The following is a 56,703-nucleotide window of genomic DNA, read 5'->3' as shown; positions in this document are numbered from 1 at the left end:
CGCTGGCAATTTTCATACGAATCATCAAGCAGTTTGTCTTGCTCAATAACTTTTTTAGCCAAAAGGACATCCTGATTAATAAAGGCTTTTCGCGTATTTTTGACTTGTGTGAGTAAAATCTCACGCATAATAGGCACAGAGGTTGATTTCCTAGGAATAAAACCATCCATTTCTAAAGCATTTTTCGCTAATTTTGTTGCCAAGTCACTCATGCGTTCAAGGTCAGTGACAATTTTTGTTGCAGAAAAGACTGTACGTAAATCGGATGCAGCAGGTTGAAATTGGATAATCAATGTACGTGCAAGCTCATCAATTCTAAGCTCTAAGGTATTGACCACATCATCCCGCTCAATCACGCGTTTTGCCATTTCAGCATCAACTTCAAAAATTGAAGCTAGACTTTGTTTAATGTTTTTCCGCGTAATTTTAAACATGGTGTTGATAAGTTGGTGTAACTCATTGAGTTCATCATCAAAGCGGCTAAGTGTATGTGGCATCGTTATCTCCTAACCAAATCGACCCGTAATATAGTCTTCTGTTTGTTGTTGTTGGGGTTGACTAAATAATGTTGATGTTTCACCAAACTCAATCAAATTACCCATATAAAAGAAGGCTGTGTTATCGGATACACGCGCAGCTTGTTGCATATTGTGGGTTACCATAATGATGGTAAAATCTTGTTTGAGTTCATCAATCAGCTCTTCAATTTTTGCTGTAGCGATAGGGTCAAGTGCTGAGCAGGGTTCATCCATTAAAATCACATCAGGTTTAACCGCGATGGTGCGAGCAATGCAAAGACGCTGTTGTTGCCCACCTGAAAGCGCAGTGCCTGGTTCATGCAGTTTATCTTTGACTTCATCCCATATGCTGGCTTTGCGAAGCGCGGTTTCCACCAGCTCGTCCATGCCATCTTTATCCACCATACCGTGAATTTTAGGCGCATAAATAATATTTTCATAGATGCTTTTGGGGAAAGGGTTGGGCTTTTGGAATACCATGCCAACATGGGTACGAAGTTGCACCACATCGACATCAGGGGCATTAATATCTTTGCCATCCAAAAGCACACTACCTTCAATACGGCAATCCACAATCCTATCGTTCATACGGTTAAGACATCTTAGTAGGGTTGATTTACCACATCCTGATGGTCCAATAAGGGCTGTCACTTTTTTCGCTTCAAAATCAACATCTATACCATGCAAAGTCTCATGGTTGCCATACCAAAGCTTTAGATCGGACACACTAATTTTAGGTTTACTCATAGGGGCTTACCACCTCACTTCAAACTTTTTGCGCAAATACACGGCTAACGCATTTAAACTTAATAATACGGTTAAAAGCACCAAAATACCTGCTGCTGTGCGCTCTTCAAATGCGCGAATCGATTCAGATGACCATGTATAGACTTGCGCAGGTAATACGGTTGCTGCATCAAGTATGCTTCCTGGTGCATCGGGTATATACGCCATCATGCCAACAATCAACAAAGGTGCAGTTTCACCCATAGCTTGTGCTAATCCAATAATTGAACCGGTTAAAATACCAGGGAAAGCTAAGGGTAAGACATGGTGAATGACCACCTGAAGGCTAGATGCCCCCAAACCAAATGCTGCATCACGAATACTTTGTGGCACAGAGCGCAAAGCTGCTCGGGTGCTGATGATAATGACGGGCAACGTCATCAGGGCAAGGGTCAAACCACCCGCTAAAGCTGAGGAACGTGGTACACCCATCACATTGATAAAAATAGCAAGCCCTAATAAACCATATAAAATCGAAGGAATAGCGGCAAGATTATTGATATTCACTTCAATGGCTTGGGTAAACCTATTGTCTGGCGCAAATTCTTCCAGATAAATAGCCGTCATCACACCAATGGGCACAGATACTGCAATCGTGATAAGCAAGACCATGATGGAGCCCATCGCAGCAGCAAGTACGCCTGCATTTTCAGCCATTTTGGAATCACCACGGGTAAAAAAGTTTGTATTAAAGCGAAATTCAATTTTTCCATCTTGGTACATCTGCTTAACTTTTTTACGATACTTCTTCTTTAGCCCATGCCCTTCATGCCCTTTTAAGAACTGATCAACTCTATGATTGGCAAGTGACCATTCTTCTTGCGTTGTGCCCATAAGTTCAGGGTGTGCTTCCAACTTTTGACCCAGTGTGCGCAAGAATGATTTACTCACCAAGCGTCGGTATGCCTTGGGAATCGCCTTGTTGTAGTTGTGTATCATACTTTGGTTATAAGAAACAGGCACTTGAATATAAGCCTGTTCAAAAGCAGGCGCTGCTTTGCCAATAATATCAGCAAAGAAGAAAATTAAGAAACAAAGGGCAAAGATAATGGCTGTAAGCCCATAGAGTTTGAAACGCTTATCTGCACGATAGCGGCGTTTTAATTGGGGCGACAAGCTCATTTATTCATACCTCTGGGTAAATTTTCGTACGATGATGGTAGAACCAATATTTAGCACTAGTGTGACTGTTAAAAGAACCAAACCCAAAGCAAAGGCTGCTAGGGTAAATGCAGAGTCAAATTCTTGGTCGCCTGTTAATGCTTCAACGATTTTAACGGTAACTGTTGTCACGCCTTCCAAAGGGTTAGCCGTAAGGTTGGGGCGAAGTCCTGCCGCCATGACCACAATCATGGTTTCACCAATGGCTCGGGAAGCTGCCAATAAGAAAGCAGCAACAATACCTGGAAATGCGCTCGGTAAAACCACATGGCGAATGGTTTCGGATTGTGTTGTGCCGAGTGCAAGTGAACCATCACGTAGCGGTTGAGGTACTGCACGAATCACATCATCAGAAAGTGATGAAATAAAAGGAATAATCATCACGCCCATAATCATCCCTGGTGCAAGCGCATTGGTAAAATCTGCATGTAAACCCAAAGCATCAGCAGCTTGCACAACCAAGGGGCTAATGGTGATAGCAGCAAAGAAACCATAAACAACTGTGGGGATACCCGCCAAAATTTCTAGTGTTGGTTTTAGGATATTACGCACACGGCTACTGGCATATTCCGACATATAAATGGCTGCAAACAAACCCACAGGGATGGCAACCAGCATGGCAATCACTGTAATCATTAATGTGCCTGCGAAAATAGGTAATGAGCCAAATTCTGGCACCGCACCACCTTCATCACGCCCCGCACCAATCAAAAATGCTGTGTCAGGGTTCCAAGTTGTGCCTGTAAGAAAATCCCATAGTGGGATGATGTTAAAAAAGCGAATGGCTTCAAAAAGTACGGAGAAGACAATGCCTATTGTGGTAAGAACAGAAATCAACGCAGCAATAAAAAATAAGCGTTTAGATGTTTTCTCAACAGCTTGCCTTGCCCTAAAATTGCGTTGGATATGTTTGATGCTGATGGCGAAGTTGATGATTGCAGCTATAAAGACGATGGTAAGCAAGATTTCAGGTTGCGAAACTAAGCCACTTATATGTAAAATTGAATATATAAAACCAATCATAAGGGCAGGGGTAAGCACTTTACTTACGGCATACCAACCAAAGAAATTAGGGCGGGAATGAAGTCTACCTTCAATGTTTTCGATATGGATAGCTTTATTACGGGCAAATACATAAGCCGCAATGGATAAAGAAAGAAGACCAGCGGTAAACCAAAGAAAGATATCTGCTGTTGTCATGGGGTATCAAAGCTCCGTGTAAATATCTTGAAGTGCATAAAAATCGTGAGGGCGAAACTAAAACATTTGTCACTGCATGGGAAGCAGAAAGGGTAGGGCAAAAAAAAGGCTGAGGAACTTCCTCAGCCTTCATTTACTTCAATGCAGCTTAGTGTTTATTTGCAAAATCTGCTGCGGTTAGATTTTTCAAAGATTTCAAGTTTGCACGGTAGTGAGCAAGCTCTGCTTTTGGCAATGGAATCAAGCCAATTTCAGTACACTCGCCGCCTTCACCAACCATTTGGTCACTCATAAATAAGTTGGCATATTCCATCATGCCTTTAACTTTGCCAATGTGTGATTTTTTGATGTAGAAGTATAGTGAACGAGATAGCGGATATGTGTGACCAGAAATAGTTTCTGGAGTTGGAATCACACCATCAATGATTGCTGGTGAAATACTATCGCTGTTTTCTTCCAAGTAGCTGTAACCAAAGATACCCAAAGCAGATGTATCACGAGCAAGTTTTTGCACGATTAAGTTATCATTTTCACCAGATGGGATATAAACGCCATCTTGACGGATTTTATGATATTTTTTGTATGCTTTGTTTTTCTTTTTGTCAGCTTTGTAAAGCTTAGTGTAAACATCCATGTGTTTGGTCAAGTGTTTCAAAATCATGTCTTCGAATGCATCACGTGTACCAGAAGATGTTGGAGGACCATAAACGCGGATAGCGCGGTGTGGTAATTTAGGGTTGATTTCATTCCAGAAGTGGTAGTTGTTTTTAACCAAGTGAGAACCGTCTTTGCTTGGTACTTCAGCAGCAACTGCCAACATCAAATCTTTGCGAGAAAGGCTGATGCTTGGCGCTTTTTTAGATTGTGCGATGGCAATACCGTCATAACCCACAACCATTTCTGTAATGTCCTTTACGCCATTTTTTTGGCATTTTGCAAACTCTTTCGCTTTCATGCGACGAGATGCGTTGGTGAAGTCAGGTGTATCCATGCTTGCGCCAGCGCAGAATAATTTCATGCCGCCGCCAGAACCTGTAGATTCAACAACAGGTGTTTTGAATTTGCCTGTTGCGCCCAAAGCTTCAGCAACATAGCTAGAGAATGGGTAAACTGTTGAAGAACCAACAATCTGAATGTTTTCTTCAGCTTGGGCAATATTAGCGCCTAGCGTAAAGCATGTTGCAGCAACGGCTGCAATAGCAATAATTTGTTTTTTCATCAATGAACTCCTCTGTTCAATAAAGTTTTGTGACACTCTACAGCATTATGTGACAGTGATATGACAAGCGGAAAGTATTTTCATCTATAAATTGTATATATAAATAGAAAAAACCACCAGCCTTGCAGCTGATGGTTCTCCTAGGATATTAAACTTTGAGGAAGTTTAAATTAGAATTTGAACTGTGAAAACAAACCTGTTGTTGATTTATCACTACCTGCAGTTCCACCAACATCTGAAGTCCTGTCAGAAACTAGGGAAAGAACAACACCTTTGGTTGCGTGGTAATCTAAAGAAACAACGGTGCGAGTTTCTTTTGTTTTACCAACTACACCATAGTCCAAGCTTTCATTACGGATATATCCGCCGAAGTCTCCAGAGCGAGCCATAGCCCAAATTTCAGTACCTTTTTCAGTTACTGTGGTGTTTGTAAGTTGGTCTTCAACTTTGTTGGCAATAACATTAGCAGCAATACGATAAGATATATCACCTTTATGACCATAAGAAACAAGGAACTGAGTCAAAGTGTTTTTGTTTTCTGCTGTTCCAGCTACGAATTTACCTAAGTAACCAGTACGGTAACCCAAGTCAAACTCTAGTCCTTTCATTGGTTTTACACCGAAACGTGTCTCAAGATCAGTTTTCTCTGTTTTACCAGTGCTACCATAACCACCACCGTTAATTGAAACGATATCGTATGAGAACATATTTACTTTACCTTGAATGCCAACACCAGCATCAGCAGATGCAGCCATTTTATGTGTATCTACAAAGCTTTTAGAAATATAACGATGTTCGTTCATTTTATCTTCATAACCAATCCATGGTGTTGCAATCATACCTAGTTTGACTTGCACAGCATCAGAGAATTTACCTTTCAAGTAAGCATACTTTAAAAATACATTGTTACTTTTTTTGGTGCTACCATCAATTGATGAATCTAAAGTTACGCGGGTTGACCATACGTCATCAACTTTCTTTTTAATTGTAATGTATGTACGTTTAATGTCACCAGCGGTTTCATTTGCTTTGCCTGTTGCTGTGTGTTTAGAGTAATCAAAGTAAACCTTTCCTTTTACTTGAACGTCCCCAGCGTGAGCTGCTGTCGCAGATAGCGCAGTTGCAAGTGCAAGTGCTGTTAGTGATACTTGTTTTTTCATGTTATATCCCTTCCTAGTTGGTAATTATATCAGCGCTAAGCACCGAAAGTTTATCTTGCGCCGAAGTGTATGAAGTTTTATGACAGTAGTGTGACACATGCTATTTGTGTTTCGTGTCATCATCTTGTCATCTTTATATAGATTAATCCCTGCTTATTAAAGAGAAGGAGAATACATATGAGTATTGAGAATATTATGGAATATTCTAAGAAAGAAGTCATGGTTGAACCATTGATTGAGTCAAATGCAGACTTTCAAGCATTTTATAGTTTGCCATTGATTGCGGAAATGAAGAAAAAACATGCCATGACATTGTTTAGTTGTATGACACGTGAGGATTTTCAAGTAGGGGACGTGATTTATGAAGCAGGTACGCCATCAGTGGGGAAAATGAACTTAATTTTAGATGGCAAAGTGAATGTTAAAAGCGAAAGTGGTTATCCATTTAGTAGCCTAACGACAGGTGATGTCTTTGGTTTGTTTTCGTTCTTGGATGAAAATAGAAATCATTCGGTTACACTTACCGTAGATAAAACGACAAGGGTATTAAGTATAGATAGGTCTTATTTTGATTTGATTGCTTTGGAAGAGCCGAAGTTAGGTAACCAATTGATGCGTTTTATGTTTAGGCTTTTGAGCAAAAAGGCATCTGAGTTGGAAGTAGAGTATGCACATATGCATCGCTTTGCATTTGGTGGGAAGGTGTGAATGACAACAAGTAGTAAACATATCCTTATTGTTGAAGATGATTTCTCTATCGCAAGGTTGATAGAGATTCATTTGCAGCGGGAAGGTTATGATACAACCATATGTGATAATGGCTTAGATGCCCAAGATTTATTACAGAAAAACCAATACAGCGCTCTGATTTTAGACAGGATGATTCCTGGTAAACGTGGGCTGGATGTATTGCGTTGGATTCGAGGGCATGAAAGGCTGACTACACTTCCTGTATTGATGGTAACGGCTTTAACCATGACGGATGAAAAAATTCGGGGCTTAAATGAAGGTGCTGATGATTATATTGGTAAACCTTTTGAGCCTGATGAGCTTGTTGCACGTTTGGCAGCCTTATTACGCCGAGCCACCAGCAGTAAAACAGAAACTTTTGATGCCCAAGCGATTCAAATGAATGAAGAAAGCATGGAAGTGAAAGTGGATGGTAAGTTGTTATCGCTTCGACCGCTAGAGTTTAAACTTTTACAAACCTTGATGGGTAAGGCGGGTAGGGTGCTTTCTCGCGAGCAATTATTAGATATTGTGTGGGGTATGGATTCATTTGTTGAGGAACGCACTGTGGATGCAACCGTCAAACGTTTGCGTAAAGAACTTGCAGCTTGTGGGCAAGGTGAATGCATACAAACGATTCGCGGCATGGGTTATCGCTTTCAAGAGAAAACATGATTGGTGAAGCTTTTTTATGGGTTTTGGCATGTTTAAGCATGATATTTTGGCTTGTTTTTCGCCTTAACCAAACTTCCAAACGTTTGCACGCCCATGAAATCAAACATGAGCAACTCAAACGCGAATATGATAACCTAAAAAACACACTAGCCACCCGAGGGCGTCGTTTGGATGTATTGTTATCTACGATTTCAGAAGTGGTTCTGCGCGTTGATGAACAAGGGCGAGTGCTTGGTGGGAATGAACAAGCTGAGTCGTTGTTCCATTTTCAACATAGCATTGTGTTGCCGCAGTCCATGCTGGTGTTTTACCGAGATAGTGAGTGGTTAAAAGCTTTTCAACAAGCGATTGATGCTTTGCCAGAGCAGAAAACCTTGCCAGAAATGAAGGTGGATGGTCGTGTATTATTGCCTCGGTTAGCTGCTTTGAGCGATAAAGAGGCATTGTTATTGTGTTTAGATGTCACCGCTTATACGCGTTTGCAGCAAAAACAAAAGTCATTGTTGGAAAATTTGATGCATGATCTTAAAACACCACTCACATCATTATTGGGTTATGCTAGAAGCATTGAAACGTTTGCTGATGATGAAGATTTACGCCATGAAGCAACATCTGTGATTGTCAAAGAAGCAAAACATATCAACAACTTAATGAATAGCATGTTGACACTGAACCAAATCGAACATGATAAGACAGAGAAAGATGCGCAATGTTCCATTATCCATGTTCATGAACAAGTATGGGGCTCTCTACAGCATAAAATACAAGCTAAGGCTATAAAGTTGGATATTGAGATTGATGTAGACAATGAAATGGTCAGGATGAGTGAAATAGACTGTCATCGTATCCTGATGAATATTGCTGAAAATGCATTGAAGTTCTCACCTGAAGGGGCAAGTATTTTTTGCCATATTGTTGAACAAGAAACATGTGTTTCCATTGCTATTCAAGACCAAGGTTATGGCATTCCAGAAACCCATCTGAAACGTGTTGTAGAGCGTTTTTATCGTGTCGATAATGTTAGGGGACGTGAAAAACAAGAAGGGCATGGTTTGGGTCTAGCTATTGTTAAAGAAACCTTAGAGCGAGATGGTGGTCATTTACTTTTGGAAAATAGCGAAGAAGGTGGTTTGCTTGTTACCATAAGTATACCCAAGGTATCATTTGTAAATCCTTGAATTAAGGCCTGATAACCCAACAGAAGTCACAGAATAAGAGTTGTGTTATGATCTCTATCCATCAAATACAGATACACTTCATCATCAATATATTGACGATGCAGACTTAAAAGTAGGTAGTCAATCATGGCAAAAGTTAGGGAATAGGGAAATCTTAGGGAATTTTAAAATCTATAAGCTATTGTTTTATAAGTAAAAAATGGTCGGGACGGCAGGATTTGAACCTGCGACCACCACACCCCCAGTGTGGTGCGCTACCAAGCTGCGCTACGCCCCGTATTTAGATGTATTCTTTAGAAATCGAGAAGGCGTTTGATGTTTTCTAACTCTTCACGAATGGTATTGAGGCTAACTGTAGCGTTGTTGTGCTGAGCTTCAACAATTTCTGAAATATCACCCGTAGCCAGTCGTTTTTTTGCACCCCGAATTGTAAAGTTTAAGTCATATAACAAGTGTTTTATTTGCAGGGCAATATAGACATCACGATGACGGTAAAACCTACGGTTTCCACTCTTTTTAACGGGTTTTAAATGTTTAAATTCGGTTTCCCAATAGCGAAGTACATGGGGTTCGATGCCGCATAAATCACTAACTTCACGAATAGAAAAAAAGAGTTTGTCGGGGAGAGTGGGGACATCAATGCCTGCATGTTGTAAAATTTTCAACTGAGAAGAGCCTTGGGCGCTCATAAATATTTATGTGCTCCTCAATCTTTTTTTAGTTGGTCTTTAACAAGTTGACTGGCTCGAAATGTTACAACTTTCCTAGGTTCAATGATAATGCTTTCCCCTGTTTTGGGGTTGCGGCCACGGCGAGAGTTTTTCGCGCGAACCATAAAGTGACCAAAACCTGATATTTTTACATCTTCACCTTTTTCTAGGGTGTTTTTTATTTCTTCTAAGACAATTTCAACAATATGTGAGGACTCCTTTTTTGAAAGCCCAACACGATCACAGATAATAGTGGCAATCTCAGCTTTGGTCATAATTCCCTCGGAACAACTGAAAATAAACTTGCTTTAGCCCGATAAGCTAGAAACAGTATTAGCGATAGTATTCAAAGTTATTGTTTTGTCAAGACTTTTTAGATTTTACGATTTGAAGCTTATGATGTGACAACTCATAGACCTCATCACAAGCATTGGCAAAGCTCTTGCTATGTGTGACCATAATTGTAGCTATTTTATATGCTTTACAGGTATCTTTTATCATATTAAAGACAGTATGAGCCGTTGCTTCATCTAGGTTTCCTGTGGGTTCATCGGCAAGCAAAAGCTTGGGTTGTGTAATAATTGCTCTTGCAACGGCAACACGTTGTGCTTCTCCGCCTGAAAGGTGTGCAGGTATATGAGATGCTCGTTCACTAAGACCCAATAAACCCAGTAGATCAAGCGCTTTTTCTTTTGCATAAGTTTTGTTTTTACCTTGAATAAGTAAAGGTAACATGATGTTTTCTAAAGCTGTGAGTTCGGGTATAAGATGGTGAGACTGGTATACAAAACCAATATCTCGGTTGCGTAACATAGCTAAGTCCTGCTCTTTTAAAGCATGAATAGCGATTTCACCCAAGTGAATTTCACCAGAATCTGCTTGGTCTAATGTACCTAAGAGTTGTAAAAGTGTGCTTTTACCTGAACCCGATTCGCCAATAATAGCCATGAATACGCCAGCTTGTAGGCTGAAGCTGATATCATCAAGAATTTGTAATGGACCTAAAGGTGTTGGATAAGCCTTACTAAGGTTGGCGACAGTAAGCACTTATTTTTTGTCTTTGAGGGTTTTGATAGTATTTATCACGCGTTGTTTTAAATAAGCCTCAACAACTTTACGCACTGTGGGAAAATCTTTAGCAATGGCATCAAATTTATCACGGGTTAAGGTGAGAAGCTCAACGCTGCCAATAGCCGTCACGGTAGCTGTACGTGGTTTACTGGTGAGCATGGATACCTCACCAAAAAATGAACCTTCGCCTAAGTTTCCTAAAACGACCTCTTTGGTCGATATACGCACTTTACCTGAACGAATCAGGTAAAATGTACTCTCAACATCACCCTCTTTAATAATCACATCACCATCGTGAAAAAAGGATAGGCTAAATTGTTGAGCCAATGGTATGCGTGCATCTTGAGGGATACCTTCAAAAATAGGCGTGATGGCTAAGATGCGAGCAAGTACGCGTCTTCTGTAAAAATCTTCAACTGTATCATGGATAGAAGGGTGTTTTTCTACCCATTCATCAAATACTTTCCGGTGAATAATCAATAAACTCACATCAGACTCAGCAATGGCAGAGTTTTGATGTGGTTCTTTATTCATAAATGATAGTTCACCAAAAAAATCACCTTCACCTAAACGTGAAAAAACTTGCTGGGAACCACGAATACCTTTGGTTTCCAAACGTACAGCACCCATACCAATCAAAAACAAGGCGTTTGATATTTCATTGGCTTCGTAAATAACATCACCTGCTGCATATTCTTTAAGCTCTAAAGATTCAATAAAATCGTCCAGCTCTTTGCCAGCAAGACCAGAAAGTAAGGGGGTACGTTCAAAGCTTAATTTGGCTTTATCTGTTGGTGAGGCTTGTATATCTGATGTAGCACCATGGGGGGCAATCGTGCTGATGGCCCAATTGTCACCACGCTCTGTTGAAAGGTCACGCAGTTTTTCTTTAATTTCTGTTTGTTCAGGGTCTAAGCGAAGTATGAGCTTGTTAATGGCAATAGCTTGTACAACAAAACCATCATCAGCGTATGCTTTAGCAATTGCAGTATAGGCACGAACAGCACCTTTAGAGTCGCCCGTTTTTTCACGCATTTCTGCAACTTTGGTAAAAATTCTTAAATCTTTTTCATCGTTTTTGTGAAGTTCAGTATATAGTTTGAGTGCGTTTTCATACTTGCCTGCCATCAGGGCTTGTTTGGCTTTCTTTTTCAGCGCTTCTAACGACATAAAACAACTCCCTCATCACTCATAACGCAAGGCCTCTGCAGGTGGTACTTTAGCAGCTCGCCATGCGGGGTAAAGTGTTGCCAAAAAACCCATCAGTAAACTTACACTTGCAACAATTATAATCGATGTAGGCTCCATAATAGCAGGTACATGGTCAATATAATAGACATCACCTGACATAAATGTGGTATGGGTAACCTTTTCAATCCAAGCTACAATAGATTCCAAGTTGGATGCTAAGAAAATACCAGCCAAACAGCCCAGTAAAGTTCCAAAGCCACTGAGCAACATGCCCATAAGTAAAAAGATGCGGATGATGGAGGCATGTGAAGCACCTATGGTTTTGAGAATGGCAATTTCTTTACGCTTTTCCATCACCACCATCACCAATGATGAAACCATATTGAAGATAGCCACCAAAACGATTAAGAAGAGAATGATACTCATAGCTGTTCGTTCCATTTTTAAGGCTTGAAAGAAGGACTGATGCCTATGCTGCCAATCTGTGACCCAAGCATCGCTTGGTAAAGCATTACGTGCTATTTCTGCTACTTGGGCTGCTTGGTCGCGGTTTTCCAAATGAAGTTCTATGCCTGTAATGGCATTACCGACACGATTTAGGCGTTGTACAGCTTGAATATGGGTGAGAATAAGACCAACATCATATTCATAAAAACCCGAGTCGAAAATGCCCGTAATAACAAAAGACTTTATGCGTGGTGAAGCACCCATGGGGCTGATGCCGCCTGAAGGTGTTAATAACTGCACTTTATCACCCACGCTGATGGATAGTTTTCTAGCCAACTCTTTACCAATGACGGCTTCAAAAATATTGGTTTGTTGTGGGTTAGGTAAAGATAAAAAAGAACCTTGGGTGATATGTGCGGAAATCACAGTGTCTTGGGCTGCATCAATACCTTTGAGCATTGCACCCACCGAACGTGTACCGTGGTGAGCAAGGGTTTGTGTGCTGATATAGGGCAATGCTTGCTCAACATGGGGTAATTTTTGACTGATATCTAACCAAGCTTGCCAGTTCGTAAAGGTATCACCAGGTCCTTGAATTTCGACATGTGATGAAAAGCCTAAAATCTTATCCCGTATTTCAGTAGCAACACCATTCATGACCGACATCACAACAATTAAGGTCATCACACCAATTGCCATACCAATTGCTGAGCTCCAACCAACCAGTGAAGCAAAACGTTCACCTCGCTGTGAACGTAAATAGCGTAAAGCTAAAAGAAGTTCAAAGGTTTGAATCAAGTGAGGTAACGCAGATACAAATAAATATGTGAAACAGCAATACTCATAATCATCAAGAAGAATGCGTGTTTCATAAATTGTAGGAAGTAAATGGGGTGTCCAGCACGTTGGGCAAACCCTGCAACAATAAGGTTGGCAGAAGCGCCAATCAATGAGCCATTACCACCCAAACATGCGCCCAGCGCTAAAGCCCACCAAATAGGTTCAATCGCTTCTGCACCACCAAACGTTGGTGCCATGCTATGCACCAGTGGAATCATGGTGGCAACAAAAGGAATATTATCAATCAAGGCTGAAGCAATAGCTGAAACCCATAACACAGCACCAACTGTGGCATTAAAGTCACCATCTGTAAGCGCAATAACTTTTTCACCCAACATGGCAATCACACCCGTGTGCTCCACACCCGTAACAATGATGAATAAACCAACAAAAAAGAAAATCGTTGTCCATTCAACATCAGCCATCACTTTTTCATAAGCATGGTCTTTGTCGTGTACAGGTTCCCCATAAGTTTGAAGTAATAATAATGCTGCTGCGCCAAACATGGCAATCGTTGCTGGTTCTAGATGGAAGGTATGAGCAACAGAGAAACCTGCAATGACAGAAAATAAAACAAACAAACATTTTTTTAGCAAAGGAATATCTTGTAATGCCTCACCTTCATCAAACTTCATAATGAGGTCACGTTTTTCTTGAGTAGCTGTCAAGTCGCGTCCAAACATCAACCAAATAAAACCTAAAGTGAGTAAAAAGATGACCGGTGTGATAGGGGTTAAATGAAATAAAAAATCTGTAAAGCTCAGGTTTGCTGCAGAGCCAATCATAATATTTGGAGGGTCACCAATCAGTGTTGAAGCACCACCAATATTGGAAGCGAAAATTTGTGCAAACAAATAAGGGTAGGGGCGGACACCCAAAGCATCGGTAATTAATAAAGTTACGGGCGCAATCAGAAGTACTGTGGTGACATTATCTAAAAATGCAGAAAATATAGCTGTTACAATGGAAAGCATCACCAATATGCCCCAAGGGTTACCTTTTACAACCTTTGCCGCTTTGATTGCAACATATTGAAACATACCTGTTTTTTGACTGATGGTTACAATAACCATCATACCTGTTAATAAACCAATGGTGTTAAAATCAATGCCTGCAACGGCTTGTTGTTGGGTAATAACCCCACAAAGTACCATCAAACCAGCACCCAACAAAGATAATACAGCGCGGTTAAACTTCTCTGCCATAATCACACCATATACAACCAATAAAATGGTCACAGCAACCCAAGTTGGGTCTAAACCAAAAATAATGGATGCTTCATGTGTGCTTGTATTATGCATCATTCACCTCGCTTGTTTTATATTTTAAGCGATTAAGAATGTCTCCTGCTGAAATGACACCCAATAGTTTTTTATTGTCATCCACCACAAGCGCATACTCATGTTTACCATGTGATGCAATAGCAGCAGCAACAGACAGTAGTGATTCATCTTTGCCGACGAGTAAAGGGGATGTGTCAACCATATCGCTAATAGGGCTGCGAATAACCTCTTCATATCGTTTACATAAAATACCTAGGTCAGGTGCATAAGAAATTTGATTTAAATCGCCACTAATAAGATAATCGGGGATTATATTTTCCATGATAGAAAAGGTTGATAATAGGCCTTTGACAAGACCTTGTTTATCAATAACAGGCAACATACGTAGCTTTTCACGGTTCATTTTTGCATGTACATCACCGACAAGTTCATGTTCTTGTGCGGTAATCACGTTGGTCACCATAATTTTCTCAGCAAACATATAAGACCTCTTTTATCCTTATTTTATTCGGGGCGCATATGTGGGAACAATAAAACGTCTCGAATAGAGTGTTGCCCTGTTAACATCATCACCAAACGGTCTACGCCGATACCAACACCCGCAGCTGGAGGCATACCAAATTCTAGGGCACGTAGATAATCTTCATCAATGCCTGTTGCTTCAGCATCACCTGCTGCTTTGGCTTGGGCTTGTGCCACAAAACGACCGCGTTGGTCGTCTGGGTCGTTCAGCTCTGAAAAACCATTGGCAATTTCACGACCTGCGACAAACAACTCAAACCTATCGGTAACGGTTTCATCTTCATTATTGCGACGAGCCAGTGGTGATACATCAACAGGGTAGTGGGTGATGAAAGTAGGTTGTGTAATTTTGGGTTCAACAAGTTCTTCAAACAATGCAAGCAGGTAATGCCCAGCTTTCCAAGTAATTAAAGGTTTAATGTCTGGAATTTCTTGCAAACATACGGTTGCCAACAAAGCTTTATCATTGGCATGCCCACGCAAGTCAGGGCGGTGTTCAAACACGGATTCATCCAAACGAATACGTTTAAACGGTTGACTAAAATCAAGGTCAACACCTTCCCAAGTGGACTGTAAATTATTGGTGCCTTTTGCAACATCGCGAATAAGTGTTTCTGTTGTGTCCATAGCATCATTAAAATCAGCATAAGCCTGATAGAATTCAACCATGGTAAATTCGGGGTTATGGGTAGCATCAAGCCCTTCATTGCGGAAATTTCGATTGATTTCAAAAACACGTTCAAAACCGCCTACAAGCAGGCGTTTTAGATAAAGTTCTGGTGCAATACGCAGAAATAATTCCATGTTTAAGGCATTATGATGTGTTGTAAAAGGGCGGGCAGCAGCACCGCCAGCCTGTGTTTGTAACATGGGTGTTTCAACTTCCATAAAATCATTGGCTTCTAGCCCACGACGAATCAAAGAAATGATTTGTGAACGGGTGCGGAAGGTGTGGCGTGATTCAGGTGTAACAATTAAGTCAACATAACGTTGACGATAACGTGTTTCAACATCGCTTAACCCTTGCATTTTGTCTGGTAAAGGGCGCAAACATTTGGTTATCATTTCTACATGTGAAACTTTAATCGATAATTCCCCTGTTTTTGTGAAAAACAAGGTTCCTTTCGCGCCAATGATGTCGCCCAAATCCCATTTTTTTGTTGGGTTATAGACTTCTGCACCACCCAAGGCATCCCGGTTAAGAAAAAGCTGGATATCCGCTTCCTTATCTTGGATTTTTACAAAGCTAGACTTGCCCATGACACGGTGTGCCATCAAGCGACCGGCAACAGTAACTTCAATGGCTTTTTCAGCTAAGCTATCTTTATCCAAGTCACCATATTGTGCATGGATAGAGGCAAGTGAAGTATTGCTGCGCCAAGTATTGGGATAAGCATTACCTTGCTCACGCATGGTTGCCAATTTCTCACGGCGCACACGTACTTGTTCAGGTAGTTGCTTGGTGTTTACCTCAGCTTTGTTTTCTGTTTCTGGAGCAGAAGTCTGTTCAACCATAATCTTAAAGGCGACTGTTAATATCTAGGTTTGAAAAGAAAAAGTCTATTTCAATAGCAGCATTTTCTTCAGAGTCAGAGCCATGTACAGCATTGGCATCAATAGAATCTGCATGGTCAGCACGAATAGTGCCTTCTTCAGCTTCTTTCGGGTTGGTTGCACCCATTAACTGACGGTTCAATGCAATTGCATTTTTACCTTCTAAGCACATGGCCAATACAGGGCCAGAACTCATGAAACTGCAAAGGTCTTTATAAAATGGACGTTCTGCATGCACAGCATAGAAACGACCTGCTTGCTCTGCACTTAAATGTATCATGTTTGTTGCAATTACAGACAAACCATTTTCTTCAAAGCGGCGAATAATGTCACCAATAACATTTTTTGCGACCGCATCAGGTTTGATAATTGATAGTGTACGTTGAACTGCCATGCTTTTTACCTCGAAAACCGTATAAAGAACGGTATGCTTTGATTTAATAAAGTCGGCACTATAGGAGGGTGTGCTGCATTCTGCAATTAAGAAAAAAACTGATGGTTCTCTTCTTAGATTTTACAGATTTCTTTACCTATATCAAGAAACATTTTTGTCTTTTAAATTGAATAGATAGCATGATTTTCTAAACTGAATGCAAGCTATTTAACTATAGACTTGGCTGCCCAAAAGGGGAGGTTGTTAGACAACCAAGTCACTGTTGCTGTTAAGCTTGTGACAAAAAGCGTTCGGCATCAAGTGCTGCTTTGCAGCCTTCGCCTGCTGATGTAATGGCTTGGCGATAGACAGGGTCTGCCACATCACCAGCCGCAAATACACCTGCAACAGATGTTGCTGTTGTTTTGCCTTGGGTGATGATGTAACCCGTATCATCCATTTCAAGCTGACCTTTAACAAAGTCAGTATTGGGTTTGTGACCAATAGCAATAAATACACCATGCACAGCCAATTCTTTGGTGCTATCATCCTTGGTTGAACGTAAACGTGCTCCAGTCACTCCTGAATCATCACCCAATACTTCATCCAATACATGATTCCATTCGATATTCACATTATCTAAGCTCATCAATTGGTCTTGCATGATTTTTTCAGCGCGAAGTTCATCACGGCGATGAACCAAGGTGACAGATTTACAAATATTCGCCAAATAAATGGCTTCTTCCACTGCTGTATCACCACCACCGACAACAAGTACATCTTGGTTACGATAAAAGAAACCATCACATGTTGCACATGCAGAAACACCTTTACCACTGAACTTTTCTTCCGATTCCAAGCCGAGATACATAGCAGATGCACCTGTAGCCAAGATTAAAGCATCACATGTATACTCGCCATCATCACCAGAAAGTTTGAATGGGCGAGAAGATAAGTCAGAGCTGTGGATATGATCCCAAATCATTTCGGTGCCAAAACGCTCAGCTTGGGCTTTGAAATCTTCCATCATTTCAGGGCCCTGAACGCCATCTTTATAACCAGGGTAGTTGTCCACATCAGTGGTGGTGGTTAATTGTCCACCAGGTTGAATACCTTGAATAATCACAGGTTTAAGGTTGGCACGTGCCGCATAAATGGCTGCCGTATAACCTGCAGGACCAGAGCCTAGAATGATAAGATGATGATGTTGAGGTGCTTTGCTCATAATGAATTAACCTTGATATGAATTTGATGGTTGCGAAGGGTACACAAAATGATGCTGATTTGAACAGCAACGTTACTTTTTAAATCAATCGAAGAGATGGCGAGCTTTATAACCTATGCTACCAACCAACCCACGTCCTTTGGGTGACACCTCGTATAATGTGCTTACACCTACACCTTTGAGGGTGAGGTTGCGTGGAGGGCCAATCACAATATCATCAGAGTAGTCTCGAATTTTAGTGTGAATCAATCCATAAACAATTTCATCAATCAATACCTGATTAGTGCGGGCAATGCCTTCAATCCTTGCCCCTTTATCCATAGCGTGACCAATATAATCCACACTAGGGCCGGGTATTTCTTTCACATAGCCGCAAGTGATACCAATGCGGCAATCCATTTTACCTACGATTTTTTTCAGTTTTTTGCGCTCACTATCCAAGCTGCTGGTCATAAGCATGGCAGCAAGCACGGCATCAATTGCCGTTTCAAACACAGCCATCACACCATCACCCAAACGTTTAACCACGACACCATGATTGCGTTCGATGGCCTCTTCACAAATATCACAAAACATACGGTTGCGCATAAAACCTTTGGTATGTCCCATTTCACGTTTGTATTGCGTGGAGCCAACCAAGTCTGTGAACATAATACATTTGTATTGATCGGGTGTGGTCGCAATCACATTGGCAACGTCTTCAATGATTTTATCAAAGTTGATAGGTGTGGTGTCGAGTTGGTTTGAAGAACGTTTGGCAGCAAGGGTAGGCAGTATTGCCGTTTCACCATTGGCAATCATTTCTATGGTTGAGTCATGTTCTAGGGCTTGCTGAATTTCATCGGCTTGGCTGTGTTGATTGGGTTTAATTTCTTTTACCACATGATGTTTATTGTGCTTAGTCATGATTTTTTCTCCCCAGTCATTGCAACCATACTTGTTCAGAGTTTCCCTTACTAAAGTGCACGATATGGTTTCATTCAAGACCAATAATAAATGTAACCTATAGCACAACTTTGTGCAACTGAGCTTAACAAAAAGTGGTTATGCTTGAATAATGATTGCTGCAGCCTTTAAACCATCAACTGCGGCACTGACAATGCCACCTGCATAACCAGCGCCTTCACCCACAGGGTACAAACCACGCAAAGATACCGATTGTAAGCTTTTGTCACGGGTAATACGTACAGGCGAGCTGGTGCGCGACTCTACAGCCAACATATTGGCATGTTCAGACACAAAACCATGCATTTTGCGGTCAAAAGCTTGCAAACCTTCAGACAATGGCTTGCTTAACCATATTGGCAATATTTCGCGAATATCAGCAGCTTCAACAGTTGGTTTAAAACGGGAATTTGCCAATGTTCCGCTGGGTTTATTGTTGATAAAATCTGTAATTTTCATGGCGGGTGCGGCATAAGCTTGAGATGTTGCCTTAAATGTTTTTTCTTCTAATTCACGCTGTAAACGTATGCCGCACAGCGGGTCATCGCCCAAGCCGTGTTTGGCAATATCTTTCGGGGTGACTTGTACCACGATACCTGAATTTGCAAAAGGGCTTGAGCGTTTGGCATTACTCATACCGTTGACTGCCATTTTGTTTGGCTCAGTGGGCGAGGGCAGTATCAAACCACCAGGGCACATGCAAAAGCTGAATACACCGCGCTTGCCCATACCCTCATTCCCCATAGATTTATCGGGTACTTGATGGGTTAAGCTGTATTCAGCTGCGTGGAGGCTGGGATGTTTGGCATTTTTTCCAAACTGGCATGAATCTACCCAATCTTGCTCATGTTCAGTACGAACACCCACAGCAAAATCTTTGGCTTCCAAAGCTATGCCAATGTCCTGCATATGCTCAAAAGTATCACGCGCTGAGTGACCAATGGCTAAAATCACGGATGATGCTTCAATTTCCTCACCATTTGCTAGGCGAACGCCTACCATTGCCCCTTCATGGGTAAGCAGAGCTTCTACTTTACTTTCAAAGCGGTAATTCACGCCTTGTTCAATCAAATAATGACGCATGGCTTTGATAATGCGCACCAATCTATCGGTGCCCAAATGCGGGTGTGCATCCACTAAAATATCAGGCTTGGCACCAAAACGAATAAACTCCGCCAATACCCAGCGCACAAAAGGATGTTTGATGCGGGTATAAAGTTTACCATCGGTATAAGTGCCTGCACCACCTTCACCAAAACATACATTGCTTTCAGGGTTTAATTCACCACGGCTTCGTAAGCGCCCAATATCCTTCATGCGGGTTTCAACAGGTTTACCGCGTTCCAGCAATGTCACCTGCTTGCCTGCTTCAATTAAGGCTAAAGCAGCAAATAAGCCCGCAGGCCCAGCACCAACCACAATCACATGTTCATCATTGTTTTGTTTACCATGCTGTGTGTCGTTTTGCGGGAGTATCAGGCTATCAGGTTTTTGAATATGCAAACGTGAAGGTACATCCACTTGAATTTGAGGCGAGATTTGGGGTTTAGCATCTTGGGAAAGTGTACATTCTACGCTGCATACAAAGTGAACATCACTGCGTTTGCGTGCATCAATGGCTTTGCGTACGATATTCCAGCCAAGTAATTGCGACCTTTGAATCGTTAGTTCATCGCAAAGTTTATTTGCAATGTTTTGCTCATCGTCGTTTAGACCAATATGAAAATTATTGATGCGAATAAACATTTATAGTGTGATTTTCACCTTAGTAGCGGCTTCTTTGGCCTTGTTTCGGGCTTCATCCATACTATTGCCACGCGCTAACATCACTGCCATACGGCGATGACCAAACACTTCGGGTTTGGCAAAAATACGCATTTGCGTGTCTGGTGCTGCCAAGGCTTGCTCAAGGTTGCCAAACGATACTTGGGTGGAGTCACCTTCCACCACGATGGGGCAAGATGCAGCAAAGCCGTGTTGCGTAATGTTTGGAACAGGCAAGCCAAGAATTGCGCGTACATGCAGTGCAAATTCAGACAAATCTTGAGAAATCAATGTGACCAAACCTGTGTCATGCGGTCGCGGGGATACTTCGCTGAATATCGCTTCATCGCCTTTAATAAATAACTCTACACCAAACAAACCATAACCACCCAATACACTGGTGACTTGTTCTGCAATATGTTTGGAAGCTGCTAATGCCGCATCGGACATGGCTTGTGGCTGCCATGATTCGCGGTAGTCACCATCGACTTGCAGGTGACCAATCGGTAAACAAAATGAAGTACCATCACGGTGACGAATGGTCAAAAGCGTGATTTCATAATCAAAATCAACAAAACCTTCCACAATGACTTTGCCTTTGCCCGCTCTGCCGCCTTCTTGTGCGTAATCCCATGCTTTTTGAATATCAGCATCGGTTTTTACCACCGATTGCCCTTTGCCTGATGAGCTCATGATGGGTTTGACCACACAGGGCTTGCCAATTTCTGCAACAGCTTTAGTGAAAGCATCAAAACTATCGGCAAATTGGTAAGGGGAGGTGGTTAAATGCAATGTTTCAGCAGCCAATCTACGGATACCTTCACGGTTCATGGTCAGTTGGGTAGCGCGTGCGGTTGGTATGATATTAAAACCTTCAGTTTCCAAAGCAGCCAAAGTATCCGTGGCAATGGCTTCCACTTCTGGCACAATCAAATCAGGTTTTTCTTGCTCAATAAGCTGTCTAAGTGCTGCGCCATCCAACATGCTTACAATATGTGAGCGGTGTGCTACTTGCATAGCAGGTGCGTTGGCATAGCTATCCACGGCAATGACTTCCACCCCAAGGCGTTGCAATTCAATGGCAACCTCTTTGCCCAGCTCACCTGAGCCCAGCAGCATGACTTTGGTTGCCGTTGATGTTAAAGCTGTGCCGATAGAAATGCTCATAAAAAACCTCGTGCATCGTTAAAATAGTGGTGAAGCTTAACGGCTAGCCATAAAGAATCTATATATCTGCTTTAGGGTTATCCATGCAAGCTGTAATCATCTCACCCAACAGCTTAAACTCTTCTTCTCGGCTTGAACCTTTGCGCCATGCCAGCCCAATTTGTCTGTGCATATTTTTTGGCAATGGCATAAGTTGGATATTGGAGTCTTTCACCATGAGTGAATCTTTTGCTATACTAGGGATAAACGTGACCCCCAAATCACTGGCAACCATTTGCAGCAGGGTTTGCAAACTTGTGGCAGCAAAGCGGCTGATTTGCTCCACAGAGCGTAAATGACATGCTTCCAGCGCATGGTCGCGTAGGCAATGCCCGTCATCAAGCAACAGTAAGCTTTCTTTGGGTAATTCATTGATATTAAATGATTTTCCTTCATCCTTAAACCATTTAGAATGTTGGTGATATGCCAATAAAAAAGGGTCATCAAATAAGATTAGGGTTTGGGTGCCTTGCAATTCAAAGGGCAGGGCAAGCAAAATCACATCTAATTTTCCTGCGAGCAATTGTTCATGCACGATATGCGTTTTATCTTCACGTAAATACAATTGTAAATCGGGGTGAGCTTGGGTGATTTGGGGCACAAACTTGGGCAAAACAAAAGGTGCAATGCTTGGAATCACGCCCAAAGTGATTTTTCCACTTAATGGTGCATCTGTGCTGGACACCAAATCTATCAACACATCCAACTCGGATAAACAAAGGCGAGCCTGATGCACAACGCTTAAACCAACATCGGTAAAAATCAGTTGTTTGTTGGTTCTGTCCACCAATTGCACTTGTAACTTATCTTCCAAAGCTTTGATGGCTGTGCTGAATGCCGATTGTGAAATATGGCAAGCACTTGCGGCTCTGCCAAAGTGTTTGAATTCATCAAGTGCGGTTAAACATTGTAGTTGTTTGGTGGTGGGGTAGTTGTGCATGGCGATATATTGGCTTTCATTATTCATAAAATCAATGGATACCATCTAAACAATCAATTTTATCTGTTTATGCATCATGTTATGTTTCGCAACCTATAAGAACCTTGTGTTCGAAATACAAACAAAAATAAGGAGATAGAAATGAAGAAGTTAATGCTATTGGTATCGTTATCTTTCTTGGGATTGGGCAACGCTGTTGCCTCCGATATTCCAGAAGGTATGGGGGTATTACCAACGCAAGTGCCTGTACCGGCAGATAACCCGATGAGCGCAGAAAAGATTGAGTTGGGTAAAAAATTATATTTCGACCCTGCACTATCCAAAAGTGGTCAATTTTCATGTAATTCATGCCATAATTTAGGTACTTGGGGCGTGGATAATCAAAAGTTCTCCATTGGTCACAAATGGAATCGTGGCGGTCGCAATGCACCAACGGTATTGAACTCAGCATTCTGGAGTAAACAATTCTGGGATGGCCGCGCACCATTGCTTGAAGACCAAGCCAAAGGCCCACCACTTAACCCCGTTGAAATGGCAGCAGATAGCGAAGAAGCCGTGGTTGCGCGTTTAAAAGACGCGGGTTATGCACCATTATTTAATGATGTATTTGGTAAACATTCATTAAACTATGACAATATGGCAAAAGCCATTGCAGCATTTGAGCGCACATTGCTTACGCCCAACGCACCGTTTGATAAGTTTGTGCAGGGTAAAGGCGATATTTCAAAAGCTGCCAAACGTGGTATGAAAAAAGTGGCTGATATTGGCTGCACATCATGTCACTCAGGTCCATTGTTCACGAGCAATGAATTTGTTGCTTTCCAATATGGTAAAGACACTGGTTTGAAATCAGTAACAGGCAAAGCTGAAGATGATCACGTATTCCGTGTTCAATCGTGGCGTAATGTGGCGATGACCGCTCCGTATTTCCATGATGGTTCTGCGGCAACTTTGGAAGAAGCGGTGAAAACCATGGCGAAAGTACAGTTGGGCACCAAGCTTTCCAAACGTGATGTATCCGACATCGTAGCATTCTTGGAAACATTAACAGGTGAAGCACCACAAGTGACGTTCCCAGTATTACCACGTCCAGCAGGTAAGGCTTTAGATTTTAAAGATTAAAAAATTCAACAAGTGTCATGCCACAGAGGCGGGTATTCATAGAAAACAATATAGATGTGGATTCCCGCCTTCACGGAAGTGAACTGAAAAGGAAACACCGCGTAAGTTTATGACTTGCGCGGTGTTTTTGTTTCTGCACTATGCGTCATCATGCGAAAGACATTAGCCACAAGCCCAGCAAAACCCGCACCACTGCGTATTTTGCTTTATTCATTACCACTTTGGGGTGGTAGTATCCTACTTATCTTTGCCATGCCGCTAACGGGTATTGTCAGTAGTATTTTTATTGCTGGTTGCCTGTTGGTTTTGCCCTTTAAAGCCAAGCAAGGTAAATGCCCAAGCTGTGGTAAACATAAACTTTTCCCATTTTCAGGCATGGGTGGAATGTGTAAAGGTTGTGGTCAAGAATTGGTGCTGCGAGGAAAGCTTATTCACTTGCTTGAGCCTAAATCGAATCGTACCAAACCTGGTTCTGGGCGTGGTAATCAGCCCATTCAACGCTAGAAGCCTGTCGGACATATAACAATCCGCTATGATTGCATAAGTCCGACAGGCTTCTAGACTACCGCAAAATATATATTAAAAGGAAAAAAAATGAGCATTGAACAAGATTTAGAAACACGCAGCGGAAACAAATGTGAACTATGTGGTGCAACCGATGGTTTAAGTGTGTTTGAAGTGGCAAATAGCCCTACAGATGGTGATGATGCGGCGATTTACGCCTGTGGCACATGTGTAAGCCAATTAAGCGATGCAGATAGCGTAGATGCCAATCACTGGCGTTGTTTAAATGATAGCATGTGGAGCGAAGTGGATGCCGTCAAAGTTGTGGCGTACCGTATGCTTAATCAACTTAAAGGCGAAGGCTGGCCGCAAGACCTTTTGGATATGATGTATTTAGAAGATGATGTTCGTGCTTGGGCTGATGCAGGCGTGGCAGATGACAATGCAGAAGAAGCCATCGTTCACCGCGATAGCAATGGCGCAATCTTAGAAGCAGGGGATAGCATCACCATTATCAAAGATCTTGTGGTGAAAGGCGGTGGTTTTACTGCCAAACGCGGCACACCCGTGCGTAACATCCGCTTGGTACACGATAACCCAGAACACATCGAAGGCAGAGTAAACGGCCAAATGATTGTGATTCTTACGGAATTCATTAAGAAAAACTAAGGCGTTACCTCTTAGGAATATGCGTTTATGCTAAACTATTTTGAAGCCAGTGCTCGTATTGAGTGCTGGCTTTTGCATTTAAGGTGATAATTTCAGGTATATCGTAAGGGTGATTAGTTTCTAACCATGTAATCACTTTATCTTGATGGATCTTATTAGTTTTAATGCTGATATAATACTCATTTTCAGTACATATTTTGTCTTGCCACTGATAAACGGACGTGCCTTGCGCTGATATTTGTACACAGGCGGCAAGCTTTTGTTGCACAAGGCTTTGAGCAATAAAATTAGCTTTGCTTTTGTCATCAACGCTGGTGAGTACAATAATCATTTACAGTGCCTTTTTGATGGCTTCTACGCGGTTGCGGTTTACGCCAAAGTCTTTGCGACCCATGCGTGATGCTGAGCGGATATGTATGGTGTTGTTGGTTTCATCCAAGCGTAGCTCTACATCATCGACATATTGAAATATCGCCGAGCGGAAAGAGGCATGCATATATACCCCATCATCGCTTTCAATCGTACCACCTTGTGCCATGATAACTTCTTTAAGCTTATCCCATGTGTCTTTGTCGCCATGAATGGCTTGAATATAATGTTCTGCATCGTTTTGCGTGTGTGATTCACTGCATACGCAGTTGGGGGAGTCGGGGCAGGGAGCAAGTTTTCCATTTTGTAACCCCAAGGTGTCAGGTGTTTTTTGTGACATCACTGCCATAGCGATATAAATGATTAGACCAAGTAGCGCCAGTGCTCCCAAGCTAAATAGTGCTGTTTTCATCGTTTAAACCCTCCTAAAAGGTATTCTTTATCTTTTTTAGGCAGCTTAGCCACAATCAAATCATAAGAAGCATCAATCATTTTATGGATTAAACCTTCAGGCACATCACCATCCAAAGCCACGGTGTTCCAATGCTCTTTGTTCATATGGTAACCAGGGTTGATGCCAATGCTGCCCATAAGCGCAAACATTTTATTTTTCACCTTATAAACCGCCACATCTTCACCAAAAGGGTAGCTACGTTCTGCGCCTTTCTTGGCTAACACATAAGCATCATATTTGGGATTAGGCTCGAATAACATAAGGCTTACCTTTCCATATTTAGTGCAAATTGCCTAGTGTTCAGCTTATGACCACCATTCGCTTTAATAAACCGTTCAATGTGTTATGCCAGTTTAGCCCTCAAGAAGGTAAAGAGACGCTGGCAGACTTTATCAAGATTAAAGATGTCTATGCGGCAGGGCGCTTGGATAAAGACAGTGAAGGTCTATTGCTGCTTACAGACAATGGAAAGCTACAACATCGCATTGCGCATCCTAATCACAAGCTTGAAAAAACGTATTGGGTGCAAGTCGATGGCGACATCACCGATGAAGCACTTAAACAGCTCGAAAGTGGTGTAACCCTCAAAGATGGTAAAACCAAACCTGCCAAAGCCCAACGCATGGATGAGCCGCAAAGTTTGTGGGAGCGAAATCCACCAGTACGCTTTCGCGCTAATATTCCGACTTCGTGGTTAGATTTACGCATCAAAGAAGGGAAGAATCGTCAAGTTAGACGTATGACGGCAGCAGTAGGTTTTCCAACACTTAGGCTGATTCGTTATGCCATTGGTGATGTCACATTGGATGGTTTAAAGCTTGGTGAATATCAAAAAGTAGGTGAACAAATTCTAAAACAGTTTTCGTAAAGTATTTAAGTGTAAAGCGAGCCTTTTTCCGTTCAGCTCGTCATTCCCGCGAAGGCGGGAATGACGAGACGTTTACTGATAAATTTTCATGGTTAAATCAGGTGCAAAACGACGGTGTTGCAGATTGAAATAAATCGTACCGTTATCGCTTTCCAAGCCTGTGATTTCGGCACTATCATGATAGGCAATACGTTTGAAAGATTGGCCATCATACACCCATAATTCCGAGCGTTTACTATCATCCGTTATCCAAAGCCAGCTTCGTTTTGCATCCCATTCCAAATTGTCGGGATGTTCGATGTCCTTGTGGTGTAGATATATTGAAACAGTAGGTTTATCGCCCAAATCATTAAGCTTTAAAATATTTCCTGTGCCTGTTTCAGTGATTAAAATCGTGCCATCAGGCATGAGTTCCATATCCTCCATGCGATTATACCAACGTCCGTGTAATTTTTTAGCTTCAAGGCGAGCTTCTTTTGGTTTTTTGATGGGTAACCAGCCTTTTTTGGCATGAAATACGGATAAAATGTCACTTTTTTGCGATAAACGATATAAACAGCCTTTTTTCCACTCGTCTGCCAAATACAAATACTTACCATCTTGTGAGAAAGTCAGTCCCTCATGCGAGAAAATACCCGCACTTAATACAGGTTTGATTTGTTTGCTTCTTAATTTTAGGCGGAACCTATCCGTCCGTTGTTCTGTTTGAAGTGAATTAGGGTCTTGAATATGCCATACCATGCCATCGGCTTGTTCTTCACCCAGCCAAATTGAACCATCAGGTGCAAAACGCATACCATCGGCTCTGCCTAAACCATAAATCAAGATTTCGCGTTTTCCCGTAGCAATATGAATCCGTGCCAAAGAAGGGGACATCATATTCGATTTGGTTTCACAGCTTTGATATAGGTATTGTTTATCTTTGGATAATAGCAGCATATCAGGTAAATCATCACCGCATTCCGTAATGATTTTTTCGTTCCAACCTTGTTGTAGCACCAAGCCTGAATCGTTTGCTATGGCAAGTTGGGCATAAAATAATGGTAGAATAAATAGTATGTGTTTCATGTTAACCCCCCAAGCTTTTATTTACGATTTCAGCCACATCACCCGATAAACCTTGGGCATTGGCGATGCGTTCCAACGCTGATTTCATCAAAGCTTGGCGGGTGGGTTCTAGGCGTTTCCAATCCATGAGTGCGCGAACTATCCGGGATGCAATTTGTGGATTCAGCTTGTCCAGTTCTAACACTGAATCAGCGATAAACTGATATCCTGAACCATCTTCAGCATGAAAATTAAGCGGGTTGCGCATGGCAAACGCGCCAATCAAAGCGCGAACTTTATTAGGGTTTTTCATGGAAAATTTAGGGTGTTGTTTCAATGTTTGGATATGGTTTAAAGTGTTGGGCAACGATGATGCAGCTTGCACCCCGAACCATTTATCCATCACATTCGCCTCACCTTCCCATTGCGCTTCAAAGGCTTTGAGGGATTGCTCGCGTTGCGGGTAATCTTGATGAGAAAGCGCAGCCAAAGCCGCATATTGATTGGTCATATTGTTTGCAGATTCAAATTGGTCGTATGCCAAGTCCAACATATCGCTGCCTAAGCTTGCCAAATAGGATAGACACACATTTTGTAACTTGCGCTGTTGCATTGCTTTATCGCTTAAATCAACGGTATCATCATCCGATGTTTGCTGCATGGCTTGATAAGTATTGAGGAATTCAGCTTGCAAAACCTTAGCAAGGTTTTGTTTTAAGCGTTTTTTGGCTTCAAACAACACCACAGGGTTCATGGTATCGTGGGTGTTTAGCCAAGCTTCTTGAATATCGGATAACGAAGGCAGACTTAATGCCTTGGCTTTAAGCGCAGGTTCTAAATTAGTATTCGCAATTAAAGCTTTGAAGGCATGGTTGATAATTCTGGTTGAGGTATCAGGGTTTTCAACCAAACTTAAAACTGTGCTTGTCGCCAACGCTTGGGCTGCTGCCCAGCGATTAAACGCATTGTTATCAAACTGCATCAAAAAGGCATAGTCTTTATCCGAATAATCATATTCGAGCAAAACAGGCGCAGAAAAATCACGCAACAAGGATGGAATCGGTTGGCTGCTGATATTTTCAAAGGTAAAGCTCTGTTTTTCCTTTGTTATCAATAAGGTAGATTCATCAGCTAATGTGTTCCCACTATCATCCAACAAGGCAATTTTGAATGGAATTAGGTAAGGTTTCTTCTCTTTAGACTCAGGCGTAGCAGGGCAAGATTGTTCGCAAGTTAATGTGCAGGTTTGGCTGCTTTTATTATAATCTAAACTCACTTTTAAACGCGGCGTTCCGGCTTGTTCATACCATGTTTGCATCTGGCTTAAATCACGGTTGTTGGCATCTGCCATGGCGCTTAAAAAGTCTTCCGTGGTGACAGCTTGCCCATCATGCCGCTCAAAATATAAGTCCATACCTTTGCGGAAGCCTTGCTCGCCCAGCAGCGAATGATACAAACGCACCACTTCTGCGCCTTTTTCATACACGGTGACAGTGTAGAAATTATTGATTTCAACAAAAGATGCAGGGCGAATCGGGTGTGCCATGGGGCTTGCATCTTCGGCAAATTGGTGAGCGCGTAATAAGCGCACATCTTCAATGCGTTTCACCGCTCTTGAATGCATATCTGCGGTAAATTCTTGGTCACGGAACACGGTTAACCCTTCTTTTAGGCTAAGTTGAAACCAATCACGGCAGGTGACACGGTTTCCCGTCCAATTATGAAAATATTCATGCCCAATCACTGCTTCAATGGCAATATAATCATCATCGGTGGCGGTTTCAGGGCTGGCAAAGACAAGCCGCGAGTTAAAGATGTTTAGCCCCTTATTTTCCATCGCCCCCATATTAAAATCATCCACAGCTACAATCATGAATAGGTCGAGGTCGTATTCCAGCCCAAAGCGTTGCTCATCCCAAGCCATAGCGCGTTTGAGCGATGCCATGGCGAAATCGCATTGATGGATATGATGCGCTTCGGTGTAGATTTGTAGGGTGATGTTGCGCCCTGATTGGGTGGTGAACCTGTCTTCCACTTGTGCAAGGTCGCCAGCGACCAAAGCAAAGAGATAGCACGGTTTTGGGAAAGGGTCATGCCATTTGGCATAGTGTTTGCCATCATCCAAATTGCCTGATTCCACAGGATTACCATTGGATAACAGCACAGGGTTGGTGGCTTTGTCGGCAATGATTTCTACGCTGAATGTTGCCATCACATCAGGTCGGTCTTGATAATAGGTGATGCGCCTAAACCCTTGGGCTTCGCATTGGGTGCAATAATTGCCTGATGAGCGGTATAATCCTTCAAGTGCTGTGTTGGCTTGTGGATTGATATGGGTGATGATGTCTAGGGTGAAGCTTTGCGGCGGGTTGATGATGGTCAAACCTTTGTCATGCAGCTCATATTGCGATTTATCCAAGGTGTTGCCATCCAAAGCGATGCTTTGTAGCGCCAAACCTTCACCATCCAGTAATAAATCACCGTCTTGTTGGCGTTCATAACGCACCGATGATGTCACCACCGTTTTTTCAGGATTTAACTCGAAACAAAGCGATACATGCTTTACGCTGAAGTTGGGATTTTTGTAATCTTTTAAATAAATCGTTGGGTTCATGTTTATCCTTTCTTGTTCGTCATACCCACAATGATGGGTATCTAATTTTCATGTGCGTTTCTTAGCTTTTTGATACACTAAACCACGCTCTCGTTTCCCCACAGCAATCACAAAGATTGTAATTTCTAAGTCGTTCACTTCATAAACAAGGCGATAACCTGCCGAGCGCAGCTTGATTTTATATACATTTTTAAAGCCGCGAAGTTGGTCGGCAGGGCTGTGTGGGTATTTTAACCGTTCTTGAAGTTTCTTTTTGAGCTGTTTCTGTATGGGTGGGGCGAGTTTCTTCCATTCTTTGAGTGCAGAAGGAAGAAATTTGAGTTTATAGCTCATCTAATGAAACAGTGATAGCTTGGTCTTTTTCTTGAGTGCGTTCCTGCACAATTTGAGCAAGCTCATAATCTTCAAGCCTTTCCATCATCCATTCATAGGTTTCAGCAGGCACAAAATATGCAGCAGGTGTGTTGTGATTTAAGATAGCAACGGGTGAACCTTCTGCATCCTTGAGTAGGGCAGTTGGGTTCTTTTTAAGCTCTGAAATGCTTGCAGAATAATTGGATAACACCTGTTTCATCATAAACCCCTTAGAGAAAGACTATAAATAAGTGCTCATTTTAGGTCTTTATATATGATTATGCAAGTGCCAGACCATCAATCACCTAGCCGAACAATAGTTGCAGACCAATGAGAATGGTAATGATTTCGTAGCTGCGCTTAATCAGAGCATTGCCTTTGAGTATGGCAAGGTGGCTACCCAGATAACCGCCAATAAATGAGCCGAGCAACAAGGCAATCAACCAGCTCCATTGAATATCCGATAAAAGCCCCACGGTGACTGCGCCTGCACCATTCCAAAACACACCCACCATGACCAATGTGTATGCCACAGCATGTTTATAATCCAAACCAAACCAGCGGATGAGGAATAGGGTGACGAATAATCCTGTGCCTGAAGTCAGCGAGCCATTGAGTATGCCAATGCCGAATAGGGCAGCGCCACCAATCATTAAACCTTTGATGTGCATATTTTTAGGCTGATAGTGTAAACCAAGCTTGGGGCTAAACATGGAATAGAAACCAAGCATCATGGTGAGCAATCCCAATGCTGCTGTGGCAATATCATCAGGGATATTGACGATAATAAACCCGCCAATCACCACACCAGGCAACCCTGATACCAACATCAACAACGCAAGTTTGCGCTGCAACAAGTCTTCTTTGAGGTATCGGGTCACAGCGCCCAAACCAAGTGCGACTGAAGCGATTTTGTGGGTCGCCAGCGCAATACTAAACGGCAGCCCTAACAGCAGCAAGGCAGGTAACTGAATCAACCCCGCACCACCACCTGCCAAAGCAGAAAACGTGTTGGCAATCAAAGCAATGGCAAAGAGTAGGGCTTGTTCAAACATGGTTGGGATATTGTGGTATAGTGTTCAGAAGTAAAGATTTGTCACCTCGAACGCAGTTGAGAGGTCTCAGATTTCTCCATTACGCTACGCTTCGGTCGAAATAACAGGCTTGTTAACGTTAGTTTTCATCGTTTAGCTGTTTCAGTAGAGCTTTCCATTCTGGTGATTCAAATAGTTTACGTCGAGTAGTTAGAACATTACTAATCCGTTGGGCTAATATTCCACCGTATACCATCAGTTCTTCGATATGCATGCTTGTTTGAATATGCTGGTTACACCTTGCTGAATATAACCCTAGGTTTTCTAATTCATATGCTTTTTCAGGGGCTTGATTTTGAGACCTTAAATGCCCCCATTCGTATTTGACATAGTTTTTATCCCAATCTTTTGGGGAATTCCAACAGAGTGGCAATTCAGTTCCTTCAACATGAAAAAAAGGTCGATTGTCTTGAGCACTGAATAAAAGTGTTATGACTTTTGAAAGGACATTAAAAGATTTCCCTAGTGTAACTTTATACCCAGAGTTTTTTAAACGAGGTATTAGAGTTTTAACTAAACGTTCGATGTTTTCTTCTTGAAGTTCAAAGGTATAAGCATCTTGGTTTGCAGCTAAAGCTTTTCGATGGTCTATAAGTTTTGGTTTCATGGCTACCTCGGTGGGATATAGACTGAAAAAATAATTTCTGTTGTCAACGTAGAAAAAAAAGCATGGAATGGTAAACTCCCGCCAAACTTTTGTACGCAGGGATTTTCCATGACAGATAAACACACCATCATCTATACCAAAACAGATGAAGCGCCGATGCTGGCGACCTATTCATTGTTGCCGATTGTGCAGGCGTTTGCCAAGGCTGCGGGTGTGGATGTGCAGAGCAAAGATATATCGCTGGCAGCGCGTATTCTTGCTAACTTCCCTGATAAATTAAGCGACGAGCAAAAGCAAAGCGATGCTTTGGCAGAACTGGGCGAATTGGCAACCAAACCTGAAGCGAATATCATCAAATTGCCGAATATCAGTGCATCTGTGCCGCAGCTCAAGGCAGCGATTGCAGAGCTTCAGGACAAAGGGTTTAACATTCCTGATTATCCTGCGGAAGCGAATACGGATGCAGACAAAGCGATTCAAGCGCGGTATGCCAAAGTGCTTGGTTCTGCGGTGAACCCTGTGCTTCGCGAGGGCAATTCGGATAGGCGCGTGGCGGCTGCGGTGAAACAATATGCCAAAGATAACCCACATCGTATGGGCGAGTGGTCTTCAGATTCCAAAACGCATGTGGCGCACATGAATGATGGCGATTTTTATGGCTCTGAGCAGTCTGTGGTAATGAATAAGGCAGACACATTAAGCATTGTGTTGACCACTGCCGATGGCAAGGAAACTGTGCTTAAAGATGGTTTGAGCGTGTTGTCTGGCGAAGTGGTGGATGCGGCAGTGATGTCTAAATCTGCGCTGAGAGACTTTTATGCTGAGCAACTTGAAGATGCTAAAGACAAAGGTGTGTTGCTATCGCTGCATTTGAAAGCAACCATGATGAAAGTGAGCGACCCGATTATGTTTGGTCATGCGGTTGAAGTGTATTTCAAGGATGTATTTGCCAAATATGCAGATACCTTTGAAAAGCTTGGCGTGGACACCAAAAACGGACTTGGTGATGTGTATGCCAAGATTGCCGACTTACCTGATGCAGAACGCGAAACGATTGAAGCGGATATTCAAGCGGTGTACGCGCTTAACCCTGATTTGGCAATGGTGGATTCGGATAAAGGAATCACCAATTTGCATGTGCCAAGCGATGTGATTATTGATGCATCTATGCCTGCGGCGATTCGTTCATCGGGCAAAATGTGGGGCAATGATGGCAAGCTGCATGATATGAAAGCCATGATTCCAGACCGCTGTTATGCGGGCATTTATCAAGAAACGATTTCTTTCTGCAAAGAACACGGTGCATTTGATCCGACAACTATGGGTTCTGTGGCAAATGTGGGTTTGATGGCACAAAAAGCTGAAGAATACGGCTCACATGATAAAACATTTGAAATCCCAGCTGATGGCACAGTGGAAGTTCGCAATGCTGCAGGTGAAGTATTGATGAGCCATGATGTAACACAGGGAGATATTTGGCGGGCGTGTCAGGCCAAAGATGTGGCGATTAAAGATTGGGTGAAATTGGCGGTTTCTCGCGCCAAAGCCACAGGAAACCCAGCCGTTTTCTGGTTGGATGAACAACGCGCTCACGATGCAAACTTGATTGCGAAAGTAAAAACCTATCTCAATGACCATGATATTGCTGACTTAGATATTCAGATTATGTCACCCAACGATGCCATTGTTCATGCTTTAAAACGCGTGAAAGAGGGTAAAGATACCATTTCTGTGACGGGTAATGTATTGCGGGATTATTTAACCGATTTATTTCCGATTTTAGAGCTTGGCACCAGTGCTAAGATGTTGTCTATCGTACCATTGTTGGCGGGTGGTGGTTTGTTTGAAACAGGTGCTGGCGGTTCTGCTCCTAAACATGTGCAACAGTTTGTCCAAGAAAATCACTTACGTTGGGATTCATTGGGTGAGTTCTTGGCTTTGGCAGTATCTTTGGAAGATATGGCAGAAAAAACGAATAACATAAAAGCTGCAGTGCTTGCAGAAGCTTTAAACCAAGCCAATGCAAAATTCTTAAAAGAAAATAAATCACCATCACGCAAAGTAGGGGAGTTGGATAATCGCGGCAGCCACTTCTATTTGACCATGTATTGGGCAAAGGCCTTGGCAGCACAAGATAAAGATGCCGAACTAAAAGCTAAGTTTACACCACTTGCTTTAGCATTAAGCACACAAGAGCAATCCATTGTTGCTGAGCTGAATGCAGCCCAAGGCACTGCGGTGGATATGGGTGGTTATTATCAGCCAGACACTGCCAAACTTGAGAAAATAATGCGCCCAAGTGCACTGTTTAATGAGGCTCTTGCTGGATTATAAAACACGTAAAACTCAGTTGTTTTTTGAAGATAACATAAAAAGAGCCTCTGATTTCAGAGGCTCTTTGTTGTGAAACTGCAGCTTTTAAACGGAAGCTGTTTGGGTTGGGCTGATAACTTCCGCACTTGGTTTGTTGTGTTTACCAATCGTAAGCAAATCCCAAACCAATAGAATAATACCGAAAGCTGTTACAAAACCAAAGACCATGCGCCACCACATACCTTGAACAAACCAAGGATGAATTTGGGCTGTAAAATAACCTAACCATGTTGAACCACCTACGGCACGTTCAATAAAGGATTGTTCATAACCTGAAATAAGTAAGGCTATGCTCATACCAACCACACCGAGGTTGAGTAACCCCAATGCCCATTTCCACTTCCAACCACCATCGGGTAAATCAGCACCAAAGCTTTGTTGACCACGAACTTCACGCAAAGCTATATAAATCATAGCAATCACGATGGTGGCATAAGCGCCAAAGAACGCCAAATGCCCATGAGATGCTGACCACTGTGTACCGTGGGTGTAGAGGTTGATTTGCGGCAATGTGTGCATAAAGCCCCACACACCAGCACCAAAGAAATTGCCAAAGGCATGTGCAATCAACCATGCGAATGCTGGGTTGTTATTTGCTTTCATATGTTTCACGCCAGAGTCGTAAACAGCATGCACAACCATAGCCACCAAGGGAATGGGCTCTAAGGCTGAGAAGAAACCACCAATGGTGAGCCAGTATTCAGGCGTGCCAATCCAGAAATAATGATGGCCCAAGCCCAAAATTCCTGAACCAAACATTAGTGCGACTTCAATATATAACCATGTGGTTACGATTTTGCGTGATACACCAAGGGTTTTCATTAAACCCCAAGCCATCAAACAACCCACCAAAACTTCCCAAGTTGCTTCTACCCAGAGGTGAATGACCCACCACCACCAGTATTGGTCTACTGAGATATTGGTGGTGTAAAACATACCAGCCAAATAAATACCTGCTAAAGCAACCAAATCAAGGGTCAAAACACCAGAAATCCCGCTCCATTGACCTTTCATAAAGGTTGCAGCCACATTATAAAAGAAAATCAATACACAAATGACTATGCCAATATCAGCCCAGCGTGGTGCTTCGATATATTCCCGTCCTTCATTAACAAACCAGCGGGTGAAATCATCACCAGGCCCCGTTTGCACAACAAGAAATACGACTACAACGATAACAACAGCTACGGTAAACAACCAAAATGCAAAGTTACCCAGCTTTAAGCCTACAATTTTAGTCTGACTTTCTTCTTCAAGAAGCCAATATACCGAACCAATAAAGCCATATAACAGCCATATAATCATGGCATTGATATGCACTGTTCGCGTGACGTTAAAATCTAATACACCTTGTAAGAAGCCAGGAATCAAATATTGCATACCCGATAATAAACCAAATAAGATTTGGGCAACGAATAAGGCAATAGCTACTGTGTAATACTTCATGGCCAGTTGTTGACCACCATTTAATTGAACAGTACTCATGGCTTAACCCTCCTTGTCGATAACAGTGAAATTATATGGGAAGCCATTGGTATCAATGGATGACATCCACTTGAGAAATGCAATAATAGCTTTGGCTTCTTCTTTGGTGATATGCAGGTTTGGCATGGTGCGACCTGAACCAAAAGAACGTGCGTTTTCTTGAGGGTCCATAAGAAACTCAATCATATACTGCTCACGTTCTTCTTCAGAACTCCAAGCAGGGTCAAGCCATGCTTTGGTAAGGTCTGGCGCAAAATATGAACCATTGCCCAATAAGGTATGACAGCCCATACAATTGCGACCTTGGGTAATTTTTTTTCCATGTGTTACCAATGCTTCAGCTTCTTGCTCTGTAAGCATTTGACCAAAAAGCGGGTCATCTTTACCAATCACAGGAACTTGAATATTTCGTTCATCGTTAAAAACATAATCAATATGTTTATTGATGACCGAGTAAGCTGGAACATGCTCACTGCCTACTGATATCTTAGGTAAAGTATCTAATGTTAAAACAATAAGGACAACAAACATAAACCCCGTTACCCATATTGCTGTTTTTTTCCAGAATACCTCTCTGGACCACCAGGGGATATTATCACTCATACTGCCTCCTTGTTTACTGTTTTATCGAGAAAACGGTGAATAGGGCGCAAACAAACTACGGTATATTGGTGCAGGTTGTATCTGTTGTTTTATGCTCTGAACCTTGTTTAACGGCATGTGTGGCAACACAAAGTTTCCAAATTCCGTGTGGCGCTAATAAATACCCAAGCAGCATTGCGATTACCAACCACCACCAAAAACCAGTGAGATGGGCAGCCGAACCAAGCGTCATTACAGCGACAAATAAAATTATATAAGAAAGATAAGCCAAGCTCATCATCCAAGGTTTGGATTGCAGTCGCGACCAAGCAAAAAGTAGGGCATATAACGCCCCAGCCATGATGACCATTGCTCCAGAAAAAAAGACAATAAAGAAATCTTTGAGTTCAACAGGTTCTAACATAAGCAACTCGCCTTAAGCTGTTATCAGATGAAGTAAACACCCAATAGCATTATGGGCAAAAGACCTTGTTTTGTCAAGGGTTAATAAAGTTTAGCTATAAACCTGTGGAGGAGTTTATTAATCTGTAATGCTTTCTCTTGCATCAATCTTGGCTTGGATAAATTCGCCGTGATACACGCCAATCAATCCAGCAACACGGCGGATAAGTTGCTCCTCATAGGGGTCAATTTCCCCATCCGCCATAGCAACCAGCCAAAGTTCCTTAAGAATATCAATGCGTTCTTCAGTGCTAAATTGTTGGTTAATAAGCGATGTAAACTGATGTAGGTCTGTGGACTCTGATTGTGCCTTGCTTGCCTCAGCAATGAGGGTTTCCACTTCGTCATGGGATAAATCAAATCGCTTTTCTATGGCTTGAAATATGACCTGGCGCTCAGCGCTTTCAAGTTTGCCATCAATACGCATGATTTCTATCATCATGGCAGTTACAGCCAGTGAAATATCATGTTTTTTCTTCTGAGGCTCTGCCTGGTCTTGCCCTGTAAATAAAGCTTTAATAGCGTTAAACATAAGTATCCTTAAAAATCGATTTCAGTTTCTGCTGCCAGCGGTGCAATGCTTTTCATATCAAGGCTTTGTGGTGTGGAAATGGATGAATCCTTGATATTCACAGCATACAATGCCCGATTATAAATTATTTTTTCACCATGAATAGGGCTGAGGGAGACTTCACCCTCAAGCAACAAGAAAAAAGTTTTATCTTCTTCAACGCGTCCCCAAAAATCTGTTCCCCGTACACCCAAGACCGCAGTTTTTGTGGTAACCGTGGTTTGTCTAGCTGTATAACCTCGAATTAAACCTGCCGTATAGCGGAATGCTCCTTGAAAAATATTTAATGCCGAAGTGAAAATACCCTGCTTGTTTTCCCAGCTTTGAATTTGAAAGCGTGCTTTAGCGCCAAGTTTCACGCGGCTATTATCAGGGAAATCAATATAAACTTTACCTCGGCGACCTGTATAAATGGTATCACCTTTGTTCAGTTTCATACCATAACGTGCATTCAGATAACGGTGGCCACGCAATACTTTAACCTCACCTTGTAATCGTGAAATAGCAGGCTCTGCTGTCTCAATATTCAGGTCACTGGCATAACTGAAGGGTGAAAAAAAGAGCAATGCCGAAGCAAGAATGATATATTTAAGTAAGGTCATGATTCATCTCCGAACACTTTAAAAAAACTTATCTTTATTTTTAAAGCTAGATAGAGCAGCTACTTTTGTCTATCATCATTTAGGTTAAGCGTGACCGTTCTCACATCTACATTGCTTGATAAGACAAGGTTGTGTTTAAAGTAGAGGGAGTATTGTATGGCTGCAACCATGATATTTGAAGAAGGTGATATCCTCATTGGTCAGGGTGATAAAGATACCGCTGCATATTTAATTACCTCAGGCTGGTTAGAGGTTCGCCGTGTGCTCAAAGATGGTAGAATCATTACCAACACACTGCAAGCTGGTGAAATTGTTGGTGAATTGGGCTTGGCAGGGTTGGCAGGACAGCGTACAGCTACTGTAACAGCTTTAACAGATGGTGAAGTGGAGGTTATTGATCGAGGTACACTTATTCGCTTAGTGAATAAACCTGGTGGAAGTTTAACACCATTGCTCGCAGCACTGTTTTCACGTTTACAAAATGTATTGATTGAAGACGAATATGATGAATTGGATGATACGTTTATTCCTTTTGCCAAACTTGAAGGCATCAATGCCAATGCCAAAACGGCTTTATGTAACCAAAGTAAAATTGTTGGGCGCTTACCTTGGGTGTTTGGTGCTTACCGACCACCGCAAACTGTCACAGACCTTTTCCATGACCCTAAACGCATTGATGTTCGACTCACTGGCTGCAGCTTACGTATCAACGAAGAACATATTATTTTAGAAGCCGCAGAAGAGGGTGGTTTACAACTTCGCGTGGTACAATACGGTGATTATTGCGAAATTGATGATGAAGAAATTGTGCATAACAGCAATAGCCCAGCTATCAGGCAGTTACCCATAGGCAGCTACCACATTAAGTTTGGAGACAGGGTAAGTCCATTTGAATTCAAATTGCAGGTGCTCATCTAAAAATTCAGCGTGCAATGTTCATAAGGCCAATGAAACATACAATGATTAAAACCCCACCAATGATTTGTTTGAAACGAATAGCATTGTTGGATAGCAAATGATCATGAAGCTTTAAACCAACGATATGCCCCACGGTTGCGGCAGGTAATAGCCATAGATGCGAAGACCACCAAAAGTTTACACCCACAGCAGCCAATACCGACAACTTGATACTGACCAATACAAACCATAAGACAAATAAAGTATTACGTAATTTTTCTTTACTTACACGGTGCATAAATACTGCCACAATCAACGGCGCACCAATCAGTGATGTACCACTGACATAAGCACCAATAAGCAATAAAAAGGCATCAAAAAAATGACTTTTGCTTTTGATTTGGTATTGGAATACATACATCATCCCATATGCCAAGGTCATGACATAAACAAATGCGACCATAATTTCAGTTGGTAAGGTTAATAAACCAAATACGCCAATCAATTTGGGCACCAACATAATCGCAAAAGCTTTTTTGAGAAAAACCCAGTCTACAGCCCCTAAACGTGTGCCCACAGTAATGCTACTAAAAAACAACAGGTGAACCCCAATCAAGGGTATCCATACCAGTGGGTTATCGACCACCAAGAGTAAAAAAGGCAAACCAAGTGCCGCACCGCCAAATCCAAGACCTGAGCGTACAAAACCTGTCCAAACAAAAATAAGCGCAGTGGCAACATATTGCCATGTTTCGAGATTATCCATGGCGCGGGAGTATAGGGCTAAAGGTGATGACTTCGATATATATTGTTATGTCGTGCCCTGCATATAACGTCGCATAATATATATTATGTTGCATTTTATAGATGCTTTAAAAGAGGGAGCCACCTGAAGATTCACCATGTATGCGGCGGAGCCCGCTGTAAATCTTCAGCGTGATCCAAATCAAATGATGTATCTAATACTTTAACTATCAAATCTAAGTTATTAATATTAATGATTGTTTCTGAGAAAACACTGTCCGTTCCCCATGTTATATTATCAAACACTTCAGGGAAATATGTATGCATGGCAATAAGATCATAGCCGCCATCGTCAACTGGGCCTAATACAATATCATGATCAGTTAGCGCTCTCTTGACCTGCTGGTAACGGCTTATATTCACGTGTGGCGAATCTGTACCCAGAAACATAATGGGCTCATCATCAGTCGCAAAAGAATACGCTGTCAGATGGCGCATGCGCATACCCAAGTCACCATGATTTTGATGGTGCAATTCAAAGCCGAACCTTTGCTTTAGGTCTGTAAAAAAAGGATGCTTGATGTTATCCACTGCCAACCAGACATCATCAAACATACTGCATACCTTGGTTATGACAGCCTCTGTCATTTGTTTGTGCAAAGCTGCTGCCTGCTCAGCATTATATTGCGGCATTAGGCGTGTTTTGACTTTGCCTGCAACAGGCGCCTTAGCCAATACAATAACACGCATTAGCGTATGTGCCTGTACATCTTAGCTAGTTTTTCAGGGCTTATACCTATCCAGTATAAAAAACGTAGCTTCCACATTAAAAGCACTGTATTTATTACACCGTACTTTTCCCAACGACGACTCGACGTTACCAGCGTATCTTTTAAGCAGGCAATGTGTCCAAGCGGTCTCAGCTTCTTGCTTAAGGCAATATCCTCCATCAATGGCAAGTCAGGAAAGCCGCCTACAGTCTCAAAAACATCCCTGCGAACAAACATAGCCTGATCCCCTGTGCTTATTTTACTTAAACACGAACGGGCATTCATAAAAAAGCTTATAATTTGATAGCTTAGGCCACTTGATGATAAACGTATGTTAAACCTTCCTGATAAATATCCTTGGTTATAAGTTTTTTTGATGTTCGAGATATTACTTGAACTAATCGATGTATCTATATGTAAAAAAAGGATAATATCGGACTTCGTATTTTGAGCGCCCATATTCATTTGTTTGGCGCGTCCTGCTTGAGAAACCAAACAATGAAAGCCAGCATCTTGAATCAATTGCTTGGTATGATCGTTTGAACCACCATCAATAAAAATAAGCTGGTCTGTAGCTTCTAGGTTAAGTTTTTGAATTTCCCTTAGCGCATGCGGCAAGGTTTCTTCCTCATTATACACAGGAATCACAATCGCAAGGCTGGGTAGGGTTTGTTTTGACAAAGTTATGTTTCCACAACAATTGGGGTCCAACCACTACCCTCTTCTCTAAAGTTGGTAATTTGACCGCGCCATGCGCGACCAGCCATAGCGATTAAACGCTCACCATGCATATAAAGTCGAATATCAAATTTATAGGTCACATCATCAATCTGAATCAAACTTGGTGGCACCAACTTCTGCATGACGGTGGTTGAGGTTTCTAATGCATCAAAACGTTTACGACTCATCGCTTTACCCAATAAAACACCCTTGCCACCATGACGTGCCGCAGGTTTAAACACCCATTGCTTGCGGGTTTGCCAAGCTTTGTCCTTATCGTATTCAGCGAGTACATGTGTTTCGGGTACAATATCTCGAAACAAATTCAATGTTTTATCATCCACGCAGGATTCAAGCAAACCATCGCGCCACCAATCCACCATACGGTTTTTATCACCAATCAAAGCGTAACTTCTGGGGTATGGGTTTAAGTCCACCTGCCCTGCCATGTATGCTTGGCGAATATGCTGCATAGCTGCGGATTCTAAATAAAAATCCGTATCCCGATTATAAATCATATCGACTTTAGCACCGAATATATACAAACCATCGTTTTGTAGTATCAGGTCTTCTGGGCTAACCAAGCTAACTTTTCTACCATCTGCTTCCAATAAAGACGCATACGCTTTCATTTCGGGAAACATGTACTGTGACTGAATATCTTCATCCATAATCGCAATATGTTGCCATTTTGGGTCAAACATGCGCAATAAACGTGTGGGTAAATCATCAGCAAGCTCTGCATGTGAACCTTGTGGAATCCACCCATCATCCTTTTCCCACAAGCCGCCTGCATTATTATTAATTTCTATCAGCTTGGGGCTTGTATCTGTCAGGTGAAAATCATACCCCATCAATATAGATGGATTGTTGGGTACTATGTTTGTTGTTTCAGGTAATTTGTCTGCCAACAATGAAAGATACGTTGTATTATTTTTTAATTGGTATGCTGCCCTTGCAAAAGAAAGCATGGCCTGAAAATTGTGTTGCGAAATGGAAATAGGGGTTTGGGTTGCTAAAGTCATGCGCCCCACCCTACCCAAATTTTAAGTTGCCGCTAATATCCATGCCATGAATGATTTATCACTTGCCAGCATCAGTTTAGAAACATTGCAAAAGTGCATGAAAACATGGGGGCTTCCTGCATTTCGTGCCAAACAAATATTGGATTGGCGCAACAAAGGTATTCTTGATTTGGCTGCTATGAAAAATATTCCGCAACAAGTTAAAGTGATACTTGAAGAAAAGATACAAGTTCAACCTTTACAACTGGTTAGCAAACAACAATCAAGTGATGGTACACGTAAATATCTATTTGCTTTAAACCGCAAAGGGCAAGCCAAAAAACATATTGAAACCGTGCTTATTCCTGAAGAAAACCGAGGTACGGTGTGTATATCGAGCCAAGCTGGATGTGTACTAGACTGTCCATTTTGTCATACAGGTACGCAAAAATTTGAAGGTAATTTAACGCCTGCTGAAATTGTCGCCCAAGTCTTGGCGGTTAAACAAGACCTGCTCACTGACCCCATGTTTGAGGGTTTACACAACCAAGTCACACATATTGTCTATATGGGCATGGGCGAACCACTTGCCAATGAAACAGCAGTCTTTGATTCACTGGCTTTACTCATGGCTGAAGACTATCTTCACTTATCGCGCCGTAGAATTACACTTTCAACTTCAGGGCTAGTGCCACAAATTGAACGCTTGGGCAGAGAAGCACCTGTTAATTTAGCTATCTCCTTGCATACAGCCATCAACGATTTGCGAAATACACTTGTACCTATCAATCAAAAACATGATTTACAAAAACTTCGCAAATGCCTTAATACTTATCCTTTGGCAAAAAAACGGCATATTACTTTAGAATACGTGATGCTGGCTGATGTGAATGATGATGATGAAGCTTTAAAGGCATTGGTCAGCTTTGTTAACCCAGAACGTGAACGTGTGAACTTGATTCGCTTTAATACTTACCCAGGAAGTGCTTACCAAGGATCTTCCAGCGAAGTGGTCGATAAATTCGCAAAGGGCTTGATTTCTAAAGGAATTCGTGCAACGGTAAGGCGGTCTCGTGGGGATGACATTATGGCGGCTTGTGGTCAATTAAAAACAGCCAAGCAATCATAACAAAGAGGAAGAAAACACAATGCAACGTACAGCAATCATTGGTGGCAGCGGTTTGTATCAAATGGAAGGCATTGAGGTGCTTGATGAATTGGACATCGACACCCCATATGGTAAACCATCGGATACCTTAACTTTAGCAAAAATTCATGGGCAAGAAGTCGTTTTTCTACCAAGACATGGAAAAACGCATAGTATTCCACCACACAAAATCAATTATCGCGCCAATATTTATGCCCTGAAACTTGTTGGTGCATCACAAATTATATCTGTTTCTGCTGTGGGTTCATTACGTGAAGACATTGCACCCGGTGATTTTGTGATTGTTGACCAATTTGTAGATAGAACACGCGAGCGGGTTTCAACTTTTTTTGATGGTCCCATTGTTGCCCATGTTTCTCTGGCAGATCCCGTCTGCGCATCACTACGCAGCCAACTGCAACAAGCTTGTGAGCAGCAACACATCACAACCCATAACAAAGGCACATACATGGTAATGCAAGGTCCACAGTTTTCAACACGAGCGGAGTCAAATGTATACCGAAGTTGGGGCATGGATGTCATAGGTATGACCAATATGCCTGAAGCCAAACTCGCACGCGAAGCTGAGATATGTTATGCTACTGTTGCCATGTGTACCGATTATGATTGCTGGCATGAAAATGAAGATGATGTGTCAGTGTCCAATGTGTTGGAAGTCATGCATAAAAATGTGGGGAAAGCCAAAATCATGTTAGATACTTTTTTTAAAAATAAACCCAAGGGCAAACAAGCTTGTGCCTGTCATCAAGCTTTGCAGCATGGCATTTTTGCAGACTTAAAGGCACAAGATGACAATGCTTTGCGCCCTATTCATGCCTTAGTTAAACGTTTCTTATGAAATTAACTTATATTTTACTTCTATGTAGTGCGCTTATTGTATCAGCCTGCCAGAGTAGTGGTGTACAAAAGCAAAATGAAGATGATATTAAAAAACGTGCTTCACTACACTATAGGCTTGGTATTGATGCCTTACATAAAGGGTTTATTCCCAAAGCCTTTGAAGAACTCATGCTTGCAGACAGCATTGAACCAAAAAATGCAGCAACCTTGGATGCTATTGCTTATTCATGGCGTTTACGTGGTAATCTAAACGAAGCTAAAAAACATTATCAACGTGCAATTCGTTATAACCCAGCACCAGCAACACGAAATAATTACGGAAGTTTATTGGTTGAAATGGGTGAATATAAAGAAGCCGTTAAACAACTTAAACTAGCATTAGATGACCCACGTTACAATAAACAAGACTTGGCATTCACCAATTTGGGAGATGCTTATGTTGGTTTACACGATTATGAAAATGCTATTGCAGCTTATCGCAAAGCACAATTCATTGCGCCAAGGTGGGCTTACCCCAAACTACGCGAAGCTTCAGCCTATGTGACCATGAAACGACCCAATTATGCGCAAGCACTTTATGAAACAATTTTACGTAGTGAGCCTACAAACCAACAAGCATTGCAAGGTTTAATGGCCCTTTTACAAAAAAAAGGTGACAAAAATGCGATTAAAGTGCATTTGCAAACATTTATTCAACACACAACAAACCCTTTACAAAAAGCTTGGGCAAAAGACGAACTAGCACAGTTGCAGAAGTAGCTGGAGGCCACAATGGATACACAACAAAACGAAACTGATGATAATACTTTTGCCAAAGAGGCCTTAATTTGTGAGGTTGGTGTTAAGCTTGAAAAAGCAAGGCAGACCAAAGGTTTAAGCAAAGAGCAAGTACTGAAAGAATTAAAATTTAATGTATCTTTTTTAGATGCTTTGGAAAGTGGTCAGTGGTCTGAAATGCCAGGAGAAGTGTATGCCTTGGGTTTTTTAAGACAGTATGCAGAGTTATTAGGTGTAGACGTAAGCAGTGATATTGAACGTATTAAAACAAATACTTATGAATTAACCACCCCCCTAACCTATCCCGACGCACCTATATCACCCAACCGTACTTGGGCAATGATTGCAGCATTGTTATTTATTCTTGGTATGATTATAAGTAATCTATTCAATACTGACAGCCCTGTTTCATCCAATAGTATGCCTCAACCTTCCACCAAACCAACTGAAACCAAACAAGAAAAAGTGCACGATAACAATGTAACTGTTGATGTACATATTAATACACCACCGCAGAAACAAGTTGTGCCAAGCGTGAAAGATACGGACATCGTACGTCTGAACACAGTAAAAGACCATAAGGACAAAACTACGGATACGCCGAAAAATAGTCTAAGCGCCTTTACTTTTATTGCCGTCACCGATGATGTATGGCTGCAAATTTATGAACAAGAACAAGGTAAAGAACCTAAACTGAAACGTGAAGCTTTATTACGCGTTGGTCAAAGTTTTAGCTTGGATAGCAACACAGAATTACTCTTAACTTCAGGCAAACCCACTGCCCTTAAAGTATTGCGTGATGGTGAAGTTTTATATGATGTTGGCACATTAGGAAAAGAAGGTAAGGTATTGAAGTTATTCCAACTTTAGTGTTTTTCTTTCCGAAACAAGATGCATAACACTGCTGCTTAAAGCTTGGCTTGCAGCTTCCAATTCAGCTTGTTTTTTTCGCTCACCTAAACCTATACCCAAGCACTTTCCTTGTATCATGCACTCGGCTTTAAAACGCGGGGAGCTCTGGATACCTAGGTCTGTAATCTTATAATTTGGTAAGCCCAGCTTATTTGCCTGAGTCAGCTCTTGTAACTTACTTTTTGCATCTCTTAGGTTTGAAGGTTCAACTTGATTGATTAAGTTTGCCCAAGCTTTTACAACCACCTGCTTGGCTTGCTGCCAACCAGCATCCAAAAACACAGCACCAATAATAGATTCAACAGCATTGGCAGCAATAGATGGTGATTTCAAATGTCCTTTTTTATCACGTTCACCATCACCCACATTTAAAAAAGAAGCTACTTGCCAAAGCTTGGCGACATTCAATAAAGCATCTTTACAAACCAAATTGGCTTTCATTTTGGATAATGCACCTTCATTAAGTTGCGGGTACTGATGATATAAATATTCTGAAATAATAAGCCCAAGCACTGCATCGCCTAAAAACTCTTGGCGTTCTAGGTGTTCGGGTGCTTTGGATGCATGGGTTAAAGCTTTGCTGATTATGGATGCATCATTAAAACGATAACCGATGATTTGTTCTAGGTTTTGCTGTTTCAAGGTGTTTCGGCATAAGGAGCAAAATCAAAATCCATACGTGCTCTAAGGCGTAACTTATCCATAGGTTTAACTTCACTTTCTTTATATTCTTTATCTGGGTCAACACTTTCTGGCGGACCCAAAAGCCATAGTGTAATATGATATTCAGTACCAATTTTTAGTTTCCCATCTTCTTTAGTGATGCTTAAATTATCAAAAAAATCTGGTGGTAAGGCTTGTAAATCAACCGTCTGAATTTTAAATAACTCATCAATACGTCGTTTAACTTCATCTTCTGTTTGTGTAGAAAGATTTTCAGCAGTGCCTTCAAAAATATTTTGTACTTTCAAGTTGTTATAATAAACAGGGATGACTTGTCCACCAACAAAAACACCACCACCAATCAAAGCCAACCAAAATAATAATTTAAACATAACCCGACTCCCCTATTAATGTACCAGTGTGCCTAGTCTATCCCAGCGAATTGAACCTGTAGCATCATTCCAAGACCACCAAATGACCACGGCTTTACCTACCAAGTATTCTTGAGGCACAAAACCCCAGAACCTTGAATCCCTTGAATTATTGCGATTATCACCCAATACAAAATATTTTCCAGCAGGTACTTTCCATTTGCCATCACGAATAGAATAATCTTTACGCAATACATGATGTTTTACACCTGTTAAATCTTCTTCAAACAAGCCTGATACATCAACAGCGTGATTGCCCATAAAATAAGAATACTCACCCAACACTTTCAAAGGCATTTTTTTACCATTTACATAAAGTTCATTATTGAGGTATTCAATCACATCACCTGGTACGCCTACGATGCGTTTGATATAATCTTTACTTCTATCCTCAGGGTAGTCAAATACAACCACATCGCCACGTTCAGCTTCACTTTTCAACCATTGAATATCCGTAAAAGGAACGCGCAAGCCATAATTGAACTTAGAGACAAATAAATAATCACCTACTTCAAAGGTTGGCACCATGCTCGATGAAGGAATCACAAAAGGTGCTACGATAAAGCTACGGATAACCACAGCAATCAACACAATCACCACCAAACTTTCAATCCACTCCCGCCAACTGGATTTTTCTGGTGTTGCTTCTGCTGCTTTCTTCAACGATTCCATACTTGTCATCATTCGTCTCCAAGTTTTAGCACTGCTAAAAATGCTTCTTGCGGCACTTCAACACTACCAATAGACTTCATACGCTTCTTGCCTTTCTTCTGTTTTTCCAACAGCTTACGCTTACGTGATATATCACCACCATAACATTTTGCAGTCACATTCTTGCGCACACCTTTCACGGTTTCCCGTGCTAAAATCTTGCCACCAATTGCTGCTTGCACAGGCACATCAAATTGATGCCGTGGAATCAATTCGCGCAACTTTTTCACCAACGCACGTCCACGAATCTCAGCCACCGAGCGGTGTACAATCAAAGATAACGCATCCACAGGTTCAGCATGAACCAATACATCCAGTTTTACGACTGATTCGGTTCTAAAATCTGCCAACTCATAATCCATTGAGGCATAACCACGTGAAATAGACTTTAATTTATCATAAAAATCAATCACCATTTCAGCCAAAGGCAAGTTATAAGTTAACATCACCCTACCCTGACCAATAAACTTCATATCTTGTTGAATACCACGCCTTTCTTGACAAAGTTTCATCATCACACCGACAAACTCTTCAGGCATAAAAATATTGGCAAGTACCGTAGGTTCTTGTACCTCTTTAATTTCTGAAGCATCAGGAAAACCACTGGGGTTGGATATCTCTTTGGTTTCACCATCGGTCATGGTTACTTTATAGACCACAGATGGGGCTGTGGTAATCAAATCAAGGTCGTACTCACGCTCCAAGCGCTCTTGAATGATTTCCATGTGCAATAAACCCAAGAAACCACAACGAAAACCTAAACCCAATGCCGATGAACTTTCCATTTCATAGGTAAAGGATGGATCGTTCATGTTCAATTTTTCAAGGGAGTCACGCAATTCGGCATAATCATTGGAGTCCACAGGGTATAAACCTGAAAACACCATGGCTTTGGGCTCTCTAAAACCAGGAAGTTGCTCAGTAGCTTGGTTTTTTTCTAAAGTGACTGTATCACCCACCCGCAAATCAGCCAAAGTTTTGATGCCACAAATCATAAAACCCACATCACCTGATGTAAGTTGCCCTGTGGGTACAGGTGCTGGTGTAAACACGCCCAAATCATTGATGCCATATTTTTTATCATTGGACATGAGCAAGATCTGGTCACCTTTCTTCATCATGCCATCAAACACACGAATCAATGCCACCGCACCTACATAGGAGTCAAACCAAGAGTCTACAATCAACGCGCGTACAGGTTTATCATCATTATTTTCAGGTGCTGGAATACGTTTCACCACCGCTTCAAGCACATCCATAATACCTTCGCCTGTTTTTGCAGATACGGCAATGGCTTCGGATGCATCAATGCCAATCACATCCTCAATCTGGCGTTTGGCTTCTTCCACATCGGCAGACGGTAAGTCGATTTTGTTAATCACAGGAATAATTTCGAGGTCATTTTCCATGGCAAGATATACATTGGCTAAGGTTTGTGCTTCTACACCTTGCGTCGCATCCACAATCAATAACGCGCCTTCACAAGCTTGCAATGAGCGTGATACTTCATAAGTGAAATCCACATGACCTGGGGTATCAATCAAGTTGAGTTTGTATTGCTCACCATCGTTGGCCTTGTATTCAAGAGTGGCTGTTTGTGCTTTAATGGTAATTCCGCGCTCTTGCTCCAACTCCATAGAATCTAAGACTTGTTTCTTCATTTCACGGTGTGATAAGGCACCTGTTTCTTCAATCAACCTATCAGCAAGTGTAGACTTACCATGGTCAATATGGGCAATAATTGAAAAGTTACGGGTATGTTCTTGTTTATAATCTGAATATGACATTGCAGCGCAGCCTAACCACCTCAAAGCCTTCTTGCTAGGTCTTGTGTTTTAAAGTAAAAAAGATGAAGTATCAGTGCCAGAAATTATTGGTGTGACTTTCTAAACGTTGCTTAACAATTTGTATTTTACGATCAAATTTTTCATCATTAATTAATTGGTCAAAATAAAGTTTAGCCAGCCTACTTTTAAGGTTTGTATGTTTAGGATAGTATTCCTTAATTAAAAAATAGACATATTGTGCCAGCGCATCTTTACCGATGAATTGATGCTCACTATTTTCTCTTTTAAAAATCGCACAAGTCAGCCCTTCTTTGATCGCCGTGATAATACTCGAAGCTGACTTTTCTTTGACGAAAACAATCGTGAAGCGTTCGCCGACTTCATGGTCACTATCATGTGCATCCGAGTTGGCAAAGGGCGCCAAATATTTATGTTTATTGGTTGTTTGCAGGGCAGTTAAATGGGTCATATTGTTATGTTCTTTGACTTTTTCTTCACCAAATACTTCAACACCATCAAGCTGGGAGCTTTTTAACATCTCTTTGTAAAAAGCTTGATGAAGATGGTATTTTCCATCGCGATACACCCAGTTTGGGTGGGCTAATATGGAAACACCTTCTGCTTCTTTAATCTTGTTAATCACCCAAATGTTTTTTGCGTAATGCGCAGGGTCAATATTTTTATCAATATCCTCATTCTTTAATGCTTGGGTTATAGTTTGGAGTTCAGCCTCATATTTTTCAGTGTCTTTTCGCTGATCTTCAATGGATTTATTGGCATGAATCGACAAAATATGCCCATTCCCCAATGCAATAGACATATCTTTTTTTCCACCAACGCTGACTTCTTCACCAGCCAATACCAAAAGGTCAATATCATTGTCTTTCACTTTTTCTATTGCCTGAAGTGAACCGCTATAATTATCATGATCGGTAACACTCATGAAATCCATGCCTGCGCCTAAAGAAGCCATCGCCATGGCAAAAGGTGTTGTTTTACCATCGGAATAGATGGAATGCATATGCAAATCACCTTTTAAGGGTCTCAACTGCATCATTTCGTCATCAAGACAGTACAAACAAACTGTTTTTGACTCTTTATAGGTGAAATTCACTTTGATAATAAATTCGCCGAGATGTGGCATGGTGTATGTAAAGATAATTTTGCTGTTTTTAATCGTAAAATCGAGACTGTCTTTATGGTAATAATCACAGCGAGAGAGAACCTCTACCGATGCAATATTATCTGTGTTTTTTAAAGAAAGCTTATATTTTACGGTACTGTTTTGTGCGACGACATTCGGTGTAATTTTCACAATATTCCCTGTTTTCTATTATGTTTTATACATCACTTTAAGGTGTTTAAGCCATGCTCTGCATCAAGCTTATAAAAGTTTCCAAGCATATATGGCCGATATACCCAGCGTATAGATGACTAGAATCACAACATTCCTTGGGTTTCCAGAAAGTTTTGGTGTTTTAATTTGTGATACATTCAACGCGATAATAATCATACAGCAGACATAAAGAATAATCGCAAACGTATCTTTATCAAAGAAGCTTGAAAACAAAACAATAAACACAAGCAATATGCTGTTATTATCAAGTGCTAAACCTGTGTACTTTGTGCCACCAGCAAGCCCAAATGTACTAAAGTAGCTCAAGCGTAACGCACTGGTTGCAACCATGAGGAATGCACCTATCAAAAATAAAGGGGAAAATTCGCCATAGCTCAAAAGAAGCATCGCAGGCGTAACACCATAACTTACAATATCAATCAACACATCAAGCTGCCCACCGAACTTACTATCATCACCTGTGCGCCCCTTCATTCGTCGCGCAACAAGCCCGTCTGCCCAATCAAAAGCAACCGCCCAAATCATACCAATCATAGCCGCGGCATACACACCTTGAATGCAAAAATAAATGGCAAGTATGGTACAAGCCAAACCTGCAAGGGAGCATAGGTTGGGAATATCCTTTGCATAAGAGAGTATGGTAGGTTGTTGGGGTTGAGGTGTCATTCTTGTCCTTTGAAACATATTGGTTCTTCTTTATTTGAAGTTTGAAGTGTGTTATACTAGCCGTGAAGTTATTACTATCAATAGGATTATAAAAAAGAATGGTTGTTTATACAGTAGGTACGTTTGATTTATTACATGTTGGTCATCTTGCCCTACTCGAACACTGCGCCAGCTTAGGCAACACCGTTGCTGTAGGCGTTGCTTCTGATGAAGTTGTTAAATTATACAAGCCCAATACCCCAATTATCCCCCTTGAACAACGCATAGAAATGTTATTGGCGCTAAGCTGTGTAGATATTGCTCTTCCTTACCATGAACTGGACTATATTACTGTATGTAAACAAGTTAAGGCTGATATTTTTGTGGTTGGTGAAGATTGGGGAAAAAAACCACACAACCAAGGCGTGGAAAATTACCTTAAGTCTCAGGGCAAACAAATTGTTCAGATTCAATACAATCCAAAAAACTCATCAACAAAAATAAAAGCGAAAGTTATTGCTCAGCCTCTCGCCCCAGTATTGGTTGCATCCTCAACTACAAAAATATTAAAGGCAATAACCACGGCGACCTAGGCTATTGAACTCCGCATGAGTCCATGTTCAAATTGAATGCTGCATTGGGCAGCTTCATGCATCCAAAAATATACCTAAGCCACTTTCGCTCGTTTGCCAAAAATGATTTGATTGTAGCATAACAACCTCGATTTTTTAAACTTGCTATCGCAATAGAAAACGCCCACAATGCAATACATCGCTGTCTGCAGGGAGTAAAATATGGAAATGATTGAACATTGGCATATTTGGTTAATCATCGCCTTTTTAATCCTTATCATTGAATTGATGAGCGGCACTTATTTTTTATTGGCACTGGCTGGTGGTGCTGTGTTAACATCAGCAGCAACATGGTTGATAGCGCCCGACGTAACAGCGCAATTATTTATTTTTGCCATCGCTTCAGCAGCTACCTACTTATTACTACTCACTTTTCGTAAAAAGAAAGAAATCGCCAATACGGATGGCACAACCCATATGCTTGGGCAACAGGTGCAAGTGGTGGCTACCATCAACCCGCTAGGCAGGGTGAAATATAAAGGTGTATTGTGGCAAGCCAAGTCAGATGATAAGCTTAAAAAAGGTAGTTTTGCTGAAATTACAGCTGTCGATGGTAGTACGCTTACCGTCAAAGCATTGAATGAGAAAAACACCATAAGGAGTTGATATGTTAGATACTGGATTAATGCTTACCCTATTCTTGGCCGCAGTGGTTATTGCCTTTATTTTTAAAGGCATTGTGGTGATTCGTAGCTCAGAACGGATGGTGATTGAGCGTTTTGGTAACTATGTACACACACTTGAACCAGGCATTAACTTTATTATTCCCTTCGTTGATAGACCCCGTGAATTTATTTGGAAAAAAGCACCTTCTGATAATGCTTTAAGTAGGCTTTTGGGAGAGAGTTCGGATGGTCACCTTGCTGCCACAGCGCGTATTGATATTCGCGAGACTGTGCTCGATATGCCTTCGCAAACTGTATTCACCAAAGATAACGTTAGTGTACATATCAATGCCTTACTCTACATTGAAATCACCAAGCCGCATGATGCAGTTTATCGTATTTCTAACCTACCCAATGCCATTGAAAAACTCACCCAAACCACTTTACGTAGTTTGGTTGGTGAAATGGAATTGGACAAAACCTTATCTTCCCGTGAACAAATCAATTCACGCTTGCAACTTATCTTAGATGAAGCTGCCGATGATTGGGGCGCAAAGGTAAAACGTGTTGAAATCCAAGATTTGGAAGTCCCTGGCGAAATTCAAGCAGCCATGGAAAAACAAATGCGTGCAGAACGAGATAAACGGGCTTCGATTTTAGAAGCCGAAGGTATGCGTAAATCTGCTATTCTTAAAGCTGAAGGTGAAAAAGCTTCTGCAGTATTGGTTGCTGAAGGCAATCGTACAGCGCGAATTTTAGAAGCCGATGGTGAAAAAGAAGCATTGAACAAACTAAAAGAAACATTAGGTGACGAGTTTAGCCAGTATTTACTCGCCGTACGCTACTTGGAAACCATGAACCATATCGGCGCACAAACCGAAGGTGATAAAACTATCTTTATGCCCATGGATGCAACCGCTACATTGGGCGCTATCGGTGGAATTCAAGAGTTATTCAAAGGAAAATCATAACCACAGCAATAAATCTAAACTTTGCAGTGATACAAAATGAATACAAAACGGGCTGTGTGATACTCATACTTACAACGTATCTGTGTCCAACATGATGATTTGAAGGCTGGAAAACTGCACCCTCTTTTCACATAGCCCTACTATCGACACACTTTTAACGGCTTATCCTCACAAGGGTTTGACAATGTCTACCTACTTGCCATCTTTCCTACCAAATCAAAGCTGTGGAGATTCATTTTGAGCGCTGAAAATAACGTAATATGCCCTTGCAAGTCAGGGAAATCATTAAAAGATTGTTGTGCACCATACCATGATGGCACAGTGGATGCTCCGACTGCCGAAAGTTTGATGCGTAGTCGTTATTCAGCCTTTGTGTTGAATCTACCCGAGTATATTTGGAAAACATGGCATGAAACAACCCGCCCTGAACTAGAAATATTGGGTGGTTTGGGCTTAAAATGGATTGATTTAAAGATTATGGATAGCCAAGCTGGAAGCAACAATGATAACCAAGGCACTGTTCATTTTATTGCCAGCTTTGTTAGCGGTAATAAAGGACGTATCCTCAATGAAGTGAGCGACTTCATTAAAGAAGATGGGCTTTGGTATTATGTTGATGGGGAAAGCACTACAGCCGATATTTCGCGCAATAATAGCTGCCCATGTGGGTCTGGAATAAAATTCAAACGCTGTTGTTTGCGTTAAGTAAATATCACCGTTTCATAACTCATTGAACCTTCAATGGGCGAATACCCTTCGCTATGACTTGGGCTGACACAATCTGACCCTTTAAATTCCTGCATTAGCTTGCGTTGCGCTTGAGCATCGTCCAAAATAAGAACATGTTGATTAAATATTTCCTATTTGGGCAGCCTGTTTCACTGTGAATCATTGTGATACACCTCTATTAATGCGCAAGGCTAAAGCTGCCGCTGCAAGGCAAGATTTTGCCCAAGCAGGACAAATGTTTGCGCAAATTCTTGAGCAGCCAGAAATGGCAAACCAAATCAATGTCCATATGCAATATGCTATTTGCATAGAAAAAACGGGGCAATTAAGCCAATCCATTGACCAATGTGAACAACGTATTCATGAATGTGAAGAAACGGGTGAAGATGAACAACTCAAGTCTTTACAGTTAAAAGTGAGCGTCTTAAAACAGTTCAACCAAAAGCAGAATCAAGAAAATGACCCTTTACAAGATGAAGTGCTTAATACGGGTGATTTTTTCAGCCTAGATTCTCAAGAAATGATTCCACTTGCAACCGATGACGAAGTTAAACCTGAAAAGGTGGAAGAACCCAAACCCAAGGAAGTTGTGATACGAACAGTATTGGCTACACCAACCAAAGAGCCAGAACCTGAACACGTTGAAATTACAGAAAAAAGTATTTCTGAAGATAGAAACAAACAGAAAGCAGCCAACCTTTTTGGTGAAGATGAACATAATATATTAGCTGAAGAAGAATCCTCACCTGAGTTGAAGTTGGTTGACCAAGACAAGGTAGATGAAGAGAATAAAAACAACGATGTATGGAGTCATCATGAGTTGTAACTCATGCCATAAGCCCAATACTTACCCAATCAACGGTTCAACCGCAATAAAACCTTCCGCATATTTCACAGCCTCACCTGCAATATAAACCCTATCATCAACAAGCTCACACCATACTTCCCCACCCCGCTGTGAAACTTGTTTAGCCGTAAGTTTGTTTTTAGCCAATGCCTTTGCCCAGTATGGGGCAAGCTGGGTAAATGATGAACCTGTCACTGGATCTTCATCAATACCACAGTTGGGTGCAAAAAAGCGGGATACAAAATCATATTGTTTTGACCTTGCTGTAATGCAAACACCTCTTAAATCAAGCTGTTGTAATATCTGCATATTTGGGGCGGCATGGATAACGGCTGCTTCATCACTCAAAACCACAATATAATCTTCATGTTTGAAACAGCTTTGCATATGATCGCCAAAAACGTGTTGAATTGCTGCAGGCGTAACACACGGTTCGGGCATTTGTTTGGGGAAATCAAGAATAAACCTATCCCCATCTTGACGAACTTTTAACGCACTTGATTTGGATTGAAATAAAATACTATCACCAGTAAAACCGAGCTCTCTAAATAAAACATAAGCTGCCGCCAGGGTAGCATGACCACATAAGGCGACTTCTACCGTAGGTGTAAACCATCGAATATCATAACAACCATTATTTTCAACAAAAAACGCAGTTTCTGAAAGGTTGTTTTCTGCTGCAATGTGTTGCATCAATTTTTCATCAAGCCAAGTATCCAAAGGGCAAACAGCAGCGGGGTTTCCTGTAAAAAGGTCAGATGCAAAGGCATCAATTTGGTATATTTTTAACATGTTTAACCGCCAGTGATAAACACGCCAGATGATTCTTCGGCATAACGTGTTAAACGCAGGCGTTGAATACGTTTCCTTTTGATTTTAAGTACTTCAATACGCACGCTAGCCATTTGCAGGCAAAGCTTACCATCAGGTACGCCGCCCAATTCCTCTACAATTAAACCACCAATCGTAGTGGCTCCATTTTCAGGTAACTCACTGCCTATCAATTGGTTCAAATCATG

64 protein-coding genes and 1 tRNA gene (2 of these 65 running past the window's edge) are annotated in these 56,703 nt (G+C 41.6%); 18 read left to right on the top strand and 47 right to left on the bottom strand.

All coding sequences use genetic code 11. The features are described from left to right. From phoU to DM09_RS05315, 6 genes are all read right to left on the bottom strand, one after another. On the bottom strand, positions 1-497 hold the 5' portion of the coding sequence (phoU, locus tag DM09_RS05340) for a phosphate signaling complex protein PhoU (RefSeq protein ID WP_051938184.1). 202 nt of this gene lie to the left of the window's left edge; 497 of the gene's 699 nt are visible here — the first part of the coding sequence; its start codon is at positions 495-497; its stop codon lies off the left edge, out of view. A gap of 9 nt (positions 498-506) precedes the next feature. Continuing rightward, complete coding sequence (gene pstB, locus DM09_RS05335) at positions 507-1,265, bottom strand: phosphate ABC transporter ATP-binding protein PstB (protein ID WP_038248272.1); 759 nt, start codon at positions 1,263-1,265, stop codon at positions 507-509. 6 nt (positions 1,266-1,271) lie between these two features. Then, positions 1,272-2,426 carry a phosphate ABC transporter permease PstA gene (gene pstA / locus DM09_RS05330; RefSeq protein WP_038248270.1) on the bottom strand — a complete coding sequence of 385 codons (1,155 nt, stop codon included), beginning with the start codon at positions 2,424-2,426 and terminating at the stop codon, positions 1,272-1,274. Further along, positions 2,427-3,665, bottom strand: a complete 1,239-nt coding sequence (gene pstC / locus DM09_RS05325; RefSeq protein WP_038248267.1) for a phosphate ABC transporter permease subunit PstC — start codon at positions 3,663-3,665, stop codon at positions 2,427-2,429. It lies immediately after the preceding gene. 148 nt (positions 3,666-3,813) lie between these two features. Further along, entirely contained in the window at positions 3,814-4,884 is a 1,071-nt protein-coding gene (locus DM09_RS05320; protein WP_038248266.1) for a substrate-binding domain-containing protein, read from the bottom strand. Between the two features lie 170 nt (positions 4,885-5,054). Continuing rightward, the gene (locus DM09_RS05315) at positions 5,055-6,044 is read right to left on the bottom strand and encodes a porin (RefSeq protein ID WP_038248264.1); all 990 of its coding nucleotides are present in this window, start codon (positions 6,042-6,044) and stop codon (positions 5,055-5,057) included. A 177-nt stretch (positions 6,045-6,221) separates the two neighbouring features. On the opposite strand from DM09_RS05315, the gene DM09_RS05310 reads away from it, so the two are divergent. The 3 genes from DM09_RS05310 to DM09_RS05300 are packed head-to-tail and all read left to right on the top strand — an operon-like array spanning position 6,222 to position 8,626. After that, positions 6,222-6,752 carry a Crp/Fnr family transcriptional regulator gene (locus tag DM09_RS05310; RefSeq protein WP_051938182.1) on the top strand — a complete coding sequence of 177 codons (531 nt, stop codon included), beginning with the start codon at positions 6,222-6,224 and terminating at the stop codon, positions 6,750-6,752. Further along, positions 6,753-7,448, top strand: coding sequence for a winged helix-turn-helix domain-containing protein (locus DM09_RS05305; protein WP_038248262.1), 696 nt, complete (start codon positions 6,753-6,755; stop codon positions 7,446-7,448). Continuing rightward, positions 7,397-8,626, top strand: a complete 1,230-nt coding sequence (locus DM09_RS05300; protein ID WP_081881105.1) for a sensor histidine kinase — start codon at positions 7,397-7,399, stop codon at positions 8,624-8,626. Before DM09_RS05305 ends, DM09_RS05300 begins: the two co-directional genes overlap by 52 nt. Before the next feature lie 200 nt (positions 8,627-8,826). On the opposite strand, the gene DM09_RS05295 is transcribed toward DM09_RS05300, so the two are convergent. The 15 genes from DM09_RS05295 to DM09_RS05225 all read right to left on the bottom strand — a co-directional run bounded on the left by DM09_RS05295 (position 8,827) and on the right by DM09_RS05225 (position 22,724). Then, positions 8,827-8,903, bottom strand: a tRNA-Pro gene (locus DM09_RS05295). A 16-nt stretch (positions 8,904-8,919) separates the two neighbouring features. Beyond that, a complete protein-coding gene (locus DM09_RS05290; protein WP_038248260.1) occupies positions 8,920-9,315 on the bottom strand; it encodes a MerR family transcriptional regulator in 396 nt (131 codons plus the stop codon). A 17-nt stretch (positions 9,316-9,332) separates the two neighbouring features. Then, a complete protein-coding gene (locus DM09_RS05285; protein ID WP_038248258.1) occupies positions 9,333-9,611 on the bottom strand; it encodes an integration host factor subunit alpha in 279 nt (92 codons plus the stop codon). Between the two features lie 88 nt (positions 9,612-9,699). Continuing rightward, on the bottom strand, positions 9,700-10,383 hold the full coding sequence (locus tag DM09_RS05280; protein WP_038248256.1) for an ABC transporter ATP-binding protein: 684 nt from the start codon (positions 10,381-10,383) through the stop codon (positions 9,700-9,702). Beyond that, positions 10,384-11,577, bottom strand: coding sequence for a cyclic nucleotide-binding domain-containing protein (locus DM09_RS05275; RefSeq protein WP_038248254.1), 1,194 nt, complete (start codon positions 11,575-11,577; stop codon positions 10,384-10,386). It lies immediately after the preceding gene. Positions 11,578-11,592: 15 nt separating this feature from the next. Then, on the bottom strand, positions 11,593-12,843 hold the full coding sequence (locus tag DM09_RS05270; RefSeq protein ID WP_232507760.1) for a lipoprotein-releasing ABC transporter permease subunit: 1,251 nt from the start codon (positions 12,841-12,843) through the stop codon (positions 11,593-11,595). Then, on the bottom strand, positions 12,840-14,186 hold the full coding sequence (locus DM09_RS05265) for an ArsB/NhaD family transporter (protein WP_038248252.1): 1,347 nt from the start codon (positions 14,184-14,186) through the stop codon (positions 12,840-12,842). The genes DM09_RS05270 and DM09_RS05265 overlap by 4 nt, the downstream gene beginning before the upstream one ends. Continuing rightward, a complete protein-coding gene (locus DM09_RS05260; RefSeq protein WP_038248251.1) occupies positions 14,179-14,649 on the bottom strand; it encodes a CBS domain-containing protein in 471 nt (156 codons plus the stop codon). The genes DM09_RS05265 and DM09_RS05260 overlap by 8 nt, the downstream gene beginning before the upstream one ends. Positions 14,650-14,672: 23 nt before the next feature. Beyond that, positions 14,673-16,205 carry a lysine--tRNA ligase gene (lysS, locus tag DM09_RS05255; RefSeq protein ID WP_051938178.1) on the bottom strand — a complete coding sequence of 511 codons (1,533 nt, stop codon included), beginning with the start codon at positions 16,203-16,205 and terminating at the stop codon, positions 14,673-14,675. A gap of 4 nt (positions 16,206-16,209) precedes the next feature. Then, a complete protein-coding gene (gene ndk, locus DM09_RS05250) occupies positions 16,210-16,638 on the bottom strand; it encodes a nucleoside-diphosphate kinase (protein WP_038248249.1) in 429 nt (142 codons plus the stop codon). A gap of 268 nt (positions 16,639-16,906) precedes the next feature. Then, on the bottom strand, positions 16,907-17,842 hold the full coding sequence (gene trxB / locus DM09_RS05245) for a thioredoxin-disulfide reductase (protein ID WP_038248247.1): 936 nt from the start codon (positions 17,840-17,842) through the stop codon (positions 16,907-16,909). Positions 17,843-17,926: 84 nt separating this feature from the next. Then, on the bottom strand, positions 17,927-18,748 hold the full coding sequence (locus tag DM09_RS05240; protein ID WP_051938176.1) for an adenylate/guanylate cyclase domain-containing protein: 822 nt from the start codon (positions 18,746-18,748) through the stop codon (positions 17,927-17,929). Positions 18,749-18,886: 138 nt separating this feature from the next. Then, positions 18,887-20,533 carry an NAD(P)/FAD-dependent oxidoreductase gene (locus DM09_RS05235; protein ID WP_038248245.1) on the bottom strand — a complete coding sequence of 549 codons (1,647 nt, stop codon included), beginning with the start codon at positions 20,531-20,533 and terminating at the stop codon, positions 18,887-18,889. Further along, positions 20,534-21,718 carry a formate-dependent phosphoribosylglycinamide formyltransferase gene (gene purT / locus DM09_RS05230; RefSeq protein ID WP_038248244.1) on the bottom strand — a complete coding sequence of 395 codons (1,185 nt, stop codon included), beginning with the start codon at positions 21,716-21,718 and terminating at the stop codon, positions 20,534-20,536. 58 nt (positions 21,719-21,776) lie between these two features. Beyond that, the gene (locus tag DM09_RS05225; protein ID WP_232507759.1) at positions 21,777-22,724 is read right to left on the bottom strand and encodes a hydrogen peroxide-inducible genes activator; all 948 of its coding nucleotides are present in this window, start codon (positions 22,722-22,724) and stop codon (positions 21,777-21,779) included. A 114-nt stretch (positions 22,725-22,838) separates the two neighbouring features. On the opposite strand from DM09_RS05225, the gene DM09_RS05220 reads away from it, so the two are divergent. The 3 genes from DM09_RS05220 to DM09_RS05210 all read left to right on the top strand — a co-directional run bounded on the left by DM09_RS05220 (position 22,839) and on the right by DM09_RS05210 (position 24,992). Then, positions 22,839-23,819 (top strand): cytochrome-c peroxidase, encoded by a 981-nt coding sequence (locus DM09_RS05220; protein WP_038248242.1) that lies wholly within the window; start codon positions 22,839-22,841, stop codon positions 23,817-23,819. Positions 23,820-23,969: 150 nt separating this feature from the next. Further along, positions 23,970-24,323, top strand: a complete 354-nt coding sequence (locus DM09_RS05215; RefSeq protein WP_051938173.1) for a hypothetical protein — start codon at positions 23,970-23,972, stop codon at positions 24,321-24,323. A 90-nt stretch (positions 24,324-24,413) separates the two neighbouring features. Further along, positions 24,414-24,992 carry a PhnA domain-containing protein gene (locus DM09_RS05210; RefSeq protein ID WP_038248239.1) on the top strand — a complete coding sequence of 193 codons (579 nt, stop codon included), beginning with the start codon at positions 24,414-24,416 and terminating at the stop codon, positions 24,990-24,992. A 25-nt stretch (positions 24,993-25,017) separates the two neighbouring features. Here the strand turns inward: DM09_RS05210 and cutA are convergent, their stop codons facing one another. From cutA to DM09_RS05195, 3 genes are read right to left on the bottom strand one after another with little or no spacing between them, the layout of a single operon-like run. After that, positions 25,018-25,323: a divalent-cation tolerance protein CutA gene (gene cutA / locus DM09_RS05205; RefSeq protein WP_038248236.1), complete on the bottom strand. Its 306-nt coding sequence runs from the start codon at positions 25,321-25,323 to the stop codon at positions 25,018-25,020. After that, a complete protein-coding gene (locus DM09_RS05200; protein ID WP_038248233.1) occupies positions 25,324-25,773 on the bottom strand; it encodes a DUF1499 domain-containing protein in 450 nt (149 codons plus the stop codon). After that, entirely contained in the window at positions 25,770-26,075 is a 306-nt protein-coding gene (locus DM09_RS05195) for an MmcQ/YjbR family DNA-binding protein (RefSeq protein ID WP_038248231.1), read from the bottom strand. The genes DM09_RS05200 and DM09_RS05195 overlap by 4 nt, the downstream gene beginning before the upstream one ends. Before the next feature lie 47 nt (positions 26,076-26,122). On the opposite strand from DM09_RS05195, the gene DM09_RS05190 reads away from it, so the two are divergent. After that, entirely contained in the window at positions 26,123-26,683 is a 561-nt protein-coding gene (locus DM09_RS05190; RefSeq protein WP_038248228.1) for an rRNA large subunit pseudouridine synthase E, read from the top strand. Positions 26,684-26,755: 72 nt separating this feature from the next. Here DM09_RS05190 and DM09_RS05185 read toward each other — a convergent pair whose 3' ends face one another. From DM09_RS05185 to DM09_RS05160, 6 genes are all read right to left on the bottom strand, one after another. Continuing rightward, on the bottom strand, positions 26,756-27,751 hold the full coding sequence (locus tag DM09_RS05185; protein WP_038248225.1) for an SMP-30/gluconolactonase/LRE family protein: 996 nt from the start codon (positions 27,749-27,751) through the stop codon (positions 26,756-26,758). A 1-nt stretch (position 27,752) separates the two neighbouring features. Then, the gene (gene pepN / locus DM09_RS05180; RefSeq protein WP_038248222.1) at positions 27,753-30,344 is read right to left on the bottom strand and encodes an aminopeptidase N; all 2,592 of its coding nucleotides are present in this window, start codon (positions 30,342-30,344) and stop codon (positions 27,753-27,755) included. Between the two features lie 48 nt (positions 30,345-30,392). Further along, positions 30,393-30,677 carry a type II toxin-antitoxin system RelE family toxin gene (locus DM09_RS05175; RefSeq protein ID WP_038248220.1) on the bottom strand — a complete coding sequence of 95 codons (285 nt, stop codon included), beginning with the start codon at positions 30,675-30,677 and terminating at the stop codon, positions 30,393-30,395. Next, positions 30,667-30,918: a type II toxin-antitoxin system Phd/YefM family antitoxin gene (locus tag DM09_RS05170; protein WP_038248218.1), complete on the bottom strand. Its 252-nt coding sequence runs from the start codon at positions 30,916-30,918 to the stop codon at positions 30,667-30,669. The genes DM09_RS05175 and DM09_RS05170 overlap by 11 nt, the downstream gene beginning before the upstream one ends. An 85-nt stretch (positions 30,919-31,003) precedes the next feature. Then, positions 31,004-31,753, bottom strand: a complete 750-nt coding sequence (locus DM09_RS05165) for a sulfite exporter TauE/SafE family protein (RefSeq protein WP_038248216.1) — start codon at positions 31,751-31,753, stop codon at positions 31,004-31,006. A 118-nt stretch (positions 31,754-31,871) separates the two neighbouring features. Then, positions 31,872-32,399 carry a hypothetical protein gene (locus tag DM09_RS05160; protein ID WP_038248214.1) on the bottom strand — a complete coding sequence of 176 codons (528 nt, stop codon included), beginning with the start codon at positions 32,397-32,399 and terminating at the stop codon, positions 31,872-31,874. Between the two features lie 108 nt (positions 32,400-32,507). Between DM09_RS05160 and DM09_RS05155 the strand changes: the two genes are divergently transcribed. Further along, positions 32,508-34,733, top strand: coding sequence for an NADP-dependent isocitrate dehydrogenase (locus DM09_RS05155; RefSeq protein ID WP_038248212.1), 2,226 nt, complete (start codon positions 32,508-32,510; stop codon positions 34,731-34,733). A gap of 84 nt (positions 34,734-34,817) precedes the next feature. Here the strand turns inward: DM09_RS05155 and DM09_RS05150 are convergent, their stop codons facing one another. The 5 genes from DM09_RS05150 to DM09_RS05130 form a co-directional block, all read right to left on the bottom strand. Further along, entirely contained in the window at positions 34,818-36,257 is a 1,440-nt protein-coding gene (locus DM09_RS05150) for a cbb3-type cytochrome c oxidase subunit I (RefSeq protein WP_038248210.1), read from the bottom strand. A 3-nt stretch (positions 36,258-36,260) separates the two neighbouring features. Further along, entirely contained in the window at positions 36,261-36,860 is a 600-nt protein-coding gene (locus tag DM09_RS05145) for a c-type cytochrome (protein WP_038248207.1), read from the bottom strand. 55 nt (positions 36,861-36,915) lie between these two features. Next, positions 36,916-37,263: a hypothetical protein gene (locus DM09_RS05140; RefSeq protein ID WP_038248205.1), complete on the bottom strand. Its 348-nt coding sequence runs from the start codon at positions 37,261-37,263 to the stop codon at positions 36,916-36,918. Positions 37,264-37,380: 117 nt separating this feature from the next. Continuing rightward, positions 37,381-37,833, bottom strand: a complete 453-nt coding sequence (locus DM09_RS05135; protein WP_038248203.1) for a tellurite resistance TerB family protein — start codon at positions 37,831-37,833, stop codon at positions 37,381-37,383. Positions 37,834-37,841: 8 nt separating this feature from the next. Next, positions 37,842-38,474: a FecR family protein gene (locus DM09_RS05130; RefSeq protein ID WP_038248202.1), complete on the bottom strand. Its 633-nt coding sequence runs from the start codon at positions 38,472-38,474 to the stop codon at positions 37,842-37,844. 156 nt (positions 38,475-38,630) lie between these two features. Between DM09_RS05130 and DM09_RS05125 the strand changes: the two genes are divergently transcribed. Then, entirely contained in the window at positions 38,631-39,392 is a 762-nt protein-coding gene (locus DM09_RS05125) for a cyclic nucleotide-binding domain-containing protein (protein WP_038248200.1), read from the top strand. A 4-nt stretch (positions 39,393-39,396) separates the two neighbouring features. Here the strand turns inward: DM09_RS05125 and DM09_RS05120 are convergent, their stop codons facing one another. From DM09_RS05120 to DM09_RS05105, 4 genes are all read right to left on the bottom strand, one after another. Further along, on the bottom strand, positions 39,397-40,137 hold the full coding sequence (locus DM09_RS05120) for a TSUP family transporter (RefSeq protein ID WP_038248199.1): 741 nt from the start codon (positions 40,135-40,137) through the stop codon (positions 39,397-39,399). Positions 40,138-40,268: 131 nt separating this feature from the next. Beyond that, on the bottom strand, positions 40,269-40,865 hold the full coding sequence (locus DM09_RS05115; protein WP_038248197.1) for a TIGR04282 family arsenosugar biosynthesis glycosyltransferase: 597 nt from the start codon (positions 40,863-40,865) through the stop codon (positions 40,269-40,271). Continuing rightward, positions 40,865-41,533 (bottom strand): TIGR04283 family arsenosugar biosynthesis glycosyltransferase, encoded by a 669-nt coding sequence (locus tag DM09_RS05110; protein ID WP_269764225.1) that lies wholly within the window; start codon positions 41,531-41,533, stop codon positions 40,865-40,867. Before DM09_RS05110 ends, DM09_RS05115 begins: the two co-directional genes overlap by 1 nt. 35 nt (positions 41,534-41,568) lie before the next feature. Beyond that, on the bottom strand, positions 41,569-42,630 hold the full coding sequence (locus tag DM09_RS05105; RefSeq protein WP_038248192.1) for an ATP-grasp domain-containing protein: 1,062 nt from the start codon (positions 42,628-42,630) through the stop codon (positions 41,569-41,571). Positions 42,631-42,676: 46 nt separating this feature from the next. Between DM09_RS05105 and rlmN the strand changes: the two genes are divergently transcribed. From rlmN to DM09_RS05085, 4 genes are read left to right on the top strand one after another with little or no spacing between them, the layout of a single operon-like run. Next, positions 42,677-43,738, top strand: coding sequence for a 23S rRNA (adenine(2503)-C(2))-methyltransferase RlmN (gene rlmN / locus DM09_RS05100; protein ID WP_038248189.1), 1,062 nt, complete (start codon positions 42,677-42,679; stop codon positions 43,736-43,738). Positions 43,739-43,757: 19 nt separating this feature from the next. Continuing rightward, positions 43,758-44,615: an S-methyl-5'-thioadenosine phosphorylase gene (mtnP, locus tag DM09_RS05095; protein ID WP_038248186.1), complete on the top strand. Its 858-nt coding sequence runs from the start codon at positions 43,758-43,760 to the stop codon at positions 44,613-44,615. Beyond that, the gene (locus tag DM09_RS05090) at positions 44,612-45,376 is read left to right on the top strand and encodes a tetratricopeptide repeat protein (RefSeq protein ID WP_038248183.1); all 765 of its coding nucleotides are present in this window, start codon (positions 44,612-44,614) and stop codon (positions 45,374-45,376) included. Before mtnP ends, DM09_RS05090 begins: the two co-directional genes overlap by 4 nt. A gap of 12 nt (positions 45,377-45,388) precedes the next feature. Continuing rightward, a complete protein-coding gene (locus tag DM09_RS05085; RefSeq protein ID WP_038248181.1) occupies positions 45,389-46,264 on the top strand; it encodes a helix-turn-helix domain-containing protein in 876 nt (291 codons plus the stop codon). Here DM09_RS05085 and rnc read toward each other — a convergent pair. From rnc to DM09_RS05055, 6 genes are all read right to left on the bottom strand, one after another. Further along, positions 46,250-46,948, bottom strand: a complete 699-nt coding sequence (gene rnc / locus DM09_RS05080; RefSeq protein WP_051938171.1) for a ribonuclease III — start codon at positions 46,946-46,948, stop codon at positions 46,250-46,252. The genes DM09_RS05085 and rnc overlap by 15 nt on opposite strands. Then, positions 46,945-47,361 carry a DUF4845 domain-containing protein gene (locus DM09_RS05075; protein WP_038248179.1) on the bottom strand — a complete coding sequence of 139 codons (417 nt, stop codon included), beginning with the start codon at positions 47,359-47,361 and terminating at the stop codon, positions 46,945-46,947. Before DM09_RS05075 ends, rnc begins: the two co-directional genes overlap by 4 nt. 15 nt (positions 47,362-47,376) lie before the next feature. Continuing rightward, entirely contained in the window at positions 47,377-48,081 is a 705-nt protein-coding gene (gene lepB / locus DM09_RS05070; RefSeq protein WP_232507757.1) for a signal peptidase I, read from the bottom strand. Next, on the bottom strand, positions 48,081-49,898 hold the full coding sequence (gene lepA / locus DM09_RS05065; protein WP_038248176.1) for a translation elongation factor 4: 1,818 nt from the start codon (positions 49,896-49,898) through the stop codon (positions 48,081-48,083). Before lepA ends, lepB begins: the two co-directional genes overlap by 1 nt. 70 nt (positions 49,899-49,968) lie before the next feature. Continuing rightward, entirely contained in the window at positions 49,969-51,213 is a 1,245-nt protein-coding gene (locus DM09_RS05060) for a PHP domain-containing protein (protein WP_038248173.1), read from the bottom strand. A gap of 69 nt (positions 51,214-51,282) precedes the next feature. Continuing rightward, the gene (locus DM09_RS05055; RefSeq protein ID WP_038248170.1) at positions 51,283-51,921 is read right to left on the bottom strand and encodes a CDP-alcohol phosphatidyltransferase family protein; all 639 of its coding nucleotides are present in this window, start codon (positions 51,919-51,921) and stop codon (positions 51,283-51,285) included. Positions 51,922-52,019: 98 nt separating this feature from the next. Here DM09_RS05055 and DM09_RS05050 point away from each other — a divergent pair, with 98 nt between their 5' ends. The 5 genes from DM09_RS05050 (at position 52,020) to DM09_RS05030 (ending at position 55,663) form a co-directional block, all read left to right on the top strand. After that, positions 52,020-52,493 (top strand): adenylyltransferase/cytidyltransferase family protein, encoded by a 474-nt coding sequence (locus DM09_RS05050; RefSeq protein WP_051938169.1) that lies wholly within the window; start codon positions 52,020-52,022, stop codon positions 52,491-52,493. 201 nt (positions 52,494-52,694) lie between these two features. Beyond that, positions 52,695-53,138 carry an NfeD family protein gene (locus DM09_RS05045; protein WP_038248168.1) on the top strand — a complete coding sequence of 148 codons (444 nt, stop codon included), beginning with the start codon at positions 52,695-52,697 and terminating at the stop codon, positions 53,136-53,138. 1 nt (position 53,139) lies between these two features. Continuing rightward, positions 53,140-54,108 carry an SPFH domain-containing protein gene (locus tag DM09_RS05040; RefSeq protein WP_038248165.1) on the top strand — a complete coding sequence of 323 codons (969 nt, stop codon included), beginning with the start codon at positions 53,140-53,142 and terminating at the stop codon, positions 54,106-54,108. 237 nt (positions 54,109-54,345) lie between these two features. Continuing rightward, positions 54,346-54,813, top strand: coding sequence for a YchJ family protein (locus tag DM09_RS05035; RefSeq protein ID WP_038248163.1), 468 nt, complete (start codon positions 54,346-54,348; stop codon positions 54,811-54,813). A gap of 178 nt (positions 54,814-54,991) precedes the next feature. Further along, positions 54,992-55,663 carry a hypothetical protein gene (locus DM09_RS05030; RefSeq protein WP_157753603.1) on the top strand — a complete coding sequence of 224 codons (672 nt, stop codon included), beginning with the start codon at positions 54,992-54,994 and terminating at the stop codon, positions 55,661-55,663. A gap of 21 nt (positions 55,664-55,684) precedes the next feature. Here DM09_RS05030 and DM09_RS05025 read toward each other — a convergent pair whose 3' ends face one another. Together DM09_RS05025 and DM09_RS05020 are read right to left on the bottom strand one after the other, a co-directional pair. Then, complete coding sequence (locus DM09_RS05025; RefSeq protein WP_038248159.1) at positions 55,685-56,476, bottom strand: PhzF family phenazine biosynthesis protein; 792 nt, start codon at positions 56,474-56,476, stop codon at positions 55,685-55,687. A 2-nt stretch (positions 56,477-56,478) separates the two neighbouring features. Further along, positions 56,479-56,703: the 3' end of an HlyC/CorC family transporter gene (locus tag DM09_RS05020; protein WP_038248154.1), read on the bottom strand. Its footprint extends 1,068 nt past the window's final position; only the last 225 of its 1,293 coding nucleotides appear in the window; its start codon lies beyond the right edge, outside the window; its stop codon occupies positions 56,479-56,481.

This window comes from Ghiorsea bivora (genome assembly GCF_000744415.1).
Classification (GTDB): Bacteria; Pseudomonadota; Zetaproteobacteria; order Mariprofundales; family Mariprofundaceae; genus Ghiorsea; species Ghiorsea bivora.
This window is presented reverse-complemented; position numbering and strand designations above follow the sequence as displayed.

Bases quoted from the DNA above. Each gene is read 5' to 3' on its own strand.
- pstB (WP_038248272.1), bottom strand. From the start codon at position 1,265: ATGAGTAAACCTAAAATTAGTGTGTCCGATCTAAAGCTTTGGTATGGC.
- pstA (WP_038248270.1), bottom strand. From the start codon at position 2,426: ATGAGCTTGTCGCCCCAATTAAAACGCCGCTATCGTGCAGATAAGCGT.
- pstC (WP_038248267.1), bottom strand. From the start codon at position 3,665: ATGACAACAGCAGATATCTTTCTTTGGTTTACCGCTGGTCTTCTTTCT.
- DM09_RS05320 (WP_038248266.1), bottom strand. From the start codon at position 4,884: ATGAAAAAACAAATTATTGCTATTGCAGCCGTTGCTGCAACATGCTTT.
- DM09_RS05315 (WP_038248264.1), bottom strand. From the start codon at position 6,044: ATGAAAAAACAAGTATCACTAACAGCACTTGCACTTGCAACTGCGCTA.
- DM09_RS05310 (WP_051938182.1), top strand. From the start codon at position 6,222: ATGAGTATTGAGAATATTATGGAATATTCTAAGAAAGAAGTCATGGTT.
- DM09_RS05305 (WP_038248262.1), top strand. From the start codon at position 6,753: ATGACAACAAGTAGTAAACATATCCTTATTGTTGAAGATGATTTCTCT.
- DM09_RS05300 (WP_081881105.1), top strand. From the start codon at position 7,397: ATGCATACAAACGATTCGCGGCATGGGTTATCGCTTTCAAGAGAAAAC.
- DM09_RS05290 (WP_038248260.1), bottom strand. From the start codon at position 9,315: ATGAGCGCCCAAGGCTCTTCTCAGTTGAAAATTTTACAACATGCAGGC.
- DM09_RS05285 (WP_038248258.1), bottom strand. From the start codon at position 9,611: ATGACCAAAGCTGAGATTGCCACTATTATCTGTGATCGTGTTGGGCTT.
- DM09_RS05275 (WP_038248254.1), bottom strand. From the start codon at position 11,577: ATGTCGTTAGAAGCGCTGAAAAAGAAAGCCAAACAAGCCCTGATGGCA.
- DM09_RS05265 (WP_038248252.1), bottom strand. From the start codon at position 14,186: ATGCATAATACAAGCACACATGAAGCATCCATTATTTTTGGTTTAGAC.
- DM09_RS05260 (WP_038248251.1), bottom strand. From the start codon at position 14,649: ATGTTTGCTGAGAAAATTATGGTGACCAACGTGATTACCGCACAAGAA.
- lysS (WP_051938178.1), bottom strand. From the start codon at position 16,205: ATGGTTGAACAGACTTCTGCTCCAGAAACAGAAAACAAAGCTGAGGTA.
- ndk (WP_038248249.1), bottom strand. From the start codon at position 16,638: ATGGCAGTTCAACGTACACTATCAATTATCAAACCTGATGCGGTCGCA.
- trxB (WP_038248247.1), bottom strand. From the start codon at position 17,842: ATGAGCAAAGCACCTCAACATCATCATCTTATCATTCTAGGCTCTGGT.
- DM09_RS05240 (WP_051938176.1), bottom strand. From the start codon at position 18,748: ATGACTAAGCACAATAAACATCATGTGGTAAAAGAAATTAAACCCAAT.
- DM09_RS05235 (WP_038248245.1), bottom strand. From the start codon at position 20,533: ATGTTTATTCGCATCAATAATTTTCATATTGGTCTAAACGACGATGAG.
- purT (WP_038248244.1), bottom strand. From the start codon at position 21,718: ATGAGCATTTCTATCGGCACAGCTTTAACATCAACGGCAACCAAAGTC.
- DM09_RS05225 (WP_232507759.1), bottom strand. From the start codon at position 22,724: ATGAATAATGAAAGCCAATATATCGCCATGCACAACTACCCCACCACC.
- DM09_RS05220 (WP_038248242.1), top strand. From the start codon at position 22,839: ATGAAGAAGTTAATGCTATTGGTATCGTTATCTTTCTTGGGATTGGGC.
- DM09_RS05215 (WP_051938173.1), top strand. From the start codon at position 23,970: ATGCGAAAGACATTAGCCACAAGCCCAGCAAAACCCGCACCACTGCGT.
- DM09_RS05210 (WP_038248239.1), top strand. From the start codon at position 24,414: ATGAGCATTGAACAAGATTTAGAAACACGCAGCGGAAACAAATGTGAA.
- cutA (WP_038248236.1), bottom strand. From the start codon at position 25,323: ATGATTATTGTACTCACCAGCGTTGATGACAAAAGCAAAGCTAATTTT.
- DM09_RS05200 (WP_038248233.1), bottom strand. From the start codon at position 25,773: ATGAAAACAGCACTATTTAGCTTGGGAGCACTGGCGCTACTTGGTCTA.
- DM09_RS05195 (WP_038248231.1), bottom strand. From the start codon at position 26,075: ATGTTATTCGAGCCTAATCCCAAATATGATGCTTATGTGTTAGCCAAG.
- DM09_RS05190 (WP_038248228.1), top strand. From the start codon at position 26,123: ATGACCACCATTCGCTTTAATAAACCGTTCAATGTGTTATGCCAGTTT.
- DM09_RS05185 (WP_038248225.1), bottom strand. From the start codon at position 27,751: ATGAAACACATACTATTTATTCTACCATTATTTTATGCCCAACTTGCC.
- pepN (WP_038248222.1), bottom strand. From the start codon at position 30,344: ATGAACCCAACGATTTATTTAAAAGATTACAAAAATCCCAACTTCAGC.
- DM09_RS05175 (WP_038248220.1), bottom strand. From the start codon at position 30,677: ATGAGCTATAAACTCAAATTTCTTCCTTCTGCACTCAAAGAATGGAAG.
- DM09_RS05170 (WP_038248218.1), bottom strand. From the start codon at position 30,918: ATGAAACAGGTGTTATCCAATTATTCTGCAAGCATTTCAGAGCTTAAA.
- DM09_RS05165 (WP_038248216.1), bottom strand. From the start codon at position 31,753: ATGTTTGAACAAGCCCTACTCTTTGCCATTGCTTTGATTGCCAACACG.
- DM09_RS05160 (WP_038248214.1), bottom strand. From the start codon at position 32,399: ATGAAACCAAAACTTATAGACCATCGAAAAGCTTTAGCTGCAAACCAA.
- DM09_RS05155 (WP_038248212.1), top strand. From the start codon at position 32,508: ATGACAGATAAACACACCATCATCTATACCAAAACAGATGAAGCGCCG.
- DM09_RS05150 (WP_038248210.1), bottom strand. From the start codon at position 36,257: ATGAGTACTGTTCAATTAAATGGTGGTCAACAACTGGCCATGAAGTAT.
- DM09_RS05145 (WP_038248207.1), bottom strand. From the start codon at position 36,860: ATGAGTGATAATATCCCCTGGTGGTCCAGAGAGGTATTCTGGAAAAAA.
- DM09_RS05140 (WP_038248205.1), bottom strand. From the start codon at position 37,263: ATGTTAGAACCTGTTGAACTCAAAGATTTCTTTATTGTCTTTTTTTCT.
- DM09_RS05135 (WP_038248203.1), bottom strand. From the start codon at position 37,833: ATGTTTAACGCTATTAAAGCTTTATTTACAGGGCAAGACCAGGCAGAG.
- DM09_RS05130 (WP_038248202.1), bottom strand. From the start codon at position 38,474: ATGACCTTACTTAAATATATCATTCTTGCTTCGGCATTGCTCTTTTTT.
- DM09_RS05125 (WP_038248200.1), top strand. From the start codon at position 38,631: ATGGCTGCAACCATGATATTTGAAGAAGGTGATATCCTCATTGGTCAG.
- DM09_RS05120 (WP_038248199.1), bottom strand. From the start codon at position 40,137: ATGGATAATCTCGAAACATGGCAATATGTTGCCACTGCGCTTATTTTT.
- DM09_RS05115 (WP_038248197.1), bottom strand. From the start codon at position 40,865: ATGCGTGTTATTGTATTGGCTAAGGCGCCTGTTGCAGGCAAAGTCAAA.
- DM09_RS05105 (WP_038248192.1), bottom strand. From the start codon at position 42,630: ATGACTTTAGCAACCCAAACCCCTATTTCCATTTCGCAACACAATTTT.
- rlmN (WP_038248189.1), top strand. From the start codon at position 42,677: ATGAATGATTTATCACTTGCCAGCATCAGTTTAGAAACATTGCAAAAG.
- mtnP (WP_038248186.1), top strand. From the start codon at position 43,758: ATGCAACGTACAGCAATCATTGGTGGCAGCGGTTTGTATCAAATGGAA.
- DM09_RS05090 (WP_038248183.1), top strand. From the start codon at position 44,612: ATGAAATTAACTTATATTTTACTTCTATGTAGTGCGCTTATTGTATCA.
- DM09_RS05085 (WP_038248181.1), top strand. From the start codon at position 45,389: ATGGATACACAACAAAACGAAACTGATGATAATACTTTTGCCAAAGAG.
- DM09_RS05075 (WP_038248179.1), bottom strand. From the start codon at position 47,361: ATGTTTAAATTATTATTTTGGTTGGCTTTGATTGGTGGTGGTGTTTTT.
- lepB (WP_232507757.1), bottom strand. From the start codon at position 48,081: ATGACAAGTATGGAATCGTTGAAGAAAGCAGCAGAAGCAACACCAGAA.
- lepA (WP_038248176.1), bottom strand. From the start codon at position 49,898: ATGTCATATTCAGATTATAAACAAGAACATACCCGTAACTTTTCAATT.
- DM09_RS05055 (WP_038248170.1), bottom strand. From the start codon at position 51,921: ATGACACCTCAACCCCAACAACCTACCATACTCTCTTATGCAAAGGAT.
- DM09_RS05050 (WP_051938169.1), top strand. From the start codon at position 52,020: ATGGTTGTTTATACAGTAGGTACGTTTGATTTATTACATGTTGGTCAT.
- DM09_RS05045 (WP_038248168.1), top strand. From the start codon at position 52,695: ATGGAAATGATTGAACATTGGCATATTTGGTTAATCATCGCCTTTTTA.
- DM09_RS05040 (WP_038248165.1), top strand. From the start codon at position 53,140: ATGTTAGATACTGGATTAATGCTTACCCTATTCTTGGCCGCAGTGGTT.
- DM09_RS05025 (WP_038248159.1), bottom strand. From the start codon at position 56,476: ATGTTAAAAATATACCAAATTGATGCCTTTGCATCTGACCTTTTTACA.